Below are 57671 nucleotides of genomic sequence, written 5' to 3' on the forward strand. Positions count from 1 at the left end.
GCCCGTTCAGGGCCGAAGCGGGGGTCTGGGGGCGGCAGCCCCCAGGGGACGGGAATGGGTAGGGGCGGCGGGGGCGAGGAACCCCTACTTCACCGAGCCCGCCATGACCCCCTGCACAAAGTGCCGCTGAAACGCGAAGAACACGACCACCGGCACCACCAGCGACACAAACGCCCCCGGCGCCAGCACATCGATGTTGCTGCCGAACTGCCTTATCTGCGACTGGAGTTCAACAGTCAACGGCTGCGACGCACTGTCGGCGAACAGCAACGCCACCAGCATGTCGTTCCACACCCACAGGAACTGGAAGATGGCCAGCGAGGCAATCGCGGGTCGCCCCACCGGCAGCACGAGCCGCGTGAAGATCCGCCACTCGCTGCCCCCATCCATCCGCGCCGCCTCCAGCATCTCCTTCGGCATCTCGGCGAAGTAGTTCCGCAGCAGGAACACGGCGAACGGCAGCCCGTACGCCACATGGAAGAGGACGACCCCGGGAATCGTGCCGAACAGCCCCAGCTGACCGAAGAGTTTGGCGACCGGAAGAAGGCCGATCTGCACGGGCACCACGAGCAGCGCCACCACGACCAGGAAGATCGCCTCCCGCCCGGGAAAGTCCAGCCACGCGAAGGCGTACCCGGCGAGCGCCGCGAGGACGACCACCAGCAGGGTCGCCGGCACCGAGATCAGCACGGTGTTCCAGAAGGCCTGGCTGATCCCGGCGTTCCCCAGCAGCGCCGAGTAGTTGTCGAAGGACAGCTGGCCGGGACTGGTGAACACCGTCCACCAGCCGCCCTTGGCCGTGTCCTCGGCGGACCGCAGTGACGACAGGAACAACCCGGCGAGCGGTGTCAGCCACACCAGCCCGACCACCACGAGAAGCGCCTGGACGACCCCGTTGCCCAGCCCACGCCTGACCGCGTTCATCGCTGACTCCCTCGAAAACGACGGACGTTGAAGACCATGGCGGGAATCACCAGCAACAGCAGAAGCACACCCAGTGCGCTGCCCAGCCCTTGGTTGTTGCCGCCGCCGAACGACACCAGCCACATCTGCGTCGCGAGCACGGTCGCGTCCTCCTGCACCGGCCCGGGCGCGATGATGTAGACGAGGTCGAAGACCTTCATCACGTTGATCACGAGGGTCACGAAGACCACCGTCAGCACCGGCGCCAGCAGCGGCACCGTGATCCGCCGGAAGATCTGCCACTCGTTCGCGCCGTCCATCCGCGCCGCCTCCAGCGCGTCCCGGGGCAGGGCCGAGAGGCCCGCGCCGATCAGGACCATCGCGAAGCCGGTCCAGATCCACAGGTACGCCCCGATGATCGCCGGTGTCACGAGCGTGGGCCCGAGCCAGGAGATGCCCTCGTAGGGCGCGGCGAAGTTCGAGGCCGGCAGCCTCACCGTGTACGAGCCTTCGTCCAGCCCCTCGAAGCGGAACGAGCCGTCGGACGCCGTGGTCGTCGACGCGACCGTCTTCCCGGCCCGCACCGCCTCGACCTTCATCTCCGGCAGCCCGTTCTCCCGCCGGTCGACCTTGCCCTGCTCCCCTCCCCCACCGGGCGTGAAGTCGAGGTACACGACGCCGCGCAGCTCACCGGGGCTCGCTTTGTGCCCCGCCGCCGCGTAGGCCGGCTCGGTGCCCCCGGGCAGGTCGTCGGGCAGGACGCCGACCAGCCCCAGCGTCACCGCCTCGCCCGGCGACACGCTCGCGCTCGTGCGATACGAGCCGTCCGTGCCCTTCGTCAGCCCCTGCCCGTCGCGCGCCCGGGCCGTCGGATACGTCGACGTGCCCTGGAAGGCGTCGTGCACGGAGACGGCGGCGGCGTTCAGCACGCCCTTGTCCGGGTCCTCGTCGTAGGCGAGCCGGAAGATGATGCCGGCGGCGAGGAAGGACACGGCCATCGGCATGAACAGCAGCAGCTTGAACGCGGTCGCCCAGCGGACCTTCTCCACCAGCACGGCCAGGATCAGGCCGAGGCCGGTCAGCAGGGCGGGGGCCACCACCACCCAGATCGTGGTGTTGCGGATGGCCTTGAGCGTCGCCGGGTCGCGGAACATCTCGGTGTAGTTCTCGCCGCCCACGAAACGGGTGCCGGAGGCGTCGAAGAAGCTGCGGCCGATCGAGAACAGCACCGGGTACACGACCAGGGCGCCCAGCAGGAGCAGCGCGGGGAAGACGAAGAGCAGGGCGATGATCCGCGCGCGCCGCCGCGAGCGCCGGGCACGCTCCCTGCCCGGGCCCACGGCGGCCCCGCGGCTCGCCTCTTTCAGGAGAGTGGCGGTCATGTCGCGTCAGCCCTGGCCCTCGTACGCCTTGGCCGCCGCGGCCTCCAGCTTCGCCGCCGTGCCCTTCGGGTCCGACGGGTCGCGCAGGAAGTCCTGCAGGAGCTTCCACTCGCCCGCGCCCTTCGTGCCGCCGAACGCCGCCGGGGCCTGGTCGGACATGTCGAAGCGGACCGAATCGCCCGCCGAGACAAGGGACTTGGCGGTCGCGCGGGTGACGTCGTCGCCGTACGACGCGAGGTCGACGTTCTTGTTCGGGGAGAGGAAGCCGCCCGCCTCGGCCCACACCGCCGCGGCCTCCGGAGTCGCCAGGTACTCGAGGAGCGCCATGCCGGCCTTCTGGTTCTTGCCGTCCTTCAGGACGACGGCCGCGTCGCCGCCGCTGACGACCGGCGCCTTGCCGCCGCCGACCGCCGGGAAGGGGAAGAAGTTCGCGTCCTCGCCGATCGACTTGCCGAACTGGTCCTTGGCGACGCCCGCGACGAAGTCGCCCTCGTAGACCATGCCCGCCTCGGGCTTCGGCCCGAACACCTTCTCCACCGAGCCGGGGAAGTCGGTGTTGAGGGCGCCCTTCTGGCCGCCCGCGATCAGCTGCTTGTCCTTGAACAGCTTGCCGAGGGTGGTCAGCGCCTCGACCACGGACGCGTCGGTCCACTTCAGCTTGTGCGCGGCGAGGGCGTCGTACTTCTCGGGTCCGGCCTGGGAGAGGTAGACGTTCTCGAACCAGTCGGTCAGCGTCCAGCCGTCCTGCCCGGCGACCGAGAAGGCGGCGAGCCCGGAATCGGAGACGGTGTGCCCGGCCTTGAGCATCGCGTCGTACGTCTTCGGCGGCTCGACGCCGGCCTGGGCGAGGGCGTCGGGGCTGTACCAGACGGTCGACTTGTGGGCGGCCTTGAAGTAGAGGCCGTAGAGGGTGCCGTCGACGCTGCCGTAGTCCTTCCACACGGGTGCGAAGCCCGCGTCCACGGACTGCTGGGTGGTCTTGGACAGCGGCTTGAGCCAGTCGTTCTTCGCGAACTGCTGGAGCACGCCGACCTGCGGGACCATCACGACATCGGGGGCGTTGCCGCCCTCGATCTTGCTGCCGACGACGGTGGAGACGTTGTCCCCGGTGGAGGTGAACTGGGTCTTGGCGCCGGTCTTCTCGGTGAACGCGTCCAGCACCTTCTGGAAGTTCTTCTGCTCGGTGCCGGACCAGACACCGGCCACGGTGACCGTCTGACCACTGAGCGCCTTGTCACCGCCGCCCGCGGAGACCGGCCCGCCGCCACAGGCGGTCGCGCCGAGTGCCAGGACGAGGGCGGTGCAGCCGGTGAGCAGGGTGGTACGTCGTCGCATCATCGTTGATGTCCCTTCGGGGATGGGGAAACTGACGGAGGATCAGGCAGAGGTGGACTCGGTCCCGTCGCTCATCCACCAGGCGGCCGTCGAGCCGGGCAGCACCCCGGCCGGGCAGGGGCCGCTCGACAGCAGCGGGGAGCCGGAGACCGGCGCGGGCACGGTCGCCGTACCGAAGTTGACGGCGCAGACGAGGCCGTCGCCGCGAACGAAGGCCAGGACGCCGGGCGGGGTGTCCAGCCAGCGCAGGGTGCCTTCGCCCAGCTGGGGCAGTGCGTCCCGCAGTTGAAGGCCGTCGCGGTACAGGTGCCAGAAGGAGCGGGTGTCGGCGAGGGCGCGGTCGGTGGCGTACTCGGCGAAGTACTCCGGCTGCGGCAGCCACGGCTTGGCGCTCTCGGCGCCGGAGGTGAAGCCGAAGGGCGACGCCTGTCCCGACCACGGCAGCGGCACCCGGCAGCCGTCGCGGATGCGGGCCCGGCTGCCGGTGCGGCGGAAGATCGGGTCGGTGAGCACGTCGTCGGGCAGGTCGACGACCTCGGGCAGGCCCAGCTCCTCGCCCTGGTAGATGTACGCGGCTCCGGGCAGCGCCAGCATCAGCAGCGCGGCGGCGCGGGCGCGGGCGGCGCCGAGGCCGCTGCCCTCGGTGGCGGGTTCGCCGTACCGGGTGACGGTGCGGACCTGGTCGTGGTTGTTGAGGACCCAGGTGACCGTCGAGCCCGTGCCGGCTATGTCCTGCATGGCCTCGGAGATCACCTTGCGGAAGGCGTCAGCCTCCCAGGGCGCGCTGAGCAGGTCGAAGAAGAAGGCCTGGTGGAGCTCGTCCGGGCGAACGTACTGGGCGTGTTCGCGCGCGGTCGGGACGGACACCTCGCCGACGAGGAGCCGGTCACGGCCGTCGCGGAGGGCGTACTCCTCGCATATGGAGCGCCAGTGGCGCCACACCTCGTGCACCTCGGGCTGGTTCCAGGCGAGCGGGTTGACCGAGTCGCGGGTGCGGGCGTCGGCCTCCGGGTCGTCGGAGTCGGGCAGCTCGGGATGCTTGTACAGGCCGGCGGCGACGTCGATACGGAAGCCGTCGATGCCCCGGTCCAGCCAGAAGCGCAGGATGCGGTCGAACTCGGCACCGATCTCGGGATTGCGCCAGTTCCAGTCGGGCTGCTCGGGCGCGAACATGTGCAGGTACCACTGGCCGGGCCGCCCGTCCGCCTCGGTGACCCGGCTCCAGGCCGGGCCGCCGAACATGGAGTGCCAGTTGTTGGGCGGCTCGGACCCGTCGGTGCCGCGGCCGTCGGCGAAGTGGAAGCGGGCACGGGCCGCGCTGCCGGGTTCGGCGGCCAGCGCCTCCTCGAACCACGGGTGCTCGCTGGAGCAGTGGTTGGGGACGATGTCGAGCAACACCTTGACGCCCAGCCGCCGGGCCGCCGCGACCAGCAGGTCGAACTCGGCGAGGTCGCCGAAGATCGGGTCGACGTCGCAGTAGTCGGCCACGTCGTAGCCGTGGTCATGCTGCGGCGAGGGGTAGAAGGGGCTCAGCCAGATCCCGTCCACCCCGAGCTTCTTCAGGTACGGCAGCCCGGCCCGGACCCCGGCGAGATCGCCGACGCCGTCGCCGGTGCTGTCGAGGAAGCTGCGGACGTACACCTGGTAGATCACCGCGTCGCGCCACCAGTGCTGCCTGTTCAATCCATTGCCCTGTCTCTGCATGGGAACTCGTTATGCATGCATGTTAGGTAGGCGTGTCGCGAGGGTGTCAACGAGTAGGACGCAAGCTACCGAAGGGTTAGCCGGTAATATCCGGACTTATTCGCCAGAAACGACCCGAGAAGAGACCTCGGCGTTACCTAACAAGTAACTAGCGGCGAGCGAGGGCGTCGAGCTCCCGCGCCAGCCGCCGCACCGCCGCCTCGGGCGTCTCACGCCCGGTCATCGCGTCGTGCACGACCGCCTGCACCACCAGGCTCACCTGGTCGTAACGCGGGCTCTTGGGGCGCGGCGCGGCCGTGCGCACGCTCTCGCGCAGGGTTGGCAGATACGGGAACTCCCGCACCAGCCCCGGATCCTCGTACAGGTCGGCCCGTACGGGCGGCAGCGCGCCGCGCGTGAGGACCTGGCGCTGGACGCGCTCGCTGGTCAGGTACGCGATCAGGCGGGCGGCCGAGTCGGGGTGCCGGGCATGCGTGCTGACGGCGAGGTTGGAGCCGCCCAGCACACTCGTCCCCGGCCCGTCCGGACCCGGCAGCGGTACGGCGCCGATCTTCCCGGCGACCGGCGAGCCCTTGGCCGAGGCGCCGACATAGGCGTACGGCCAATTGCGGAGGAAGAGCAGACGTCCGTCCTGGAAGGCCTGCTTCGACTCCTCCTCCTTGAAGGTGAGCGCCCGCTTCGGGATCCAGCCCTCGCGCACGCCCCGGGCGAGGAACCCGATGCCTTCGCGGGCGGCCGTCGAGTCCACGGTGACGCGCTCGCCCTCGTCGCCGAGGATCGAGCCGCCCGCCGAGTAGACGGCCTCGGCGGCGTTGACGGTGAGGCCCTCGTACGGCAGGAACTGGCCCGCGTAGCCGTCCAGGCCGTACTTGGGCGCGATGGTCCTCGCGGCCCGTTCCAGTGCGGACCAGGTGCGCGGTGGGTCGACGCCCTCCTTGGCGAGGATGTCCTTGCGGTAGAGGAGCAGGCCGGCGTTGGTGACGTACGGGACCGCGTACAACCGCCCGTCATAGGTTGCCGTGTCCACGACCGGCGGCAGGAAGGTCTCCAGCGGGAAGCGGTCGCGCTCCAGCGGGCGGATCCAGCCCTGCGCCGCGAACTCCGAGGTCCAGCTGACGTCGATGTTGAGGACGTCGAAGCGGCTGCGATCGCCGGCACGCAGGTCGGTGGCCATCTGCGCGTGGGTCTCGTCGGCGGAGTCGGGCAGTTCGACGAGGGTGACCTTTTCGCCGGGGTGGGTGCGGTTCCAGCCGTCCAGGACGGAGCCGAGATAGCCGGTGAGATCGCCCGCGGTGGCGAGGGTCATGGGCCCCCTGCCCGCCGCCGGACCCTCGTCGGCGCGGGCGCCGGAGGCGATATAGCCGGTCAGGATCACGACGAGGACGAGAAGGCCCCTACCGGCGGCATGGATCCACCGCATAGGTTCCTCCCTGTACACCTGGCGCCGAACGTCTTCGTCCGGGGTCAGAGGCCATGTATACCTGTTAGGTATGCGCGATACTAGGCCTCGCAGCACATTAACCAGATGCGAGGAGGAGAGCACGAGTGCGGCTGCCCCTCCTGGCCCTGCTGGCGCGCGGCCCGGCCCACGGCTACGAGCTGAAGCAGGACCTTGAGCAACTGCTGGGCTCCGCGTACCCTCAGCCGAACGTCGGCCAGATCTATGTGACCCTCGGCCGTCTCGAGAAATCGGGACTGATAGAGGGCGAGGACGTCGAGCAGTCGAGCCGGCCCAATAAGAAGGTCTACCACCTCACCGACGCCGGGCGTGAGGCGCTGCGCGCCTGGTTCGAGGAGCCCGAGGACGAGCCACGGGTGCGGGACGAGTTCTTCATGAAGCTGGCCGTCGCCCCGCAGACGGGTCTCGCCGACCAGATCGCCCTCATCAACAAACAACGGCGCCAGTACTTGAACACCATGCGTCAACTGTCGAAGCTGGCCGCCGCCGAGGACCGGGACAACCGCATCGCCCATCTGCTGATCGAGGGCGCGATGCTGCATCTGCAGGCCGACCTCGACTGGCTCGAGCGGTGCCAGGAAGAGCTGGAGGAGCTGGAGTGAGCGACGATTCCACTCCTGCGCTGGGCGCGGAGACTTCTGCGCCGCGTACCGAGAGCCCTCTGCTGCGCGCCGAGGGCCTGGTCAAGACGCATTACGGCGAGGGCGCTCCGGCGCATGCCGTGCGGGGGGTCGATCTTGCCGTCCGGCAGGGCGAGTTCGTGGCCGTCACCGGTCCGTCCGGTGCCGGTAAGTCGACTTTGCTGCATCTGCTCGGCGGACTGCAGCGGCCCGACAGCGGCGGCATCTGGCTGGACGGCGAGTGCGCCGACGCGTGGAGCGAGGCCCGCTGGGCGGTGGAGCGCAGGAAGCGCATCGGGATCGTCTTCCAGTTCTTCAACCTGGTCTCCGACCTGTCCGTCGCCGACAACGTCGAGCTGCCCGCGCTGCTCGCCGGCGTCCCGCCGAAGCGGGCCCGTGCCGAGCGGGCGGAGCTGCTGGGCGAGCTGGGCCTCGTGGGCAAGGAGCGGAGCATGCCGGGCGAGCTGTCCGGCGGCGAACAGCAGCGCGTCGCACTGGCCCGCGCGCTGGTCAACCGTCCCCCTCTCCTGCTGGCCGACGAACCCGCCGGCAGCCTGGATAGCAAGGGCACCCGCGAGGTGATGCGCCTGCTGTCCCGCTTCCACCAGCGCGGCCAGACGATCGTGCTGGTCACGCATGACGCCCGGCTGGCGAGCGCGGCGGACCGCGTGATCAGCTTCTTCGACGGTCGCATCGCCGACGACGCCGAACTGGACGGCGGCACACCGCCGCGCCGGGCGGGGATATCCGGTGTGCTGGAGCTCAAGGACTGACATGCGGGTGGACATACGGGTGTACGACCACTGCCCCGCATCCGGGCCGAGGGGCTGAGGCCCGTGCGAGCCACCCTGCGCTGGGCGCACTCCGATCTGCGTACGCACCGCGGCGAGGCGCTGTTCCTCGTGCTGGCCACGGCCGGGATCGTCGTCTCGCTGTTGCTGGCCACGGCGCTGTTCGGCTACGCCACCAACCCCTGGCAGCGCGTCTTCACCCAGGCGCACGGCGCACACGTCTGGCTGCACACCGGCGCCTCGGCCGACACCGGGAAACTCGCCGAGCTCGACGGCGTCGACTCCGTCGCGGGCCCCTACCCCACCGCCTCCACCACCCTGGCCTCCCGCGGCACCCGCGCCTCCGTCGAACTGCGCGGCACCCCCGACCGTCCCGCCGTCGACCGCCCGCTCCTCACCTCCGGCCACTGGCTGGACCCCGCGAACCCCAACGGCGTCGTCCTGGAGAGCCGCCTGGCCCGCGCCCTCCTGGCCGCCCCCGGAGACACGCTCACCCTGCCCGGCACCGGCCGGACCCTGACCGTTCTCGGCATCGCCGACAGCGCCGAGCCGCGCTACCGGCCGGGCGAGCAGCCGGGCCTGGTCTGGGCGCCGCCGGCCGCCGTGCGCGATCCCGGCGGCCAGGTGATCGGGCTGCGTCTGACGGACCCCGACGACACGGACTACGCCGTACAGCGCGCCGTGACCGTGCTGGGCGCCGGCGCGGTCGGCGAGGTCTCCACCTGGAAACAGGCGCGCGCCGAGGCACAGGGCGACAACCGGCTGCTCGGGCAGGTGCTGGGCCTGTTCGGACTGGGCGCCCTGGTCGCCGCCGGGCTCGCCGTGCACGGGGCGATCGGCACCCGTATCCGCGGCCATCTGCGGGACATCTCCGTGCTGAAGGCGATCGGCTTCACGCCGGGTCAGGTGGTCCGCGTCTTCCTGCTCCAGCACCTCGCCTACGCGCTGCTGGGTGCCGTGGCCGCGGCGGCCCTCATCCAGGCCGTGGGCAGCCATGTCCCGGGGCGGCTCGGGGACGCGGTCGGGGTGTGGCAGGGGCTGCCCGGGCACGGCGTGGCGCTGTTCGTGGTGCCCGTGGGGGCGGTGCTCTTCATCGGCGCGACCACGGGGCTCGCCGCGTGGCGGGCGGGGCGGGTGCCCCCGGTGCCGGTGCCGCGGCCCGCGGCTCCGCTCGGCGGGCGGCTTTCCGGCGTGGCCCGGCAGGCCCTCGGGCTGCGGCTGCCGCCCGCGCTGGTGCTGGGCTGGCACCGGGCGTTCACGCGCCGACTGCGGTCGCTGGCCACGGTCGCCCGGCTCGCGCTGCCGCTGCTGCTGATCGTGGTGGCGATGAGTGCGTGGACCACCATCGACCGGTTCGACAGCAGGCCCGAACAGATCGGTCTGCCGACCGCCCTCACCGTCCACGCCGACTCCGGCCTGCCCGACCGGGACGCCCGCACGCTGCTGGAACGCGACCCGCAGGTCGCCGCCGCCTACCCGGGCGTCGAGGTGGCCGCCCTGGTCCCGGGCCAGACGGCCACGATCGCCCTGCGCGGCCTCGGCACCCGCGAGGACCCCTACCCGTACGCCCTGGCCGAGGGCCGTGCCGCGCAGGGCCGCGACGAGGCCGTGGCCGGGCAGGGCCTGCTCGATCTGCTGGACGTGAAGGTCGGCGACTGGGTGCGGATGACCGTCGGCGACCAGCCGCAGATCCTGCACATCGTGGGCCGCAGCATCGAGCCCGAGAACGCCGGCCGGGTCATCTCCACCTCCCTCGACACCCTCCGCGAGAACGACCCGGGCCTCGGCCCCACCCTCTACGAGCTACGGCTCCGCCCGGGCACCGAACCGTACGAGGTGGCCGACCGCCTGACCGCCGCCGGGCACGGACGCCTGGACGTACACGCCGTACCGAACCCCGCCGACGGCCTCTCCCCCCTGCGCGGAGTCGTCGTGGGCCTGATCGCCGTGCTGGCCCTCATCGGGCTCATCGAACTACTGACCGCGATCGGCGGCACCGTCCGCGAGAGCGAACGCGACCTGCTGGCCCTCAAGGCCATCGGCCTGTCCCCACGGCAGATCACCGCGATCACCGTCACGTCCACCGCCTGCACCGCCCTGGCCGCGGTCGTCATCGGCACGACACTGGGCGCACCCCTCGCGCACTGGCTGATCGACGCCCAGGGCAGATCGAGCGGCATCGGCGCCGGGATCGCCCAGGGCCCGTCCGTCGCTCTCCTGCTGCTGTTCGGCGCGGCGGCAGTCACGGGTGCGGCCGCCCTCGCCACCGTCCCGGCCTCCCGCGCGGCCCGCCGCCGCCTCGCGGACACACTGAGCGCGGTCGCCTGACCTGCGGGGCTACCGCGGGTTGTGCGGGGGCGGCGGGTTGTACGGCGGCCGCGGGCCCGGTGCGTACGGGTTGCCCTGCGGGGGCGGGCCGTAGGGGTTTCCGGCGGGCGGTACGTAGGGAGCCCCGCTCGGCGGTGCGTAAGGTGTCCCGCTCGGCGGGCCGTACGGGTTGCCCTGGTGTGGCACGAACCCGTTCGGCGCGTACGACGGTGGCGGCGGGGCCGGTGTCGGAGTGGGCGGCAGGGTGGCCGGGTGGGCCGCCAGCCGGATGCCGTACCGGCTGCTGAGCCGGCCCATCTCCAGCAGGGCGATGCCCGTGACTGTCATGGGGGCGCCCAGGATGAAGACGACGCCCATCGCGAGGCCGAGGCCGTGCAGGTCGCCGGTGATGAGATCGGGGATGGCCATGAGCCAGGTCGTCACCGTGGCGAGCAGCGGCGGCAGACAGCGGTGCACGGCGGCGGTGCCGAAGAAGTTCCCCGAGATCCGGTACGCGCCGGCGATCACGAAGAAGCCCATCCAGAGCCCGAGGAGGCTGAACAACATGCCCCCGAGGGTCCCCAAAGCGTTTCCCATCCGGAAGATCAGCACCGTACCGAGCGCCGAGCCGATGAACAGCAGCAGCAACTTCAGCGACCTGACGAGCGGCTCCCGCAGCTGCCGTACTGTGCCCGCGCCGGAACGCCGCCAGATGTGAAGCATGACGCCGACCGTGAGCGGCGTGATGAACAGCAGGACGACACACGCGGTCGCCGCGTTGTCCAGCATCTCGTCGAAGGCGAAACCGCCCTCGACGAAGGTGTAGACCCCGAACGCCGCTACCGCGCCCGCGATGACACGCGCCTTCTTGAGCGCGTCCACCGATGGATCCAGTGAGCCCGGGATCCAGGTCGGGTGGAACACCGCCCGCGCCACGTGATGGGGCTTCAGGAACGAACGGGCAGTCAGCGTGCCGCCGGTCCAACTCCCGTATGGATTGGTCAACTTGCACTCCCCCGAGTGATCGCGCTCTTGATCGACGAGGGAGTCTACGGGAAGCGGACGACCGCGCGCCGCCCGCTTCCCGTATCCGCGATCACCGCCGGCCGCGCAGCTCCCGGTACTTGGCGACGAGCGCCTTCGTCGACGCGTCCAGCCCCGGCACGTCGGCGCCCTCGGTCAGCGCGGGCTCGACCCGCTTGGCGAGGACCTTGCCGAGCTCCACTCCCCACTGGTCGAAGGAGTCGATGTTCCACACCGCTCCCTGCACGAACACCTTGTGCTCGTACAACGCGATCAGCTGACCGAGCACGGACGGGGTCAGCTCGCGCGCGAGGACCGTGGTCGTCGGATGGTTGCCCTTGAACGTCTTGTGGGCCACCAGCTCCTCGGGCACCCCCTCCGCACGCACCTCGTCCGGCGTCTTGCCGAACGCCAGCGCCTGCGTCTGGGCGAAGAAGTTCGCCATCAACAGGTCGTGCTGCGCCTTGAGTTCGTCACTCATCTCGGCGACCGGCTCGGCGAAGCCGATGAAGTCCGCCGGGATCAGCTTGGTGCCCTGGTGGATCAGCTGGTAGTACGCGTGCTGCCCGTTGGTGCCCGGCGTGCCCCACACGACCGGCCCGGTCTGCCAGTCGACCTCCCGCCCGTCCCGGCCGACGTACTTGCCGTTGGACTCCATGTCCAGCTGCTGCAGATACGCCGTGAACTTGGACAGGTAGTGGCTGTACGGCAGCACGGCGTGCGACTGGGCGTCGTGGAAGTTGCCGTACCAGATGCCCAACAGGCCCAGCAGCAGTGGCACGTTGGACTCGGCGGGCGCGGTGCGGAAGTGCTCGTCGACGATCCGGAAGCCGTCGAGCATCTCGCGGAAGCGGTCCGGACCGATGGCGACCATGAGCGAGAGCCCGATGGCCGAGTCGTACGAGTAGCGCCCGCCGACCCAGTCCCAGAACTCGAACATGTTGGCCGTGTCGATGCCGAAGTCGGCGACCTTCTCGGCATTCGTCGACAGCGCGACGAAGTGCTTGGCGACGGCCTCCTGCCCCGCCTTCAGCTCTCCCAGCAGCCAGTTGCGGGCCGAGGTGGCGTTGCTGATCGTCTCGATCGTGGTGAACGTCTTGGAGGCGATGATGAACAGCGTCTCGGCCGCGTCCAGGTCGCGGGTCGCCTCGTGCAGGTCGGCGCCGTCGACGTTCGACACGAAGCGGACGGTGAGGCCGCGGTCGGTGTAGCTGCGCAGTACCTCGTACGCCATCGCCGGGCCGAGGTCGGAGCCGCCGATGCCGATGTTGACGACGTTCTTGATGCGCTTGCCGGTGTGGCCGGTCCAGACGCCGGAGCGGACCCGCTCGGCGAAGTCGGCCATCCGGTCCAGGACGGCGTGTACACCCGGGACGACGTTCTCCCCGTCGACCTCGATCACCGCGTCACGCGGCGCGCGCAGCGCGGTGTGCAGGACGGCGCGGTCCTCGGTGGTGTTGATCTTCTCGCCGCGGAACATGGCGTCCCGCAGCCCGAACACGTCCGTCGCGACGGCCAGCTCGCGCAGCAGCCGCAGGGTCTCGTCGGTGACGAGGTGCTTGGAGTAGTCGATGTGCAGGTCACCGACCTGCAGCGTGTACCCCGCGCCGCGCCCCGGATCGGCGGCGAACAGCTCCCGCAGCCGCACCTCGCCGAGCTCCTCGCGGTGCTTGGCCAGCGCGGTCCACTCGGGCGTCTGGTTGAGCCTGGTACGGCCGTCTGCGTTCATGTCCGACTTCAGCCTTCTTTCGTGCCTGTCCCAGCGGTTCCAACCTAATTGATCAGCGCGGGGCGCGAGCCGTCGTGGCGAAGTCGTCCGGCGCAACAACAGGTACGTCCGGCTTGCGCACAGGTATCAGCGCGGTGAGGGCCAGCACGAAGAAGGCGGCCGTGAGCAAGGGCGGAGTGTTGAGCCCCCAGGCGGTGGCGACGGCACCGCCCAGCAGCGCGCCGAGCGGCACCCCGGCGAAGGCCAGGGTCCGGAAAGCCGAGGCCACCCGGCCCAGCAGCTCGACGGGGCTGCGTTGCTGCATGAGCGTCGTCGTGTTGACGTTCCACACCATGCCCATGAGCCCGAAGACGACCAGGGCGGCCACCAGCACGGCCAGGCTGCGCACGGTGCCCATGACGACGAGGGCCGCGGTCTGCATCGCACCGGCGAACAGCACGGCCCGGATCGCGCCCAGCCGCTTCACGATCCGGCCGTTCACCACTCCCCCGGCAAGCCCCCCGACGGTGAACGCGGCGCCCGCCGCCGCGTACCCCACAGGGCCGGCGTCCAGCCACCCGGTCACCAGGACGACCAGGGTGGCGAGCTGGGCGCCCATGCCGATGTTGCACAGCGCGGTGGCGGCGCACAGGCCCCGCAGGTCCCGGTCGCGCCACAGGGTGCGCAGTCCCTCCGCGATCTCCCGGCGCAGGGTGCTGCCCGCCGGTGCCGGCTTTCGCTCGGGCGCCTCGGTCCGCAGCGAGGCCACCAGGACGGCCGCCACCAGGTAGGTACCGGCGTCGGCCGCGAAGGGAGCGGCGGCTCCCACTGCCAGCAGTACCGGCACGACCGGCCCGCCCACCAGTCCGCCGGCGATGCGCTGGCCGGTCATCAGACGGGCGTTCGCGCTGCCGAGGTCGTCATGGTCCACCAGCGCGGGGAGCAGGGCCGTCGCGGCGTTGTCGAACAGCGTCTGGAGTGCGGTCAGGGTGAAGGCCAGCGCGATGAGCAGCCCGATCGAGGCGTGACCGAGCGCCACGGCCACCGCGAACGCGCCGACCAGCAGGGCGCGTAACGCATCCACCGTCCACATCGCGCGCCGCTGGTCCACCCGGTCGGCGACGGCGCCGCCGAGCAGCCCGAAGACGATCCACGGCAGGTAGCCGCAGGCGGTGACCGCGGCGATCAGCAGCGGCCGGTCCGTCAGCGTCATGGCAAGGAGCGGCAGGGCGGCCGTACGCAGGGAATCACCGAAGCTGGAGAGCACGGCGGCGCTCCACAGCCGTCCGAACCCCCCGCGCCACGCGGGCGCATGCACTCCCACGGTCTCAGCCGTCGTCACAACTCCCCCTCGGTCCATCGATGCAGAAGATCGATGCACAAACCGTAGAGGGCGGCACTGACAATCGGCCTCGGAGCGCGAGTCCACCACCGGCGGACCGGTGCGCCATACAGGTCCGGCCAGGCACCCCCAGGTGCCCGGCCGGTCCTCAACTCCTAGATTTCGCCCCGCAGTTTGGCGAGTGCCTCGGCGAGGATCGCCTCGCCGTCCGCGTCACTGCGCCGTTCCCGTACATACGCCAGGTGCGTCTTGTAGGGCTCGGTCCGCGGCGGGTCCGGCGGGTTGTCCCGGTCCTGTCCGGCGGGAAAGCCGCAGCGCGGGCAGTCCCAGGTGTCGGGAACCTGCGCGTCGCTGGCGAAGCTGGGCTGCGTCTCGTGCCCGTTGGAGCACCAGAAGGAGATGCGAAGACGCGGCGCGGACTCGCCGCGCTCGGCCTCGCCCATCGGCCCCGCCCCGACCCGGCTTCCTCGGATCGCGTTGCCACTTGCCACGGTCGTAACTCCCTGCGTGATGGTGCCGCAAAGCGAGTCGGCGTTTCGCTTCGCTGCGAGCGCCTCAGTCTACGTAAGGCCCAACGCGCGTCCAGTGATTGGAGTTACAGAGCCCTCACACCTAGACGCAAGCCCCATGATAGGCCGCGCTCAGCTGCGCGTACCGAACATGGGGCCTTACGTGCGGGATTGTGCGTGCCGGTCAGTTGTTCACCTTCATCAGGATGCCCAGCACGACAATGCACGCGAACCACAGCAGACCAACCACAACGGTGATCCGGTCGAGGTTGCGCTCGGCGACCGAGGAGCCACCGACGGACGACTGCATGCCGCCACCGAACATGTCGGAGAGGCCGCCGCCCTTCCCCTTGTGCATCAGCACCAGCAGCATCAGCAGCAGGCTGAAGACGATCAGGGCGATCGAGAACCCCATAACCACGGCTGGACCAACTTCCTCGGATCTGGATAGACGACGGGGGCCGAAGCTCTTGTGAAAGCCTCCGGCCCCCGCAAGGGTACGACGGATCGCCGTTACCGCATACTCACTGGTCGCGGAACCGTACGATCTTGACGAACTCGTCGGCGTCGAGCGAGGCACCGCCGACCAGGGCGCCGTCGATGTCGGCCTGGGCCATGATCTCGGCGACGTTGCCGGACTTCACGGAGCCGCCGTACTGGATGCGGACCTTGTCGGCCAGTTCCTGCGAGTACAGCTCGGCGAGCTTGGCGCGGATGGCGGCACAGACCTCCTGGGCGTCCTCGGCGCCGCAGACCTTGCCGGTGCCGATGGCCCAGACGGGCTCGTAGGCGATGACGATGGTCTCGGCCTGCTCGGCCGGGATGTCCTTCAGACCGCCCTCGACCTGGGCGAGGGTGTGCGGGACGGCGTTGCCGGCCTCGCGGACCTCCAGCTCCTCGCCGACGCACATGATCGGGGTGAGGCCGTGCTTGAAGGCGGCCTTGACCTTGGCGTTGACGATCTCGTCCGTCTCGGCGTGGTACTGGCGGCGCTCGGAGTGGCCGATCGCCACGTAGGTGCACTTCAGCTTGGCCAGCATGGAGCCGGAGATCTCGCCGGTGTAGGCGCCGGAGTCCTGGGCCGACATGTCCTGGGCGCCGTACTTGATCTTCAGCTTGTCGCCGTCGACCAGGGTCTGCACGGAGCGCAGGTCGGTGAAGGGCGGCAGGACGGCGACCTCGACGGCCTCGTAGTCCTTGTCGGCCAGGGCGAAGGCGAGCTTCTGGACGTGGGCGATGGCCTCGAGGTGGTTGAGGTTCATCTTCCAGTTGCCCGCCATCAGCGGCGTGCGCCCGGAAAGATTAGATGCAGCCATTAAGGTCAGTCCTCCAGTGCGGCGAGGCCGGGGAGCGTCTTGCCCTCGAGGTATTCGAGGGAGGCGCCGCCACCGGTCGAGATGTGGCCGAATGCGGTCTCGTCGAAGCCAAGGGTGCGAACGGCCGCGGCGGAGTCGCCACCGCCGACCACGGTGAAGCCCTTGGAGTCGACGAGGGCCTGGGCGACCGCTTTGGTGCCCTCGGCGTAGTCGGGGTGCTCGAAGACGCCCATGGGGCCGTTCCAGAAGACGGTCGCGGCGTCGGCGAGCTTCGAGGCGTACAGCTTGCGGGTCTCCGGACCGATGTCCAGGCCCTCCTGGTCGGCCGGGATGGCGTCCGCGGCGACGGTCGTGGGGTTGGCCGGGGCCTTGGTCTTCAGGTCCGGGAACTCGGTGGAGACCAGGACGTCGACCGGGAGGACGATCTCGACGCCGTTCTTCTCGGCGCGCTCCATGTACTCGGTGACGACCGGGACCTGGTCCTCCTGGAGGAGGGAGATGCCGACCTCGTACCCCTTGGCCTTGAGGAAGGTGTACGCCATGCCGCCGCCGATGAGCAGCCGGTCGGCCTTGCCGAGCAGCTGGTCGATGACGGCGAGCTTGTCGGAGACCTTGGCGCCGCCGAGCGCGACGACGTACGGCCGCTTGACGTCATCGGTGAGCTTCTTCAGGACGGCGACCTCGTTCGCGATGAGGTAGCCGGCGTAGTGCGGAAGCTTGCCCGGGAGGTCGTACACGGACGCGTGCTTGCGGTGGACCGCGCCGAAGCCGTCACCGACGTAGACGTCGGCGAGCGCGGCGAGCTGGTCGGCGAAGGCGCCGCGCTCGGTGTCGTCCTTGCTGGTCTCGCCGGCGTTGAAGCGGAGGTTCTCGACGACCGCGACCTGGCCGTCGGTCAGGGCCGCCACCGTGGCCTGGGCGGACTCGCCGACCGTGTCCGTGGCGAACTTGACCTCCGCGCCGAGCAGTTCACCGAGGCGCGCGGCGGCGGGTGCGAGGGAGAAGGCCGGGTCCGGGGCGCCCTTGGGGCGGCCCAGGTGCGAGGCGACGACGACGCGGGCGCCCGCCTCGGCCAGCGCCTTGACGGTGGGGAGGACGGCGCGGATACGACCGTCGTCGGTGATCGTGGTGCCGTCCAGCGGCACGTTCAGGTCGGCGCGGACGAAGACCCGCTTGCCTGCGACGCCTTCGGAGAGAAGTTCGTCGATCGTCTTCATGAAGGGGACTCCTGAGGAGGGCTCGTGATCGCTCTTGATCGCTCGAAAGCGCTCGTGATCCAACAGGTCTGTTCTGCACGCGCGTCAGGGCTCGGGCGACGCGTCCCTGCGTCGCCCGAGCCCTGACTCACATCATGTGCTTGCTCTGGATATCAGAGCTGGTTGCCGACGAAGACCGTGAGGTCGACGAGGCGGTTGGAGTAGCCCCACTCGTTGTCGTACCAGCCGATGACCTTCACGTTCTTGCCCTCCTGGACCATGGTCAGGGAGGAGTCGAAGGTGCAGGACGCCGGGGCGTTGACGATGTCGGAGGAGACGATCGGGTCCTCGGTGTACTCGAGGATGCCCTTCAGCTCGCCCTCGGCGGCCTTCTGGAAGGCGGCGTTGATCTCTTCCTTGGTGACCTCGCGGCCGAGCTCCAGGACGAGGTCGGTGACCGAGCCGGTCGGGACCGGGACGCGCATCGCGATGCCGTCCAGCTTGCCCTTGAGCTGCGGCAGGACCAGCGCGGTGGCCTTGGCGGCACCCGTGGTGGTCGGGATGATGTTCTCGGCGGCGGCACGCGCGCGGCGCAGGTCCTTGTGCGGGAAGTCCAGGATGCGCTGGTCGTTCGTGTACGCGTGCACCGTCGTCATCAGGCCCTTGACGATGCCGAAGTTCTCGTCGAGGACCTTCGCCATCGGCGCCACACAGTTGGTGGTGCAGGAGGCGTTGGAGATGACGTGGTGGTTCGCCGGGTCGTACTTGTCCTGGTTGACGCCCATCACGACGGTGATGTCCTCGTCGGAGGCCGGAGCCGAGATGAGGACCTTCTTGGCGCCGCCGGCGATGTGCTTCTCGGCGTCGGCCTTCTTCGTGAAGATGCCGGTCGACTCGATGACGATGTCGACGCCCAGCTCGCCCCACGGGATGTCGGCGGGGTTGCGCTCGGACAGGACCTTGATGGTGTGGCCGTCGACGGTGATCGTGTCGGCGGTGTGGGTGACCTCCTGCTTGAGGCGACCCAGAATCGTGTCGTACTTCAGCAGGTGAGCGGTGGTCGCAGTGTCACCCAGGTCGTTGACAGCCACGATCTCGATGTCAGCACCCTGCTCCAGCAGCGCGCGGAAGTAGTTGCGACCGATACGACCGAAGCCGTTGATGCCTACGCGGATCGTCACGAACCGATCTCCTCGTTGGTACGCCGGCCATGCGGTGCCGGCGAGCTCTATTTGGGATGTCCCCGACCGCCTACGACCCTACCTCTCTGAAGCCGCCGTGGTGACATTCACATGCCTCATACACGGCACGGCGGCCCGTACCCGCCAGTAGGGGTACGGACCGCCCGGCCCGGAAGCCCGGATCACTCGATTTGGTCACGGCGCGTTGCGCGCTGTTGACCTCGGTGTGTCAGTCCTCAAGTGAGGAGAGGGCCTTTCCGATGAGCGCCTTACGGTCGGCCGCCGCGGCGACGTGTTCCAGGCCGAAGCCCAGCAGCACCGTGTCGTCGGTGGTGACCGCTCCATAGGTCTGGAACAGCGCCCCGGTGCGCGCCCAGTCCTTGAGCACGGCCGGGCTGCCCGCGGGCGGTCCGGTCACGCTCCAGGCGCCGAGCGACGTTTCGAAGCCCTCGGTCTGGGTCGCCGTACCGCCGACGACGAGCGAGGCCTCGTCGGCGAGGACGCCATGGCCTCCGGTGCTCGGGTCGGTGACGTAGGCGATCGAGATCTCGACCGACTTCCCGGCGTATGCGCTCAGGTCGAACTCGACCTGCTTCCAGCCCTCGGAGGCGCCGGTGAGCGCGTTCCACTGGCCGCTGCTGCCGCTCGCGGTGCACCCGCTCGCCGCGACGGTGAGGTAGTGGTTCAGCCAGGGGTGCTCGCCCGCGTAGAACCCGGCTTCGCAGTCCGCGGGCACGGTGGTGCTGGTGGCACCGCCCGCCTCCGGGAGTGTCGTCCAGTCCTCGGCCCCGGTGGTGTGGGCCTCGATCAGGACGTTGTCGTAGCCGGGCTCGACGTCCCACAGCAGCTGGGTGCGCAAGGTCGGCTTCTGCGCGGCGCTCACCCCGGTGAGGTCGACGGTCCTGGTCAGCCGCTTGTAGGCGTCGTCGGTGTGGACGGCGGCCGCCATGGAGGAACCGGCGTACGGCCCGTACGGGTTGACGACCCCGGCGAACTGGCCGGCGCCCGCGCTCGCGAACTGCGGGTACTCGTCGGCGGGGAGTTCGTCCGAGGTGACGCTGTAGTTCCCGGCCTTGTCGAGCGGGTTGCCGGTCGCGTCGCCGAGCGCTCCGATGAACCCGCCGAACTTGCCGGAGCCGGTGAAGCCGGTGGCCCCGGGGAGCGACGTACGGGAGTAGGCGCCCAGGTAGTACTGGCTGAAGTCGTCCGACACGGTGCCGCCGCCGAGGTCGACGCTGCCGCCGGCCTGCTCGCCCGCCTCCATCAGCTTGCCGCCCTCGTTGAGGTAGGCGCGCAGCTGGAGCTGGGTGGCGTTGCCCGGGACGTTCGCGCCGGTGTAGTGGACGACGGTGTCGAAGTGACTCAGCACGCCGAGCGCGTCGGGCGCGCCCTGAGCGGCGACGTCCCAGACGATTGCCCGGCGGCCGTTGGCCTTGAGCGCGTCGACGTACTTCTGCGCGTGGGCGGCGGTGGCGCCTTCCTCGGCGACCACGAGGACGTCCGCGCGCGGCCGTTCGGCCACGGTGTAGGTGAAGTGCTCGCTGGAGACGGGCTTTCCGCTCCTCGTCTCGCCGGTGAACCACACCTCGACCTTGTCGCCCGGGTCGCCGTCGGCGACCTTGGCCCGGTACTCGTCGAAGTACAGGTTGTCCTCACCGCCGTACGTCTCGCCGCCCTTCCAGGCCCGGAGCGCCATGTCCTCCGTACGCCCGCCGTTGACGCGGTACTTGAGCTCCTTGTCGCGCACGGACTTGCGTGCGACGACGGAGACCTCCTGGTCGGCGCCGCGGGAGTACGACGTGGTGAACGCCGCCGGGGTGAAGTCGGCGGCGCTCAGGCCGACCGAGGAGGACGGCCGGTCGGGGTGCGCGGCGGACTCGGCGACCGAGAGCGCGAACGGGACGTTCTTGGCGAACTCCTGCTGGATCAGCTTCTCGTCGTCCGGGAAGTTGAAGACCGACTGGCAGTCCCGCGCGTTCCACTGGTCGTTCGGGTCGATGTTCGACGCGGTCTGGCAGGTCGACATCTCCGGCGTGAACATCGCTGTGCCGTTGATGTTCGAGGCGTGACCGTCGGTCTCGCCGTTGGTGGTGTACAGCTCCGAGGAGACCTGCGGGTGATAGCCGGGGACCGCGGGATTCTCCGGCGTGCCGGCGAGCGCCTTGTAGAGGACGTCGTCCGGGCTGTCGGTGGCGACCTGCCAGCCGACGCCGTAGAGGATGAGTTCGGCCGCGGAGTGGTAGTTGATGCCGTAGTCGAAGCCGATCCGCCTCTGGAAGGCGTCCATCGCCCGCGTCTCCGGCTCGGAAGCCGGGGACGCGCCGCGGTAGGTCTCGCTGGTGGGGTTGGGGGACGAACCCTCGTCGTCGTAGCCCCACTTGTAGGTGAAGTTACGGTTGAGGTCGACGCCGTCGCCGGTGCTGATGGCACCGTCGCCGTTGATGTCGCGCAGGTTCTTGCGCCACAGGCGGTTGCCGGAGTCCTGGAAGGTGTAGTCGTAGCCGTCGGGGTTGGCCGAGAGCACGAACCACAGCTCGGTCGAGTCGACGATCTTCTTGACGCGCTTGTCGGTCTTGTAGTTGTCCAGGTAGTGGTGCATCAGGCGCCGGGTCATCTCCGGCGTGATCCACTCGCGCGCGTGCTGGTTGGAGACGTAGAGGACGGAGGGCTTGGTGCCGTCCTTGGTCTTCTTGGCGTTCTTGGTGAGCTTGACGGCCAGGATGTCCTGGCCGTTGATCGTCTTGCCGATGGAGACGACCTTGGTGAGACCGGGGTGCTCCTGCCCGGTCCGGACGATCTCCTCCTTGAGTCCTCCGCTACCGCTGTACGGGCGGTACACGCCCTCGGCGGCCTTCTCGGTGCGAGCCTCGGCCTTGGCGGAGAGGTCGTGCTCAGTGAGCTCGACGCCCTGCTTCTCTAGTTCCTTGGCCTGGTCGTCGGTGAGGTAGACCTCGACGGTGGCGGTGCCCTTCTCGGGCGCCTGCTCACTGAGTTCGTGGCCGTCCTGACCGGCCGCCAGCAGCAGGGGTACCTGCTTCTTGGTGACCTCGGCGCGGAAGACCTTCACTTCGTTCGGGTCGGTCTCTGGTGAATTTCCCGGCTGTGCCTGGGCGATGGGTGCGACACTCGCTCCGCCTATCAGGAGCGCGCCGGCAGCGAGGATCGATCTCGCTCTGGGTCTCATGAACCCCCCTAGCAGTGTTTCGCCACAGTGACGAATGACTGCCAGGCTCATGCCACTTCACGGCCCAGTCAAGAGTGCCGCGTCGACCCACAAATACCGGTGCCGACGTCCCAAGTGGACATCGGCACCGGCTGGTTGACGATCTCTCACGTCAGCCCACGAGGTTGTCCGCCAGCTCCTCGCCGAGGTTGGCCTCGGTGCCCGGAATGCCGAGGTCCTGGGCCCGCTTGTCGGCCATGGCCAGCAGCCGGCGAATACGGCCGGCCACGGCGTCCTTGGTGAGCGGCGGGTCGGCGAGCGCGCCCAACTCCTCCAGCGAGGCCTGCTTGTGCTCCATACGCAGGCGTCCGGCGGCAGCGAGGTGCTCGGGGACCTCCTCGCCGAGGATCTCCAGCGCGCGCTGGACGCGGGCGCCGGCGGCGACGGCCGCGCGCGCCGAGCGGCGGAGGTTGGCGTCGTCGAAGTTGGCGAGACGGTTCGCCGTGGCGCGCACCTCGCGGCGCATCCGGCGCTCCTCCCAGGCCAGCACCGACTCGTGGGCGCCGAGCCGGGTCAGCAGGGCGCCGATCGCGTCGCCGTCCCGGACGACCACGCGGTCCACGCCGCGCACCTCGCGGGCCTTGGCGGCGATCGACAGCCGACGGGCCGCGCCAACCAGGGCGAGCGCGGCCTCGGGACCCGGGCAGGTCACCTCCAGGGAGGACGAGCGGCCGGGCTCGGTGAGCGAACCGTGCGCCAGGAAGGCGCCGCGCCAGGCGGCCTCGGCGTCACAGGTGGCTCCGGAGACGACCTGCGGGGGCAGGCCGCGGATCGGACGGCCGCGCCCGTCGACCAGGCCGGTCTGGCGGGCCAGCTGGTCACCGCCCGCGACGACGCGCACGACGTAGCGCGAACCGCGGCGCAGCCCGCCCGGCGCCATCACGATCAGCTCGGAGCTGTGGCCGAAGATCTCCAGGATGTCCCGCTTGAGTCGTCTGGCCGCCATCGCGGTGTCCAGCTCCGCCTCGATCACGATGCGCCCGCTCACCAGGTGGAGGCCGCCGGCGAACCGCAGAATGGCGGAGACCTCCGCCTTCCTGCAGCAGGTCCGGGTGACGGGGAGCCGGGAGATCTCATCCTTCACCGCTGCCGTCATCGCCATGGGCCGATCCTTCCATGCATCCGAAAAATACGGTCGTACGCGGCGGCGAGGAGCTCCGGGTCGTGCCGGGGCGTCCCGTCCGTCCGGGCCACCGGGGCCAGCTCGACCGCAGCACCGAGCCGCTTGGCGGCCTCGGTGAGCACATCCCGGTCGGGCACGGCGGCCTCGTCGGCCAGCACCACGTCCAGGGCGAGTTTAGGGGCGTGTCGTCCCAAAACCTCCAAATGACGCTGCGGTGAGAACCCTTCGGTTTCTCCCGGCTGCGGAGCGAGGTTCAGCGAGAGTACCCGGCGTGCCTTCGTCTCGATGAGGGCGTCCAGGAGTTCCGGCACGAGCAGATGCGGGATGACCGAGGAGAACCAGGAGCCCGGGCCGAGCACCACCCAGTCCGCGTCCCGGACGGCGGCGACGGCCTCCGGGACGGCGGGCGGGTCGTGCGGCACGACATGCACCGACTGCACCTCACCGGGGGTGAGGGCGACGTTGGCCTGGCCGCGGACGGTGTCGACGGCCTCGGGCAGGTCCGGGTCGTGTCCCTTGACCAGGGCCTGGAGCTCCAGCGGTACGGCGGACATGGGCAGCACGCGCCCGTGCGCGCCGAGCAGCTTGCCGACCAGGTCGAGGGCCTGGACGTGGTCGCCGAGCTGCTCCCACAGGGCGACGATCAGCAGATTGCCGACCGCGTGGTCGTGCAGGTCGCCCTTGGAGTGGAAGCGGTGCTGGATGACGCGGGCCCAGGTCTGGCCCCAGTCGTCGTCGCCGCACAGCGCGGCCAGCGCCTTGCGCAGGTCACCGGGTGGCAGCACGCCCAGCTCGTCGCGCAGGCGCCCGCTGGAGCCGCCGTCGTCGGCCACGGTGACCACGGCGGTCAGGTCACCGGTGATCCGGCGCAGCGCGGCGAGCGAGGCGGACAGGCCCATGCCGCCGCCGAGGGCGACGACCTTGGGCTGGGCGCCGCGGCGGCGCGGCCTGGCGCCGCGGGCCTCGGCGGGCCGGCCGGCCCGCGACTCGGGCACCGCCCGGCGCAACCTGCTCAGCCGCGGAGTACGTCCCGTCATTCCCGTCCCATGTCCCGGTGTACGACCACCGTCTCCACGCCCTGGGAGGCAAGGCGCGCTGCGAGCTTCTCCGATGTGGCGACCGAGCGGTGCTTGCCGCCGGTGCAGCCGACCGCGATGGTCACGTACCGCTTGCCCTCGCGGCGGTATCCGGCCGCGATGAGCTGGAGCAGCTCGGAGTAGCGGTCGATGAACTCCTTCGCGCCGGGCTGGTTGAAGACATACGCCGACACCTCTTCGTTGAGGCCGGTGAAGGGGCGCAGCTCCGGGACCCAGTGCGGGTTGGGCAGGAAGCGCATGTCCACGACCAGGTCGGCGTCGACCGGGAGGCCGTACTTGAAGCCGAAGGACATGACCGTGGCCCGCAGCTCCGGCTCCTCCTCGCCCGCGAACTGGGCGTCCATCTTGGCGCGCAGCTCGTGCACGTTGAGGCTTGAGGTGTCGATCACCAGGTCGGCGTCGCCGCGCAGCTCGCGCAGCAGCTGGCGCTCGGCGGCGATGCCGTCGACGATGCGGCCGTCGCCCTGGAGGGGGTGCGGGCGGCGCACCGACTCGAAGCGGCGCACCAGGGCGTCGTCGGAGGACTCCAGGAAGACGATCCGGCGGGTGACGCCCCGGGTGTCGAGTTCGGCGAGGGACTCGCGGAGGTTGTCGAAGAAGCGCCGGCCACGGACGTCGACGACCACGGCGATCCGCGCCACATTGCCCTGGGAACGGGCACCGAGCTCCACCATGGTGGGGATCAGCGCGGGCGGGAGGTTGTCGACTACGAACCAGCCGAGGTCCTCCAGACACTTGGCGGCCGTCGAGCGGCCGGCCCCGGACATGCCGGAGATGATCACCAGCTCGGGGATGGCCGCTTCGGGGACCCCGGCTGTCTCGTTGCCCGTACTCACCTGTGCTCCGTCTTCCTGGCGTGCGTTCTGCTGGGTGAGATCCTCGCCGGTCTTCTTGTGGGTTTCCTGAGCTTGTTGATCTCGCTCGCCTGTGGGTTGTGTGTCGTGCTCGCTCATCTCTCCTGCCCCCGTCGTTCGTCCGGGGCGCCCGCGGACACGGGCTCCCCCGAGGTCTCCGCCGTCGTATCGGATTCCTCGTCTTCCATGATCTCTCCAGTCGCCGTGTTCACAGCGGGCGCGGCCGGGGCCGCCTGGGCGAGAGCCACGGCGATCGTTTCGGCCGTCTTGCGGCCTATGCCTGGAACCTCACAGATCTGGTCGATTGTCGCCGAACGCAGCTTCTTCACCGACCCGAAGTGCTTGATCAGCGCCTGCTTGCGGGTCTCACCGAGGCCGGGGACATCGTCCAGCGGGCTCGACCGGAAGCGCTTGGCCCGCTTGGTGCGCTGGTAGGTGATCGCGAAGCGGTGGGCCTCGTCCCGGACGCGCTGGAGCAGATAGAGGCCCTCGCTTGTGCGGGGCAGGACGACCGGGTCGTCCTCGCCGGGCACCCAGACCTCCTCCAGGCGCTTGGCGAGGCCGCAGACGGCGATGTCGTCGATGCCGAGCTCGTCCAGGGCCCGCTGGGCGGCCGCGACCTGCGGCTGCCCGCCGTCCACGACGACGAGCTGCGGCGGGTAGGCGAAGCGCTTGGGGCGGCCGTCGTCGTCCTTGAGGCCGTTGGCGAGGGGGGCGGAGGAGGCGTCGGCGAGCAGGTCGGACGAGGTGTCGGCGAGGGCATCGGACGAGGCGCCCGTGAGCGGGGCGGACGAGGTGTCGCCGAGGGTGTTCTCGCCGTTGGTCCACTCGCCCGTCTTCTCCTTCTCGGCGAGGTAGCGCCTGAAGCGGCGGGTGATCACCTCGTGCATGGAGCGGACGTCGTCCTGGCCCTCGAAGCCCTTGATCTGGAAGCGTCGGTACTCGCTCTTGCGCTGCAGGCCGTCCTCGAAGACGACCATGGAGGCCACGACGTCGTCGCCCTGGAGGTGCGAGATGTCGTAGCACTCGATCCTGAGGGGTGCGCTGTCCAGGTCGAGGGCGTCGGCGATCTCCTCCAGGGCACGCGAGCGCGTGGTCAGGTCGGAGGCGCGCTTGGTCTTGTGCAGGACGAGGGCCTGCTGGGCGTTGCGCTCGACAGTCTCCATGAGGGCGCGCTTGTCACCGCGCTGGGGGATGCGCAGCGAGACGCCGGCGCCGCGGCGCCCGGTCAGCCACTCCTGCACGGGCTCCACGGGGTCGGGCAGGGCCGGGACCAGGACCTCCTTGGGCACGGCGTCCCCGGTCTCCTCGCCGTAGAGCTGCTGGAGGGCGTGCTCGACGAGGGCGCCGGTGGTGATCTCCTCGACCTTGTCGGTGACCCAGCCGCGCTGGCCCCGCACCCGGCCGCCGCGGACGTGGAAGATCTGTACGGCCGCCTCGAGCTCGTCCTCGGCGACCGCGATGAGGTCGGCGTCGGTCGCGTCGGCGAGCACGACCGCGTTCTTCTCCATGGCCTTCTTCAGAGCCTCGATGTCGTCGCGCAGGCGGGCGGCCCGCTCGTACTCCATCTCGTCGGCCGCCTCCATCATCTGCTTCTCGAGGCGGCGGATGTACGTGCCCGTGCGGCCGGTCATGAAGTCGCAGAACTCCTCGGCCAGTTCCTGGTGCTCCTCGGCCGAGACGCGGTCCACGCAGGGGGCGGAGCACTTGCCGATATAGCCGAGCAGGCAGGGGCGGCCGGTGCGGCGGGCGTTCTTGAAGACGCCGGCCGAGCAGGTGCGCACGGGGAAGACGCGCAGGAGGAGGTCGACGGTGTCGCGGATCGCCCACGCGTGTGCGTACGGCCCGAAATACCTGACGCCCTTCTTCTTGTGACCGCGCATCACCTGCACACGCGGGTACTCCTCGTTCATCGTCACCGCGAGGTACGGGTAGCTCTTGTCGTCGCGGTACTTGACGTTGAACCGGGGGTCGTACTCCTTGATCCAGGAGTACTCCAGCTGCAGGGCCTCGACCTCCGTGGACACCACGGTCCACTCCACGGACGCGGCCGTGGTGACCATCGAGCGGGTGCGCGGGTGCAGGCCCGCCAGGTCCTGGAAGTAGTTCGCCAGGCGCTGACGCAGGCTTTTCGCCTTTCCGACGTAGATCACCCGGCGGTGCTCGTCGCGGAACCTGTACACCCCGGGGGAGTCCGGGATCTGTCCCGGCTTGGGGCGGTAGCTGGAGGGATCGGCCATGTCTCACACCCTACTGGCGAGCGCTGACACTCCGGCGGGGCTGTGGACAACGCCGGAGCGTTGGGGCTCAGCGGGTCACGACCCACGGCACGTCGGGCGAGGCACCCCGGATACCAGCACGTGGCGGGCGGTCCGCAGTGCCTGGGCGAGCGGCACCGCGTGCGCGTCGGGGCCCCGGCATTCGTCGCGTGCGTGCCGGGGCTGCCCTCGTCGCGCGGATCACCGTCGGCCCTACCGGCACCCCAGCAGGCCCAGCGCTGGAACCTGAGAATGGCCAGGACAGGAAAGCGAGAATGGCCAGGAAACGGTGGTGGTCACCGCTGGCCTCCCGGAGCCGGAGTTCGGCCAGGATGCTGCGGACGCTCTTCTCCGCGGTGCCTTCGAGGACCCGCAGGCGGCGGCCTATGCCCGTGTCGGAGCGGCCCTCGGCATGAGGCCCATCCGGGCCAGGGCCCCCGCTCAACTTGTCGACCTCGGCAAACGTCGGCAGCACGAGGATCTCAGCGGCGGAGGGTGCGGGCCGCCTTGAGGCCCTCGCTGGAGTGGCCGGTCGGCATTCTGGCGTCGGCGATCGCGAGGTCGGGTCGTTCGGCCCCGACCAGTTCCAGCAACCCGGCGCCGTCATCGGCCTGACCGCCACCTCGTACCGGCCGCTCGCACAGGCCGGCCAGGGCCTCCCGGAGCAGCAGTCCGGCCCACGGCTTCCTGCGGTAATCGGCTCCGGCCGCACGAGCCATCAGAGCAGTGCTGGGCAACACCGGGGCCGGTTGTGGACAACACCGGGGCCGACGCGGCGACTTGAGGCGGCGGCATCGCGACTCGGCCAGGATTGCCCACTGTTGGGCATCAGGTGTTGTCGGGACTTGGTCAACACGCTTCAATGCGGGGGAACTCGGGGCCATGAACGACGGCGTGAATATGTGAAGACCCCTGCCGCGCCGATGGGGTGGCCCCGAGCAGCCGCGCGAACGGTCTGACCACCCGTTGTGAACATCCACAGAAAGGCCCCTGCATGCCGCACGCCACACAGCACGCGGACATCCCCGCCGCCACCGCGGAACTGCACACGGCCCTGCGAGGCGGCCCGTTCCACGTCGCCCTGCGCGCCGCGATAGCCGCCCGGGGACTGCCGCTGCAGCGCGTGCAGCACCATCTGTCCCGTCGCGGCGTGAAGGTCGGCGTCACCAGTCTGAGCTACTGGCAGCAGGGCGCCCGCCGGCCGCAGCGCCCCGAGTCACTGCGTGCGGTACGGGCGCTGGAGGAGATCCTCCAGCTGCCGGAGGAGTCCCTGATCCGGCTGCTCGCCGAGGCCGTCGACCACTCCGCCCTCCAACGGCCCGCGGCCCGCTCCTACCGCTCCCTGGTGGAGGCCTCGGGCGTCCTGGAACAGCTACTGGCCGAACTGGACTGGCCGGTCGACGGCGGCCTGCACACCCTCGCCCACCACGAGCGGGTGCGGATCGGGCCGCGCCGTGAGCTGGCGGGACGCGAGTCGCACCACATCGTGCGCGCCCACAAGGACGGAGTGGACCGCTTCGTCGCCGTCCACCACGGCGACCCTGGGTGCGCGCCGGAGCGCATCACGGTGCACGCGCTGGAGAACTGCCGCACGGGACGGGTCCGTTGGCACCATGACACCGGCGTCCTCGCGGCCGAGCTGCTCTTCGGTACGCGTCTGCGGGCCGGCGACACCTACCTCTTCCGCTACGGCGTCGAGGACGGCACGGCCGACGTGTCCCGCGAGTACGCCCGCGGTTTCCCTCTCGCGGGCGGCCAGTACGCCCTCCAGGTCCGCTTCGCCGAGAACGCCCTCCCGGTTCGCTGCCACCGGTTCGCCCAGCACTCGGCAGCAGCGCCCCGCAGCGGCCGTCAGGGCCTGGCCCTCAGCGGGCTGCACCGCTCCGTCCACCTTGTCGAGCCGCGGGTGCGGCCGGGGATCGTGGGCATCGGGTGGGAGTGGGAGTGAGCCGCCGCCCGGTCTGTCGCGGGCTCGGCTGACCGCCACGTTTTCCATCCCGGTCGGTCTGTTCCATCCCAGTCGGCCTGACCGCCATGTTTCGCGTACTGGCCGGGCTGCCCACCACGCCCTCACACCGGCCGGGCTGACCACCACGTACTGACACCGGCTGAGTTGCCCTCCGCGCCCTGACACCGGCCGAGCTGACCACCACTTTTCATCCTGGTGCGGCTGATCAGCAGGTTCCCCACACCGTACGGATGACCACCAGGTTCTGATCCCGGGACGGCCGACGTCCCCCTCGGCAGGATCAGCAGGGGGCACGTAAGCGATTGCGCAAGCGTTTACGTGTGGCGCCGAATGGGATACCTTCCCGGCCAGAAGACCCGCGGCGGCCCAGGGAGGGGCCCGCGGCGCAGGCAGAACCGGGAGGGGATCGCGATGACAACCATGGCCGACGTCGCGCGGAGCGCCGGCGTGTCGGTGGCGACCGTCTCTCATGTGCTGAACGGCACCCGGCCGGTGCTGCCCCACACCCGCCAGGCGGTGCTGGACGCCATGGACGAGCTCGGCTACACGCCCAACACCCTCGCCCGTTCCCTGGTGACCTCCCGCACCCGGTCCATAGGGCTCGCGGTGTCGGCGATCAGCAATCCGTACTTCACGGAGATACTCCAGGGCGTCGAGGCCGCCGCCCTGGAACACGGCTACAGCCTGCTCATCGCCGACCCGCACGACGATCCGGAGCATGAACGCAAGGTCGTCCAGCTCCTGCACGAGCGCCGCGTGGACGGCATGATCGTCGCGCCCTCGGCGGACCCGCGCGAGCTCATCGCCTACCTCGGGCGTCACAAGGTGCCGACCGTCCTCCTCGACCGCGTGGTCGCCCCCATGACCGACAGCTCGCCGCATTTCGACCAGGTCTGCGCCGACAGCGCCGAACCCGTGGCCCGGCTCGTCACTCATCTCGCCGACCTCGGCCACCGTCGGATCGCCCTGGTCGCCGGCCTGCCGGGCCTCAGCACCACGAGCGAGCGGCTCACCGGATACCGGGACGGCCTGACGGCGGCCGGGCTCGTGTACGACGAGCGCCTCGTCGTACACGGCGACTCCGAGGCGGCCGGTGCCGAACAGGCCACCGCCGCGCTGCTGTCGCTCGCGTCGCCGCCCACCGCTCTCGTCACCGCCAACAACGCCATGACGATCGGTGCCCTGCGCGCCCTGCGCGCGCATGGCCTGGCCGTGCCCGACGACATCGCGCTGTGCTGCTTCGACGACTTCGCCTGGGCCGACCTGTTCTCACCCCGGCTCACCGCGATAGCCCAGCCGAGCAGGGACATCGGCGCCCAGGCGGTCCGCGTGCTCCTGGACCGCCTCGCCTCGCCGGACCGGCCCGCCCGGACCCAGCGGCTCCCCTGCACCTTCGTGCATCGCACCTCATGTGGATGCCCCGAACAGCCCCTGACGTCCGTGAAAGGAACCGTCTCGTGATCGTCGTCGCCGGTGAGGCCCTGATCGACTTGGTACCACAGGGCGCGGGCGCCCTGGCGGGCCTGAAGCCGGCGCTCGGCGGCGGGCCCTACAACACCGCGGTGGCCCTCGGCCGCCTCGGCTCCCCCACCGCCTTCTGCTCCCGGACCTCCTACGACGCATTTGGTGAAGCCCTGCTCGACGGGCTACGGGACTCCGGCGTGGACGTATCGGCCGTGCAGCGCGGTATGGAGCCGACCACCCTGGCGGTCGCCACCATCGACGCGAAGGGTTCGGCTGCCTACTCCTTCTACGTCGAGGGCACCGCCGACCGGCTCTTCACGGCACCCCCGGAGCTGCCCGCGCAGACGCGCGCGGTCTCCTTCGGCACCTGTTCGCTCGTCCTGGAACCGGGGGCGAGCGCCTACGAAGAGCTGATGCGGAGCGCGGCCGCGCAAGGGGTGTTCACCGCTCTCGACCCGAACATCCGGGCCGGCCTGATCCCGGACCCGGACGGCTACCGGACCCGGTTCAAGAGCTGGCTGCCGTCGGTGTCGCTGCTCAAGCTGTCCGAGGAGGACGCGCTGTGGCTGGGCGGCACCCCGCGCGAGTGGCTGGCCGCGGGACCTGCGGCCGTCGTGATCACTCAGGGCGGTGACGGACTGACCGCCTTCACTCGGGACGGCGCGGTGCACACCGTAGCGGGCGAGCAGGTCGACGTCGTGGACACGATCGGTGCGGGGGACACCGTGAACGCGGCGCTGTTGCACGGCCTGGCCGCCCTGGACGCCCTGTCCGCCGAGGCGCTCGTGGGACTGGGCGCCGACGGCTGGACACGGCTGTTGCGGTTCGCGGCGCGGGCTGCCGCGATCACCTGCTCCCGGGCGGGCGCCGAGCCGCCCTACGCCTCCGAACTGGGGGACTTCTAGGAGGCGTTCCGTTCCACTGTTGTCCACTCTTGAGGAGTCAAGGTTCGTCACAGCCGCGGGATCGAACGGCTGATCATGCAACGTGCGGCGCCCCGCGGGGAGTTCCCGCGGGGCGCCGCACTTTTCCGGATGTGTTCGATGTTCGGGCTCGTCGTCCGCGAGCCTCAGGCCTTGCGGGCCCGCGTCGTCTTCTTCGCGGGTGCCGCCTTCTTCGTGGCGCCGGTCGCCTTCTTGGTGGCGGTGTTGTTGGCGGCCCTGGTCGTCTTCGTGGTCCTGGCCGTCGCCGTCTTCTTCGCCGTCGAGCCCGCCGCGACCGTCTTCTTGGCCGCCGCCTTGCGCGGGGCCTTCACCGAGGCCGCGTCGCTGATCCGGTCGGCGTCGAGGATGTCGCGCAGGAACTTGCCGGTGTGGCTGGTGGAGACCGCGGCGACCTCCTCGGGCGTGCCCTCGGCGATGACGAGGCCACCGCCTGCGCCGCCCTCGGGCCCCATGTCCACGATCCAGTCGGCGGTCTTGATCACGTCGAGGTTGTGCTCGATGACGATGACCGTGTTGCCCTTGTCGACCAGGCCGGACAGGACCTTCAGCAGCTTGCTGATGTCCTCGAAGTGCAGACCGGTGGTGGGCTCGTCCAGGACGTAGACCGTACGGCCGGTGGAGCGCTTCTGCAGCTCGCTGGCGAGCTTCACGCGCTGCGCCTCACCGCCGGACAGGGTGGTCGCGGACTGGCCGAGCCGGACATAGCCGAGACCGACGTCGTTCAGCGTCTTGAGGTGGCGGTTGATGGCCGGGACCGCCTCGAAGAAGGTCATGGCCTCTTCGATGGGCATGTTCAGGACCTCGGAGATGGACTTGCCCTTGTAGTGGACCTCCAGGGTCTCCCGATTGTACCGGGCGCCGTGGCAGACCTCGCACGGGACGTAGACGTCCGGGAGGAAGTTCATCTCGATCTTGATCGTGCCGTCGCCCGCGCAGTTCTCGCAGCGGCCGCCCTTGACGTTGAAGGAGAAGCGGCCCGGCATGTAGCCGCGGACCTTCGCCTCGGTGGTCTCGGCGAACAGCTTGCGGATGTGGTCGAAGACGCCGGTGTACGTGGCAGGGTTCGAGCGCGGGGTGCGGCCGATGGGCGACTGGTCGACGTGCACGACCTTGTCGACGAGGTCGTCGCCCTCCACGCGCGTGTGGCGCCCGGGCACATTGCGGGCGCCATTGAGCTCGCGGGCCAGGTGCGTGTACAGGATGTCGTTGACCAGCGTCGACTTGCCGGAGCCGGACACGCCCGTGACCGCGGTGAACACGCCCAGCGGGAAGGACACGTCGATGTCCTGGAGGTTGTTCTCCCGGGCGCCGTGCACCGTGAGCCGGCGGGACGGGTCCTGGGGGCGGCGGATGTCGGGCAGCGGGATGGACTTCTTGCCGGCCAGGTACTGCCCGGTCTGCGACTCGGTGTTGGCGAGCAGCTCCTTCAGGGAGCCGCTGTGCACGACCTTGCCCCCGTGCTCACCTGCGCCGGGGCCGATGTCGACGACCCAGTCGGCGGTCTTGATGGTGTCCTCGTCGTGCTCGACGACGATGAGCGTGTTGCCCATGTCGCGCAGCCGGACGAGGGTCTCGATGAGCCGGTGGTTGTCTCGCTGGTGCAGACCGATGGACGGCTCGTCCAGGACGTACAGGACGCCGACGAGTCCGGAGCCGATCTGGGTGGCCAGACGGATGCGCTGGGCCTCGCCGCCGGAGAGGGTGCCCGCCGCGCGGTTGAGCGAGAGGTAGTCCAGGCCGACGTCGACCAGGAACCGCAGCCGCTCGTTGACCTCCTTCAGCACGCGCTCGGCGATCTTCTTGTCACGGGCGTTGAGCTTCAGCTCGCCCAGGAACTCCGCGCAGTCGCTGATGGACATCGCGGCGACCTCGGCGATCGACTTCTCCATGATCGTGACCGCGAGGACGATCGGCTTCAGGCGCGTGCCGTCACAGGTGGGGCAGGGCACCTCGCGCATATAGCCCTCGAAGCGCTCGCGGCTGGCGTCGCTCTCGGCCTCGCTGTGTCGGCGCTTGACGAAGGGGACGGCCCCTTCGAACGGCGTGGTGTACACGCGCTCGCGCCCGTACCTGTTCCGGTAGCGGACCTCGATCTGCGTCTTGTGCCCGTGAAGGAGCGCCTTCTTGGCGCGCTGCGGCAGGCCCGCGAAGGGGATGTCCGTCCGGAAACCCAACGCATCCGCGAGGGCACCGATCAGGCGGCCGAAGTAGTCCTTGGTGTGCCCGTGCGACCACGGGTGGATGGCGCCCTCGTCGAGGGACTTGTCCTCGTCCGGGACGATCAGCTCGGGGTCGACCTCCATGCGCGTACCGATACCGGTGCACTCGGGGCAGGCGCCGAAGGGCGAGTTGAAGGAGAAGGAGCGCGGCTCCAGCTCTTCGAAGGAGAGGTCGTCGTACGGGCAGTACAGGTGCTCCGAGTACATGCGCTCGCGCTCGGGGTCACCCTCGGGGAGGTCGACGAAGTCGAGCACGACCATGCCGCCGGACAGGCCGAGGGCGGTCTCCACGGAGTCGGTGAGGCGGCGCTTGGCGGTGTCCTTCACCGTGAGACGGTCGACGACCACCTCGATGGTGTGCTTCTCCTGCTTCTTCAGCGTGGGCGGGCTGGAGAGCTGGATCGTCTCGCCGTCCACACGCGCGCGGGAGTAGCCCTTGGTCTGAAGATCGGCGAAGAGGTCGACGAACTCGCCCTTGCGCTCACGCACCAGCGGCGACAGCACCTGGAAGCGGCTCCCCTCCGGCAGCTCCAGGACCTTGTCGACGATGGCCTGCGGCGACTGGCGCGAGATCGGGCGGCTGCACTGGGGGCAGTGCGGCTTGCCGATGCGCGCGAAGAGCAGACGCAGATAGTCGTAGACCTCGGTGATGGTGCCGACCGTCGAGCGCGGGTTGCGCGAGGTCGACTTCTGGTCGATGGAGACCGCCGGGGACAGACCCTCGATGAAGTCGACGTCCGGCTTGTCCATCTGACCGAGGAACTGCCGGGCGTACGACGACAGCGACTCCACGTAGCGCCGCTGCCCCTCGGCGAAGATGGTGTCGAAGGCCAGCGAGGACTTGCCCGACCCCGACAGGCCCGTGAAGACGATGAGCGAGTCGCGCGGCAGGTCGAGCGAGACATTCTTCAGGTTGTGCTCGCGCGCGCCACGGACGATGAGACGGTCGGCCACGCCGGTCCGCACCTTTCTTGAGAGAAGTGACAGGGGCGAGGCCCCCGTGCTTTTTCAGACTAGGGGGAGCCACTGACAACGCCGGTCGGATTCCCGAATGGGACAACAATCCCGGACCATCCAGCATGCCCGACGCCAAGACCGACCCTATAGCACGCGCATTCGATTTACGGCACTCGTTCACCACCTTCACCCAAAGGTGTGGCGGGGCTAGTGTCAGCACCATGATTGATCACGCTCGTGACCTGGTGTCTGTACGTGAAGCGACGGAACGGCTGCTCACCGCAGCGGCCAAGCTGGACAACGCGTCGGTGGCCGAGCCGTCACGGCTCCCCGGCTGGAGCCGCGGCCACGTCCTCGCACACCTCGCCCGCAATGCCGACGCCCTCGTGAACGTCCTCGAAGGGCGCCCCATGTACGTCTCGGCGACGGCCCGGGACGCCGACATCGAGCGGGACGCCCCGCGCCCCCTCGACGCGCAGCTCACAGACGTACGCGAGAGCACGGCCCGGTTCCAGGAGACGGGAGCGGCTCCCGCGGACTGGTCACGCACGGTCCAGCTGCGCAACGGGGTCACCGACGCGGCGGCCCGGGTGCCGTTCCGGCGATGGATCGAGGTGGAGTTGCATCACGTGGACCTCGGGATCGGGTATGAGCTGGAGGACCTGCCGGCGGAGTTCGTGGAGCGGGAGATCGACTTCCTCGCCGAGCGGTTCACCGGACACCCCGATGTGCCGCCGACCCGTCTCACGGACGGCACGCGCGCGTGGAGCACGGGCCGGGAGGCGGACACCGCAGAGATCACCGTCCGAGGTCCCGCGCCCGAGTTGCTCGGCTGGCTCGCCGGGCGCCGCGACGGATCCGGGCTGACCGTGGAGGGCGGCCCGCTGCCGTCGCTCCCCCCGCTGTAGCTCCTGGACCGTCCCCGGCCCGCTCTCCCGCTATAGGCTGCCGCCATGACGTACAGCGGACAGGTGACGGTCGGTGGCCCCGCCGACGTGCACGAGCTCAAGGACCTGATGATCACCAAGATCGCGGTCGGCCCGATGGACAACAACGCCTATCTGCTGCGCTGCCGGGCCACGGACGAGCAACTGCTGATCGACGCCGCCAACGACGCGGAGACACTGATCGGCATGATCGGTGACGACGGCATCGCGTCCGTCGTCACCACACATCAGCACGGCGACCACTGGCAGGCGCTCGCCGCGGTCGTCGAGGCCACCGGCGCGCGCACGTACGCCGGCCGGGACGACGCCGACGGCATCCCGGTGCCGACCGACGTCCTGGTCGACGACGGCGACACCATCCGGGTGGGGCGCGTGGAGCTGACCGCGCGCCACCTGGTCGGGCACACGCCGGGTTCGATCGCCCTCGTCTACGACGACCCGCACGGGCATCCCCATGTATTCACCGGGGACTGCCTGTTCCCGGGAGGCGTGGGCAACACCCGTAAGGATCCGAAGGCGTTCGCCAGCCTGATCCACGATGTCGAGACGAAGATCTTCGACGTGCTGCCGGACGAGACCTGGGTCTACCCCGGCCACGGAAACGACACGACGCTGGGCGCGGAACGGCCGCAGCTGCCGGAGTGGCGCGCGCGGGGCTGGTGAGCGCGCGAAGTCGGTGAGCGCGCACCCCGCGTACGCGCCCCGTGTGAATCGTTCACACGCGCCGGTGCCACGCGCGCGCTCCCGGCGGACGTTGTTGCGCGGTCAACTGGAAGCAGCCCCGCACAGGATGACGGCTCCTGAGCGGTAAGGGCCGCCGGTCCCTCAATCCCCGCCCTCGGCCGGCGGCCCCGGCGACTGCCGAGGGTCCTGTTCACAGGAACGCAACACCCGTTCCCACTATGCGGACAGTTACCGTCGTGACCTCGACAAACACGACGATGTACTGTCAATCTCCCGCCATGCACCTTGCCCCTCGCGCGCTGCGCCGCGCCGTCGCCGTCGCAACGACAGCCCTGCTCGCCACCGCTCTCGGCTGCGCTCCCCAGCCCGATGACAAGGCCGCCGACGCACCTTCGGGGTCGGCCGGGAACACCTGCGCCAAGGGCAAGTTGGCCACCCAGACCTCCGGCAAGCTGACGATCGCCACCGACGAGCCGGCGTACGAGCCCTGGTTCAAGGACGACAAGCCCGCCAACGGTGAGGGATTCGAGTCGGCGGTCGCGTACGCCGTGGCCAAGCAGCTGGGCTACGACAAGAGCGCCGTCGTCTGGCAGAGCGTGCCGTTCAACAAGGCCTTCGCGCCCGGCGAGAAGACCTTCGACTTCGACATCAACCAGGTGTCGATCAGCGACGAGCGCAAGAAGGCCGTGGACTTCTCCTCCGGCTACTACGACGTCCGCCAGGCCGTCATCGCGTTGAAGGGCACCAAGGCCGCGAAGGCGAAGAACGTCGCGGACCTGAAGGACCTCAAGCTGGGCGCACAGGTCGGCACCACCAGCCTGAACTACATCGACGACGTGGTGAAGCCGACTCAGGAGGCCGCGGCGTATGCCAAGAACGACCAGGCCAAGTCCGCGCTGAAGAACGGTCAGGTCGACGCCATCGTCGTCGACCTGCCGACCGCCTTCTACATCACCGCGGCCGAGGTGACGGACGCGACGATCGTCGGGCAGTTCGAGAACCAGGGCGGTACGCCGGAGCAGTTCGGGCTCGTGCTCGACAAGGGCAGCGCGCTCACCACATGCGTGACGGACGCCGTGGACGCGTTGCGCAAGGACGGCACCCTGGCCAAACTCGAACAGCAGTGGCTGTCGGACGCCGTCGACGCTCCGGTGCTCAAGTGACGGTCACGAAGGAGGAGTCGGGCCAGGAGGGCGCGGACGACAACGGCGGCATGTCCGGCGCGGGCGGCGACGGTTACGTCCCCTCGCAGCGACGTCTCGACCGCGAGCGCTACAAGCGCGTCCGCGCCCGCCGCGCCACGGCGATCGCCGCCCTCTCCACCCTGGTCACCGGCGTCGTTCTCTACCTGGTCGTGGTCAACGCGCCGGGCTGGCCGCGCACCAAGGAGACATTCTTCAACGGGCAGTACGCGCGCGAGGCGTTCCCCAAGGTCCTCGAAGGGCTCTGGCTCAACGTCCGGCTGCTGCTGATCTGCGGTGCGGCCGTGCTGGTCCTCGGGATGCTCATCGCCGTCGCCCGTACCCTGCGCGGCCCGGTCTTCTTCCCGCTACGGGCGCTGGCGGCGGCGTACACGGACTTCTTCCGGGGCCTGCCGCTCATCATTAACCTCATGATCGTCGTGCTCGGCGTCCCCGCGCTGCGGCTGCAGGGCGTGACCGTCGATCCGGTACTGCTGGGCGGCACCGCGCTGACGCTGACGTACTCGGCGTACGTCGCCGAGGTGTTCCGCGCGGGCATCGAGTCCGTCCACCCCTCGCAGCGCGCCGCGGCCCGCTCACTCGGTCTCACCAACCGGCAGGCACTGCGGCACGTCGTCCTGCCCCAGGCCGTACGCCGTCAGGTGCCGCCCCTGCTGAACGACCTGGTGTCGCTGCAGAAGGACACCGGGCTGGTGTCGATCGGCGGTGCGGTGGACGCCGTACGGGCCGCGGACATCATCGTGGGCCGCAGCCTCAACTACACGCCATACATCGTCGCGGGCCTGGTCTTCGTGGCACTGACCATCCCGATGACCCGCTTCACGGACTGGGTGACGGCCCGGATGGACCGCCGGCGCGCCCAAGGAGGAGCCCTGTGAGCGACGCACCTGTGCTGCGTATGGAGTCCGTCCGCAAGACCTTCGGCGACTCGGTGGTGCTGCGGGACGTCGACCTGGAGGTCGCCCCGCACACGGTGACCGCCCTGATCGGCGCCTCCGGCTCCGGCAAGTCCACGCTGCTGCGGTGCGCGAACCTGCTGGAGGACATCGACGACGGTGCGATCTGGCTGGACGGCGAGGAGATCACCGATCCGCGCGTCGACCAGGACGCCGTACGGCGCCGTATCGGCGTGGTGTTCCAGGCGTACAACCTCTTCCCGCACATGACGGTCCTGGAGAACATCACCCTCGCCCCGCGCCGGGTGCACGGGGTGTCCCGGGCGGAGGCCGAGGCACGCGCGCGTGAGCTGCTGGAGCGGCTCGGACTGGCCGGCAAGGCGGGCGAGTACCCGGACCGGCTGAGCGGCGGCCAGCAGCAGCGGGTCGCCATCGTCCGTGCCCTGGCCGTACGCCCGCGGCTGCTGTTGCTCGACGAGATCACCGCCGCCCTCGACCCCGAGCTCGTCGGTGAAGTCCTCTCCGTCGTCCGCGACTTGAAGGAGGACGGGATGACGATGGTGCTGGCCACGCACGAGATGGGGTTCGCCCGCGAGGTCGCCGACCAGGTTTGTTTTCTGGACGGAGGCGTGGTGCTGGAGCGCGGCACGGCCGAGCAGATCTTCGGCGATCCGCGGCAGGAGCGCACCCAGCGCTTCCTGCGGCGGATCGTGGAGGCAGGGCGGCTGTAAGGACCGCTCGCCATGGTCGGCGGGGCTTACACGTCCGCGGGGCCTACACGTCCAGAGGGCTCATGGTTGCGCCGGGCTCACCGCCCGCCCAGCCCGGCCGCTTCACGTGTCCGCCTGTCCCGCCCCCGCCAGTGCCGCGACCCGCTCCACCCCGAACACGTACCCCTGCACACCGCACCCAGCGATGACGCCGTCGGCGCGCAGGGAGACGTACGAGTGGTGCCGGAACGACTCGCGCTTGTGGATGTTGGAGATGTGGACCTCCAACACGGGCAGTCCGTCGCAGGTGTTGAGTGCGTCCAGAATCGCAACTGACGTGTGCGAGTAGGCACCGGGGTTGATCACGATCCCGCTGTGGTTCAGCCGTGCCTCATGGATCCAGTCGACGAGCTCGCCCTCGTGGTTGGACTGCCGGAAGTCGATCGTGCCGCCGTGCGCGGCCGCCGCCTTGGCACACAGGGCCTCGACATCGGCCAGGGTCTTGGAGCCGTAGATCTCCGGCTGGCGCTGGCCGAGCAGGTTCAGGTTGGGGCCGTTGAGGATCATGATCGGGGCGTTGGCCAGGGTGCGGGGCACGGTTCCTCCGGTCCGTTCGGGGATGCGGCGGTCCGTCGGTGACCGCTGTTCAGACCCCGGTTTATCACGGTGCACGGACCACGCCACGCGCCATACCCTCCGGTTATGACCATGATCTCGTACCCTCCCAAGCCCTCCCCCGGCGATCGCATAGCCGTCATCTCGCCCGGCGCCGGCCTGCCCGGCCTCTTCCCGCGCCCCCACGAACTGGGACTGGAGCGGCTGCGCAAGGACTTCGAGCTCGAACCGGTCGAGTACCCGGCCACCCGCAAGATGGGCTCGACGCCGCAGGAGCGGGCCGACGACATCCACGCCGCGTTCGCCGACCCGGACATCAAGGCGGTCATCGCGTCGATCGGCGGCGACGACCAGATCACTGTGCTGCCGTACCTGGACCGGGAATTGATCCGGGCGAACCCGAAGCCGTTCTTCGGGATGAGCGACAACACCAACCTGCTCATGTTCCTGCGCAACACCGGCATCGTCGGCTACCACGGCGCGACCGTCATGACCGCGCTGGGCCGCCCTGTTGCCATGGACCAGTTGACCGCCGAATCGCTGCGGGCGGCGCTGTTCACCTCGGGCGAGTACGAGCTGAAGCCCGCAGCGCTCTGGAACGACATCAACCGTGACTGGGCCGACCCGGGGACCTTCGACGCGGAGCCGGAGATGCGCTCCTCCGACGGATGGACGTGGGTGAACGCCGACCGGGTGGTGGAGGGCCGCAGTTGGGGCGGCTGTCTGGAGATCCTCGGCTGGCTGCTGATGGCCGACCGGGAGATCGCGCGCGACCTCTCGGAATACGACGGCGGAGTACTGCTGCTGGAGACCTCGGAGGAGATGCCGAGCGGCGAGGAAGTCTTCCGCACCATGCGGAACATGGGCGAGCGCGGGCTGCTCCAGCGCTTCTCCGCGCTACTGATGGGCCGGGCGAAGAGCTGGTCCTTCGAGCGCCCCAACAGCCCTGAGGAAGCCGCCCGTTACGCGGCCGAGCAGCGCGAGGCCGTTCTGCGCGCCATGCGGGCCTACGCTCCCGACACCATGATCGTCTTCGACGTGGACTTCGGCCACACCGACCCACAACTCGTGATCCCCTACGGCGGCATCGTCCGCATCGACGGCCCCACCCGGCGCATCACCGTCACGTACTGACGAAGCCCCGGCGCCCCCGTGCGCCCCCGTAACCCCCGGTCACTGTGGGTAGTTGACGCAGCATGCACGATGTACGCACCGTAAGGGCGCCCTCCATGCTGCGGCTCGCGGCCGCCTCGCTCGCGGGAACAGCCATCGAGTTCTACGACTTCTTCGTCTACGGCACCGCGGCGGCGCTGGTCCTGGGGCCGCTGTTCTTCCCGACGTTCTCGCCGGTAGCGGGAACCCTGGCCGCCTTCGCGACGTTCGGTGTGGGCTTTGTGGCACGGCCACTGGGGTCGGTGCTGTTCGGGCACATCGGGGACCGGCACGGACGCCGGCCGGTCCTGGTCGCCTCGTTGCTGCTGACGGGCGCCTCCACGGTCGCGGTCGGCTGCGTACCGACGTACGACACGATCGGTGTCACCGCTCCCCTGCTGCTGCTCGTGCTGCGCTTTCTCCAGGGGCTGGGGCTCGGCGGGGAGTGGGGCGGGGCCGTCCTGCTGACCGTGGAGCATGCGCCGGCCGAGCGGCGCGGTCTGTGGTCGAGCTTCCCGCAGGTCGGGCCCGCGCTGGGCTTTCTGCTCGCCAACGGTGTGGTGCTGGGGCTGTCGGCGACGTTGTCCGAGGCGCAGTTCGCCGCGTGGGGATGGCGTGTGCCGTTCTGGGCGGCGGGGGTGCTCGCGCTGGTGGGGCTGTGGCTGCGGTCGTCGCTTGCCGAGAGCCCCCGGTTCCTCGAAATCGACGACCACGCGCGCGTGCCGCTCGCCGAGGTCGTACGCGACCACTGGCGGCTCGTTCTGCTGACCGCCGGGGCGCTCGCCATCGGATACGCGATCTTCTACGCCGTGACGACCTGGTCCCTCGCCTACGCCACCGAGCGGCTCGGGGTGAGCCGGGGCGTCATGCTGACCTGCATCATGGCCGCGGTGGTGGTGAAGGGCTCGCTCACCCCACTGGTGGCGATGCTCGGCGACCGGTACGGGCGGCGGCCCCTGACCCTGATCGGGTGCGCTGCCGCCGCCTTGTGGATGTTTCCGCTGGTCGCGCTCCTCGCGACGGGCGAGCCACTGCTGATGTTCCTGGGTTTCCTCGGGGCGATGCTCGCGTTCATCACGATGTTCGCCGTGATCGCCGCGTATCTGCCGGAGTTGTACGAGCCCCGGGTGCGCTGCACGGGCGCGGCGGTGGGCTACAACCTCGGTGGCGTCCTCGGGGGCGCGCTCACGCCGATCGTGGCGACGGCGCTCGCCGAGCAGGGCGGTCGGGTGCCCTGGGGTGTGGGGGCGTATCTGACCGGGATCGCGCTGCTCAGCCTTGGGTGCTTCGCGCTGCTGCCCGAGACGCGTCCGGTGCCTGCTGTGGCGCCGGAGCCCGCCACCGGGTGACGGGCTCCGGACACCGCGGCTTCGCCGGGCACCGCAGCCGCGCAGGACGATCGGCTGCGGAACATGGCGGCTACGGATTGATCGCGAGCTCCAGATACGCCGCGAACAGCACCAGATGAACGCCTCCCTGGAGCGGCGTCGCCCGCCCGGGCACCACCGTCAGCGAGCTCACCACCACCGTCAGGGCGAGCAGCACCATGTGAGTGGGGCCGAGGCCGAGTACGAGGGGGCCCGAGAGCCAGACGGAGGCGAGGGCGACCGCGGGGATGGTCAGGCCGATGCTGGCCATCGCCGAACCGAGCGCGAGGTTCAGGCTGGTCTGCACGCGGTCACGACGGGCGGAGCGCAGCGCGGCGATCGTCTCGGGGAGCAGTACCAGCAGGGCGATGATCACGCCGACGACGGCATGTGGCAGGTCGGCGGCCGCCACCCCGGACTCGATGGTGGGCGACACGCCTTTGGCCAGGCCGACCACACCGATCAGGGCCAGGCCCAGCAGCCCGAGGCTGATCATCGCGGTGCGGGCGGAGGGCGCATGGGCGTGGTCGTCCGCGGTGATCACCTCGCCCTGCCGGGTGATGGGGAGGAAGTAGTCACGGTGCCGCACGGTCTGCGTCGCCACGAACAGGCCGTACAGGATCAGCGAGGAGAGCGCGGCGAACGTCAGCTGCACGCTGGAGAACTCCGGCCCGGGCTTGCTTGTGGTGAAGGTCGGCAGCACCAGGCTGAGTGTGGCCAGGGTGGCGACGGTCGCGAGGGCGGCGCCCGTGCCCTCGGGGTTGAAGACCGCCGTACGGTGGCGCAGCGAGGCGACCAGCAGGCAGAGGCCGACGATGCCGTTACAGGTGATCATGACGGCCGCGAAGACCGTGTCCCGGGCGAGGGTGGAGCTCTTGTCGCCGCCGTCGACCATCAGGGTCACGATCAGGGCGACCTCGATGATCGTGACGGCTACGGCGAGGACCAGGGAGCCGAAGGGCTCCCCGACCCGGTGGGCGACCACTTCGGCGTGGTGTACGGCGGCCAGGACGGCCCCCGCGAGGACCAGTGTCACCAGCGCGACGAGGGCGCCGGGCAGGTCCCGTCCCCAGGTGAAGGCCAGCAGGACGACCGCGAGCACCGGCACGACGTGTGTCCACTGGGTCGTGAGCGGCCTGAGCCGAGCGATCATGGAGCGATCGTCGCAGAGGCGTTGGGGGTTCGCATTCTGGTCCGGATCGTTGTCGGGCGGCCCCGCGCCCTCGGGATGCGGGGCCCCTGTGGGTCGTATGTCGCTACGCGAAATCGGTCATCTCCTGTACGTCGCAGTCCGTGAAGGACGGCGGCCTCGTGCACAGTGCGGCCATCTGCTCCGCGAACTTGGTCGTCTCGGGGTCGTCGCTGTTGCGCATGGCGTCCTCGTAGGAGTCGAACTCGATCACCACGAGGTAGCGGTTGGCCCGGCCCCTGTCCTTGAGGACGAGACGGCGTGTGGGGCCGCCGCTGCGACCTGACAGGCGCTGTTCCGTCTCATGGGCCAGCTCCCGCATCTCGTCGATGCGCTCGGTCTCGAAGTCGATGATCTGCACGAACTTCATGGGTGCGTCCACTGGTGCCTCCACCCGGCCGTGGTGTCCCCGGCCGGGGACACCCAGCACCCAACGAAGCACCGGGAGCGGTGCTCGGCAATTCGCTGGGCACCACTCCCGGTGTTGGTTCTTCCTACGTCCGACGTGGTCAGACGTCGATGCTGTCCTTCGGAGCGCCTTCGCTCCGCTCCTGCGCCGCCTCGGCCGCCGCCTGCTTCTTGGAGGCCCTCAGGCTGGTGATCGTGGTGACGATCAGGACCGAGCAGATGACGCCGAGCGAGACCGGGATGCTGATCTCGGGGACATGGACCCCGGACTCGTGCAGCGCGTGCAGCACCAGCTTGACGCCGATGAAGCCGAGGATAATCGACAGGCCGTAGCTGAGGTGGACCAGCTTCTTCAGCAGGCCGCCGATGAGGAAGTACAGCTGCCTCAGACCCATCAGCGCGAACGCGTTGGCCGTGAACACGATGTACGGGTCCTGCGTCAGGCCGAAGATCGCCGGGATGGAGTCGAGGGCGAACAGGACGTCCGTGGTGCCGATCGCGAGCATCACGACCAGCATCGGGGTCATGATCCGCTTGCCGTTCTCGGTGATGAACAGCTTGGTGCCGTGGTAGCGGTCGGCGACACCGAACTTGCGCTCAGCGGCCTTGAGCAGCTTGTTCTCCTCGTACTCCTCGTCCTCGTCGTCGGCCCGGGCCTCCTGGATGAGCTTCCAGGCGGTCCAGATGAGGAAGGCTCCGAAGAGATAGAACACCCACGAGAAGCTCGCGAGGATCGCGGCACCCGCGGCGATGAAGATCGCGCGCAGGACCAGGGCTATGAGGACGCCGATGAGGAGCACGCGCTGCTGGTACTGCGAGGGCACCGCGAACTTCGCCATGATCAGGACGAAGACGAAGAGGTTGTCGACGCTCAGCGACTTCTCGGTGATGAAGCCGGCGAAGAACTCACCGGCGGGCTGTCCGCCACCGAAGATCAACAGGCCGAGCCCGAAGAGGGCGGCCAGGACGATCCAGACGACCGTCCAGATACCGGCTTCCTTGATCGATACGTCGTGCGGCTTGCGGCCGATGAAGAAGTCGACCGCGATCAGGGCGGCAAGGCCCACGATGGTCAGGACCCATAGGGTCGGGGAAACATCCACTGCGCCTCCGGCAGTCGTAACGGCAAATGTCAGCGTCGTCGCGCGCCGGAGGTCTCTTCCACCCACGATGGGCCGACGCCCCGGGATCTGGCCGGATCCGTATTGACGGGTACGTCGCAGCAGACAGGGAGTACTCCCCTCCGTGCGATGAACAGTACCCCAATCACCAAGGAAAGGTAAAGCGCTTGGCAAAAGAAAGGCCAAGTGCGCTGGTCAGGGGCTCTTTACCTGTGCTTGGCCCGGGCTGCGGAAACCTGCGTGAGCACCTGCTGAAGCACCTGGCTGCCGGGCGGCACGAGCGGGGGCTCATACGTCCAGGCATGCCCCACCCAGGGGTCTGCGAGGTGATCGTCCGGCACCGGGGTCAGTCGCAGCAGTGAACGCCACAGCGGGTCGAGCAACGGGCCGTAGGCAGCGGCCTCCTCGCGGTCCGCGACCATCATCAGGTGGACGCCGACGGCAGGCCCCTCGTCCGCCAGGTAGCGCAGCTGGTTCACGGCCCGGTCGTCGAAACCATGCGGGAAGTCATTGACGATCAGCAGCTGCTCGGAGGTGTCGAAACCGGGCGGCAGGGAGTCGGGGGCACCGCCCCGCAGCGCCATCTGCACCAGGTCGACGCGCTGAGTGAGCCGCGCGAGGATGTCCGCGACACCCGCCGCGCCCACGGCCGGCGGGGCCGCGAGCACGCCGGTCTGCACCAGCGGTGCGAGCGCCTGCGCGCCCGAACCTGCTGGATCGATGACGTGCACGGTGAACTCGCCCGCCGGGTAGACGGCGAGCAGTCGCGCCGCGTGCGCCACCGCCGTCTCCATCGCGAGCCGCCGCAGGTCGTGGGGATCGGTGAACGATCCGTCAAGCGATCCGCCGCGTCCGCTGTCGATCCACAGGCCGCGCTCCAGCGGCAGCCGGACCAGCATCGGTATGCGCAATTGGGCGCTCTCGGGCAGGTGGAGGTCGCCCAGGCGCAGCGCCATGGGGATCTCCATCGGTACGCGGTAGCCGTGCCAGACAGGGTTGTCCCACCGTGCGTACGCGGTCGGCAGCGCGGGTTCGACGACCTCGGACTCGGCGGTGAGCTGGGCCAGGTCCCGGTCGAGCGCCTCCCTGGCCTGGTTGACCAGCTGCGCGTGCTTGGCCTGGGCCGTCTCGCGTGCGGCGTCGCCCTGTCCACCGATCCGGCTGCGGGGATCCGACAGGACCTGGTCGAGCTCCTTCTCCATGCGCGCGTCGGCGAAGTCGACCGCGCTGCGGTAGGCGGCGGTCGTGCGGGCCAGGTCCTCGAACATGCCCCACACCTGGTTGTAGAGCCGCTCGTCCATGGACCAGCCGGTGGCGTCACCCGCGACCGGCCGCGCGGGCTGCCCGGGCTGGGCCGGGGGCGCGGTGGGCGGGGGCGGCGGCGGAGCCGCGTTCTGCCGGCGCGGGTGGCTGTAGTCAATTGGGCCGCCGGACGTGGGCGCGGACGGCTGGGTGGGATCGGTGGCGCCGGTTCCGCTCTGATACGACGGCTGCTGCGCGGGCTGGCCCGATACGCCGGGCGGCTGGGTGCCGTACGGGGCGTTCGGCTGCGGTGTGGGCTGCCCGGGCACGCCGGGCGCCTGGGTGCCGTATGGCGACGTCGCCTGCGGCGGTACGGGGCCGGAGGTGCCCTGTGGTGCGGGGCCGCCCTGGTCCGGGCCGAGTGCCGGTGCGGCCGTCTGCCGGGAGCGGTCGCCGTCCGGCCGGGGTGGGGGTGCCGGCACCGAGCGGGCCATGCCCTGGGCCACTGCGTCGTTGATGCCGCCGGCGAGTTGGTGGGCCTGGGGCAGTCCCTGGTCGGTGAAGAGGTCGGCGAGGCCGCCTGCGTAGCCCTGGCCGATGGCGCGCACCTTCCAGGCACCCTGGCGGCGGTAGAGCTCCAGGGCGACGACGGCCGACTCGGCCTCCAGGCCGGTGATGGTGTAGGACGCGACCTCGGTGCCGTCGAGGCCGGTAACCGCGACGAAGGGCGTGGCGACGGCACCGAACCGGGTCGGACCGGCGCCCCCGGCGGGCAGGGCGAGCAGCACACTGACGCGGTGGACGGCTTCCGGCATGGCGTCCAGGTCCACCGCGAGGCGGTGGTCGGCTGCCGCCTGCCGGGAGACCTCGAGGCCGGGCAGGGTGGGGGCGCCGGGGTGGGCCACCCATTCGACGCCGTGGATCCTGCCCTGCTCGTCGCCGAGCGTCGCTCCGGCCACGATCGGCGTGCCGGCCGAGACCCGGATCTCCAGACGGGCCTGGGAGAGCGGGTGGTTCTGCCCCCGCACCAGCTCGGCCGCCATGCCTTCGTCCCCCTGTGTCGCTTGTCGTGTGGTGTGCCGCTCGCCGGGCTGCTCCAGAGGTCCTTCAGGTCCTACAGGTGCGGCAGGATCGACGGCATCAGGTCCTGGAAGGTGCGGCCGTTGGCCGGCGTGCCGAGGGCCGTCATCGTCCAGCCCGGGCCGTTGCGGTGCACCTTCGCCATGATCTGGGCCGTGTAGGCGCCGCCGCCCGCGAGGGTGTAGCGGGCCAGCTCCTGACCGTTGGTCTCGTCGACCAGGCGGCAGAACGCGTTCTGCACCTCCTGGAAGGTCTGGCCCGTGAAGGAGTTCACGGTGAAGACGATCTGGTCGATGTGGACCGGAATGCGCGCGAGGTCGACGAGGATCGCCTCGTCGTCGCCGCCCTGGCCGACACCGCCGACGAGGTTGTCCCCCGTGTGGCGCACCGAGCCGTCGTCGCTCACCAGGTGGCGGAAGAAGACGACGTCGACCGGCTGCTTGTCCGCGAACAGGACCGCGGAGGCGTCCAGGTCGACCTCTCGCGTACGCGACCCGAACAGGCCGCGCCGGGGAGCCGCCTGCCAGCCGAGACCCATGCGCACCGCGGTCAGGCTGCCGCCGTCGTCCTTCTGCAGACTGATGGCCTGACCCTTGGTCATGTTGACGGTCACGTGCCGATTCCCCTCTCGAGCTGTCCCCTGTTGGCCGCGGACGCCGCGGATGACCAGAACCCTACGCAGGGCCACTGACAGTGCCGTACCCCGGTCCGCACTTTGTGTCGGTCTTGCAACACAGCGCGTGCTCGGCATGCCCTGGCGGGCCGTTCGAGGGCGCCGTTCCGGAGCGCTGACCGGCGCCCGTGGTCCCGTCAGGCGAGACCCGCCTCCTTCATCTGGCGCAGTTCCTTCTTCATCTCGGACACCTCGTCACGCAGCCGGGCCGCGATCTCGAACTGCAGATCCGCAGCGGCGGCGCGCATACGCTCCGTCAACTCCTCGATCTGCTCGGCAAGTTCGGCCGCCGGGCGGTCGGTCGGCACCGTCTCCTTGGACTTGGCCTTGCCCCTCGTGGGCTTGGCCGCCTTCGCGCCCTTGGCTGCCTTGTCACCGAGGGAGGGCACGGGTGCCTTGGTGCCCCGGCCGTCCTTCTTCGCGCGGTAACCCGTACCGAGCAGCTGCTCGGTGTCGACGTCCTCGCGGGCGATCTGCGCGACGATGTCGTTGATCTTCTTGCGCAGCGGCTGGGGGTCGATGCCGTTCGCCTTGTTGTACGCGACCTGCTTCTCCCGGCGGCGGTTGGTCTCGTCGATGGCCTTCTCCATCGCCGGGGTGATCTTGTCGGCGTACATATGGACCTGGCCGGAGACATTGCGCGCCGCGCGGCCGATGGTCTGGATGAGGGAGGTGCCGGAGCGCAGGAAGCCCTCCTTGTCGGCGTCGAGGATCGCCACCAGCGACACCTCGGGAAGGTCGAGGCCCTCGCGGAGGAGGTTGATGCCGACCAGGACGTCGAACTCGCCCGCGCGCAGTTCGCGCAGCAACTCGACGCGGCGCAGCGTGTCGACGTCACTGTGCAGATAGCGCACCTGGATGCCGAGCTCCAGGAAGTAGTCCGTGAGGTCCTCGGCCATCTTCTTGGTGAGGGTGGTGACCAGGACGCGCTCGTCCTTCTCCACCCGCTCCCGGATCTCGTGGACCAGGTCGTCGATCTGGCCTTCGGTCGGCTTGACGACGACTTCCGGGTCGACCAGGCCGGTGGGGCGGATGATCTGCTCGACCTGGCCATCTCCGCGGGAGAGCTCGTAGGTGCCCGGGGTAGCCGACAGATAGACCGTCTGCCCGATGCGCTCTTGGAACTCCTCCCACTTCAGGGGGCGGTTGTCGAGGGCTGAGGGCAGGCGGAAGCCGTGGTCGACGAGGGTGCGCTTGCGGGATGCGTCGCCCTCGTACATGGCTCCGATCTGCGGCACGGTGACATGCGACTCGTCGATGACGAGCAGGAAGTCCTCCGGGAAGTAGTCGATCAGGGTGTTCGGCGCGGAGCCGGGCGAGCGTCCGTCGAAGTGCATCGAGTAGTTCTCGACACCGGAGCAGCTGCCGATCTGACGGAGCATCTCGAGGTCGTACGTGGTGCGCATCCGTAGGCGCTGGGCCTCCAGGAGCTTGCCCTGCTTCTCCAGCTCGGCGAGGCGCTCGCCCAGCTCCTTCTCGATGTCGTTGACGGCACGCTCCATGCGCTCCGGGCCCGCGACGTAGTGGGAGGCCGGGAACACGTACAGCTGCTCGTCGTCGCTGATGATCTCGCCGGTGAGCGGGTGCAGCGTGGACAGGGCCTCGATCTCGTCGCCGAACATCTCGATGCGGACCGCGAGCTCCTCGTAGACCGGGAAGATCTCGATGGTGTCGCCACGCACCCGGAAGGTGCCGCGGGTGAAGGCCAGGTCGTTGCGCGTGTACTGGATGTCCACGAAGCGGCGCAGCAGCTGGTCCCGGTCGATCTCCTCACCGACCTTGAGAGGGACCATGCGGTCCACGTACTCCTGTGGAGTGCCGAGACCGTAGATGCAGGAGACCGAGGCGACCACGACGACGTCGCGGCGGGTGAGCAGCGAGTTGGTCGCGGAGTGGCGCAGGCGCTCGACCTCCTCGTTGATCGAGGAGTCCTTCTCGATGTAGGTGTCCGACTGCGGGACGTAGGCCTCGGGCTGGTAGTAGTCGTAGTACGAGACGAAGTACTCGACGGCGTTGTTCGGCAGCAGCTCGCGGAATTCGTTCGCCAGCTGGGCGGCCAGCGTCTTGTTCGGCGCCATCACCAGGGTGGGGCGCTGGAGCTTCTCGATCATCCACGCGGTGGTGGCGGACTTGCCTGTGCCGGTCGCGCCGAGCAGGACGACATCCTTCTCGCCGGCCTCGATGCGCCGGGCGAGCTCGGTGATGGCCTGCGGCTGGTCGCCGCTGGGCTGGTAGGGACTGACGACCTCGAAGGGCGCCACCGTGCGTTCGATGCTGGAAACGGGCCGCATGGAATCAACCGTACGACCCGCCACTGACAACGCGGCCCGATCAGTGGTTTTGCGGGGTGCGGGGCCCTCGCTGCCCGAGGGCGCGGCGGGGCCGCAGCGGCAGGCGGCGGGTCGGGGGCGGGACGGTGGCGTGGGCCGGGACGCCGGGCTTGTGCTCGACGGGGACGCCGGCCGGCTTCCCCATGACCATCTTCGGGTCGAACAGCATGACGGCGCCCGCGAGGAGCAGGAAGGCGAGCGGGCCGATCATCATGGGCGCGAGCAGGGCGGCGGGTGAGTCGCCCGTGGAGGGGGCCTCCGTGCCGTGCAGATGGACGCTGAGGGCGGCCATGCCGGTGTAGTGCATGCCGCTGACGGCGAGTCCCATGACGAGGCTCGCGCCCACGCTCCACATCAGCCCTCTGACCTGTCCGGCGGCCCACAGGGCGGCGGTGGCCGCCACCATGGCTATGGCGACGGAGACGGCGACGGTGAACGTGTTGTACTCCAGCTTGCCGTTGAGCCGCATGCCGGCCATGCCCATGTAGTGCATCGAGGCTATGCCCAGGCCGGTGATGGTGCCGCCGGTGAACAGGGCCGCTCCGCTGGCTCCCCTGTAGCCGACGATGAAGATCCCGACGCCCACCATGACGATGGCGACGGCCAGGCTCGCGAACGTCATCGGCTTGTCGTAGTGGATCGGCGTCTCCTTGACCGTGAACCCCATCATCGCGACGAAGTGCATGGTCCAGATGCCGGAGCCGATGGCCGCCGATCCCAGGGCGAGCCAGCCCGGCCGCCAGGACTGCGAGACGAGCATCGATCTGGTGGTGCAGCGCAGGCCGAGGGCACCGCCGAGGCAGGCCATCAGGTAGGCCACCAGCGGTGTGACGAGTCCGTAGCTGAATCCGTCGATCGTGCCCTGCATACGCGGCTGCCTTTCCCGCCCTCTTACGTCCCGGAACTCTGTGGAATGCGCCCCCTCCCAGGACCGCCCGAGCGGTCAGGGTTGAGGCAGAGAGTAACCCCCACCGGAATGGTCGAACGATTCTCCGGCAAAGAAACACGGCCTTGCCCCAGTTGTGCGGCACGAGTGAGCGGGCCTGGGCAACTCCATTCAATCTGTGGCCATTCTGTACACCCCCGCCGTTGACCCTCTGCTGTCACAGTTGAGCTGTCCGTGATCGTTCGACGCGAGGAGTACGCATGCACGCGCGCGCTGTCGCCGCCACGACGACCGCACTCCTGGGGGCCGCCGCTCTTCTGCTCCCCGCCTCCGCCGCCCGGGCCGGTGCCGAGCGGCCCACGATCATCGCCCACCGGGGGGCCTCCGCGTACGCCCCCGAGAACACGCTGGCCGCCGTCGACGAGGCCGCCGAGTTGGGCATCGGCTGGGTCGAGAACGACGTCCAGCGCACCAAGGACGGCGAGCTGGTCGTCCTCCACGACGACAATCTGAAGCGCACGACCGATGTGGAGGAGGTCTTCCCCGACCGGGCGCCGTGGAAGGTGAAGGACTTCACCGCCGCCGAGATCGCCCGCCTGGACGCGGGCAGTTGGTTCGGCCCCGCGTACGCGGGCGAGCGCGTACCGACGCTGGAGCAGTTCATGGACCGCGTGGAGCTGCACCATCAGAAGCTGCTCCTGGAGATCAAGAACCCCGACCTGTACCCCGGCATCGAGCGGCAGACCCTCAAGGTCCTGGGCAACGAGGGCTGGCTCGACCCGGACCACCTCGCGAGGCGGCTGATCGTGCAGAGCTTCAGTGCCGACAGCATGCGAACCGTCCACGAGCTCAAGCCGGCCGTGAAGACCGGATTCCTCGGGACCCCGGCTGTGGCGGACCTGCCCTGGTACGCGACCTTCGTCGACCAGATCAACCCCTCGCACTCCTCCATCTCCACGGACTATGTCGCCTCCGTCCATGAGTTCGAGGGACCGCAGGGCGAGCCGCTGGAGGTCTTCACCTGGACCGTGAACGACGCGGACACGGCCCGGCTCGTCGGCAGGTACGGAGTGGACGGCATCATCACCAACAGTCCCGACGTGGTGCGGGACGCGTTCCCCAAGGGCTGAGGCCCGACGGCCCCCGGCACTCCCGCCCGGCAGCCGGTGCCCGGTCCCGGGCCGTTGTCAGTGGTGGGTCGTACGGTGGGCGCATGGACAGCCATGGGCAGTACGAGCAGCAGGTCGTGTGGGCCGTCGTCGGTACCGACATCGGTCCGCTGATGCTGGCCGCGACCCGCGACGGCCTGGTCAGCGTCGTGTTCCACGCCACGGAGAGCGTGCGCGACCAGACACTGGACCGACTGGCGTCCCGGCTGGGCGCCGAGCCGGTCGAGGCGCCCGGCTCTCCACTGCTGGCCCAGGCGATACGCCAGGTGGAGGAGTACTTCGCGGGCGCCAGGCGCGACTTCGAGCTGCCGCTGGACTGGTCGCTCATCTCCGGCTTCAACCGGCAGGTGCTGCGCGAGCTGGCGTCCGGTGTCCCGTACGGCACGGTCGTCGGGTACGGCGACCTGGCGGGACGGGTGGGGCAGCCGGGCGCGGCCCAGGCGGTGGGGATGGCGATGGGCGCCAATCCGCTGCCGGTCGTCGTGCCCTGCCACCGGGTCGTGGAGAGCGATGGCGGCATCGGCGGGTTCGGGGGCGGCCTGGAGACCAAGCGGAAGCTGCTCGCGCTGGAGGGGGTGCTGCCGGAGCCGCTGTTCTGAGGGCTTTCGACTTCCGGTCTTTCGCAGAGCTGGACGGGCGAGAGAAGACAGGCGGGAGAAGAGGGGGAGACTGCGCCTGTGACGACATATTTCACCCGGCTGCACGCGGCCGGTTTCACTCACCTGTACGCGGCCGGTCCGGTGTGCCGTTCCGTACCGGCAGGTCCGGGGGGCCGCTCCATGTGGGCCACCCGGGCGCGCCGAACAGCCGGGTGTGCATCGTGACCGCCGTCGTGCGAGGGGCCGTCGCGTCCGTCACGCCCGACCGGTTGCCGGCCCTGCGGCGCCGTATCTCGGCCGTTCTGATCGCGACGCAGATCCTGGGCGGGCTGGGCGTCGCCACCGGCATCGCGCTCGCGGCCGTCCTGGCGACGGAGGTCAGCGGCACCGAGTCGCTGGCCGGGCTCGCGCCCACCGCGACCGTGGCCGGTACGGCGGTGCTGTCGATGCCGCTGGCCGCGCTGATGACCGCGCGCGGGCGGCGGCCCGGACTCGTCCTGGCCTATCTCATCGGAGCCCTGGGCGCCGGTGTCACGGTGATCGCGGCCGGCATCGGGAGCTTTCCGCTGCTGCTGTGCGGGATGGCAGCGTTCGGCGCGGCCTCGTCGGCGAACCTCCAGGCGCGTTTCGCGGCCGCCGATCTGGCCGAGCCGGAGCGGCGGGCCCGGGCCATCTCGCTCGTCGTGTGGGCCACGACCATCGGCGCGGTCGTCGGCCCGAACATCGCCTCGCCCGCCGGTCGGAGCGTCACGGGCCTCGGGATACCCGCGGCGGCGGGTCCGTTCCTGTGGGCGGCCGGGATCTTCCTGATATCCGCGGTCGTGGTGGCCGTACTGCTGCGGCCGGATCCGTTGCTGACGGCGCGTGCGCTCGCGCCGGCCGAGGAGCAGTCGCCCGCGGCCCGTTCACTGCGCGCTGGGATGGCAGCCGTGGCCGCCTCGCCGCGGGCGCGGCTCGCGGTGGTGACCGTTGCCGTGGCGCACACAGCGATGGTGTCGGTGATGGCGATGACCCCGGTCGACCTCGCGCACCACGGCGCGGGCATCGATCTGATCGGGCTGGTCATCAGCGGCCACATCGCGGGCATGTACGCGTTCGCGCCCCTCATGGGACGGTTGTCGGACCGGCTGGGGCGGCTGTCCGGGATCGGGCTCGCCGTGGGGCTGCTGGCATGCGCGGTGTTCCTCGCCGGTACCGCAGGCGGCGGTCACGGGCAGACGGCCGTCGGGCTCTTCGTGCTGGGCCTCGGCTGGTCCGCGGCGCTCGTCTCCGGTTCCGCGCTGCTCACGGACTCCGTTCCGCAGCCCGCGCGGGCCGCCGCTCAGGGGCTGTCGGACCTCGTCATGAACGCCTCCGCCGGCGTCGGTGGCGCGGCCGCGGGGCTGGTCGTCGCCCAGGCAAGCTACGGCTGGCTGAACTTCACCGCCGCCTGCCTGCTGCTCCCGTTGGCGGCGCTGGCGCTGTTCACACGGGGCAGACGGGCCGCCGATGTTCCGGTGGGCGACTGACGTCAGTACTGGCTCACCGCACGCCCAGACGCGGAGGAGGCCAGGTGCTTCCGGTGGCCGCTGGTACCCGTAGCCGCCGGTTCCGATCCTCGCCAGCCGAAAGGACGGCTGTCACGCATGCGCGGAAACACGGCAGTGGCCAGGGCTACGCACGCGTGGCCTCCTCCTCAGCGCGCTAGTCGTAGTGCCGGGCTTCGAAGACGTTGCCGTCGGGGTCGCGGAAGTAGAAGCTGCGCCTGGCCTTGCCGCGTGCGCCGAAGGAGTCGTACGAGTAGTCCGACACGGGCACGTCGTGCTCCTCCAGGTGGGTGCGCAGCCCGTGGAAGTCGGCCTCCGGCAAGGACAAGCAGACGTGATTGACCGGGTGTCCCGCGCTGCGGGCAGCGCCGGGGAGCATCTTCATGCGCTCCGCCATGGCCATCGGCATGAGGTCGAGGATGGTCTCCTCGTTGACGCGCACCGAGGGAAACGGCGCCTCGCCCGCGGTGAACTCGGTGAGCCTGATCGGTGCCATACCGAGCGTCTTCTCGTAGAACTCGGCCGAGGCGGCCGGGTCGCGCACCCACAGGACCACATGGTCGAGACGTGTCGTGTTGTCGGTCATGTGTCCCAGGCTGGTGTCGTCTCCCACAGGCCGCAAGGGTTTGACCGGGCGTGCCGCCCGCCAGAGATGAGGGAAGACCGAACGACAGGAGGCATGCGCGTGGTGCTGGTGGTGTCCGAAGAAGTGCGGGAGGCGATCAACGCGCGTCAACCCGTGGTGGCCCTGGAGTCCACGATCATCGCGCACGGGCTGCCGCGCCCGCGCAATCTGCGGGTGGCGCTGGAGCTGGAGGACGTCGTACGGCGGGAGGGCGCGATTCCCGCGACGATCGCCGTGCTGGACGGGCGGCCCCATGTCGGGCTGGACAAGGAGCAGTTGGAGCGGATCGCGAACGAGGACGGGATCCGCAAGCTGGGGCACCGGGATCTGCCGCTCGCGGTGGCCGCCGGGGCGAGCGGGGCGACCACGGTGTCGGCGACGGCTCTGCTGGCGGCGCTCGCCGGCGTACGGGTGTTCGCGACGGGCGGGCTCGGCGGTGTGCACCGGGAGTGGACGGTGACACAGGACGAGTCGGCCGACCTGGGGCTGCTGGCGCGCACGCGGATCACCGTGGTGTGTGCCGGGGTGAAGTCGATCCTTGACGTCCCGGCGACCCTGCAGCGCCTGGAGACCCTCGGCGTCGCGGTCGCCGGTTACCGCACCGAGCGCTTTCCCGGCTTCTATCTGTCCGACTCGGGGCATCCGGTGGACTGGAGGCTTCAGTCACCTCAGGAGGTGGCCGGGGTGATGCGCGCTCAGGACGCGCTGGACGGACCCGAGTCGGCGCTGATCGTCGCCAATCCGGTGCCGGAAGCGGAGCAGTTGGATCCCGAGCTGCACGCGCGTGTGCTCGCCGACGCGCTGCACGCGTGCGAGGAGCAGGGCGTCACCGGTCAGGCGGTCACGCCGTTCCTGCTGGACTACTTGGTACGGCATACGGACGGTGCCTCGCTGAGCGCCAATCTCGCGGCGGTGCGCGGCAACGTAAGGCTGGCGGGGCGAATCGCGGCAGCCTGGGCCGGGGCGTGAGCGAGCCGGGCAGCGGGACGGGGCGCGGCGTGGCCGGCCAGGGGCCCGCCCCAGCCGACGAGCGCGGCGGGGCCCTGCTGGTCGTCGGGGACGTGGTGACGGATGTCATCGCCCGGCACCGGGGGCCGCTCGCCTCGGGCACGGACACGGCCGCGGCCATCAGGACGGTGCCGGGCGGGGCGGGCGCCAATGTGGCCTGTTGGGCCGCGTATTGGGGTGGTCCTCAGGTGCGGCTCCTGGGGCGGGTCGGCACGGACGCAGCCGCGTGGCACGAGCGGGAACTGGCCGCGAGCGGAGTCCGGCCCCGTCTCGTCGTGGATCCGCAGGCGCCGACCGGGACGGTGATCTGCCTGGTCGACACGGGCGCCGCTGCCGAGCGGACGTTCCTCACCGACAGCGGGGCATCCCTGCGGCTCGGCCCCGACGACTGGTCGGACACGCTGCTCGACGGCGTCGCCCGGCTGCACCTCTCGGGCTATCTGTTGTTCTCCGAGCCGAGCCGGGCGCTGGTGGCGGTGGCTCTGGCGTCGGCACGCGCGCGGGGTGTTCCGGTGAGTCTGGATCCGGCGTCGGCCGGCTTCCTCGTGGAGCTGGGCGTCGGCCGTTTCCTGGCGCTGGTGGAAGGGGTGGACGTCCTGCTGCCCAGCCGTGACGAGGCGTGCCTCCTCACGGGGTTGTCCGACGCGGCGGACGCGGCGGCCAAGCTGAGCCGTCAGGTGCCGTTGGTGGTGGTCAAGCAGGGCGCGGACGGTGCGCTGGTGGCGCGGTCCGGCGCTGTGCGCGCCCATGTCCCCGCCGCGCCGGCGACGCCGAGGGACACGACGGGGGCGGGTGACGCCTTCACGGGCGCCTTCCTCGCGGCCCTGCTCGCGGGCGCCGGGCCCGAGGGTGCGGCGCGGGAGGGGTGCCGGGCGGGTGCGCTGGCGGTGAACCGGGTGGGTGGAAGGCCGCCCACGGCGCAGTGACGACGACCGGCTTCTACCGACTGTGCTGAGTCCATGTCAGTTCTCGCTGCCCGTCTACGCCTTGCGGCCCCATGCCGAGATCATCGGGGCGGTGGCCAGGTCCATGCCTCCGGCGGCGACGTTGGCGAGGTGGCGGTCGATGTCCTTGTCGGTGGCGAGGCCCTCGGTGACGAGCCGGTCGCGGACCTGGCGGATGGTGGCCGACTCCAGGGCAGCGCAGGCGGGCGAGGCGACCGGGAAGTACGCGTCGGCCTCCACCTGGCGCAGACCTGCCTCACGGAGCAGGCGCGGGAGTCGGCGGCCGTAGGAGAGGTCGGCGCCGCGGTCGGCGAGCAGTTTGCGGAAGCCCTTGCGGAGTCGGTTCGCCAGTTGCTGTTCGGGGCCGTACTCGTCGGGGCAGAGCAGGGGCTGCAGAGCGGGGTCGGCGTCCTC

General features: G+C 70.1%; 48 protein-coding genes (1 of these 48 running past the window's edge). 18 read left to right on the plus strand and 30 right to left on the minus strand.

What is annotated here, in order from left to right; all coding sequences use genetic code 11:
- Positions 1-84: 84 nt before the first annotated feature.
- The 5 genes from ACTMVF_RS25075 to ACTMVF_RS25095 all read right to left on the minus strand — a co-directional run bounded on the left by ACTMVF_RS25075 (position 85) and on the right by ACTMVF_RS25095 (position 6744).
- Complete coding sequence (locus ACTMVF_RS25075; protein WP_441273365.1) at positions 85-924, minus strand: carbohydrate ABC transporter permease; 840 nt, start codon at positions 922-924, stop codon at positions 85-87.
- Positions 921-2285 carry an ABC transporter permease subunit gene (locus tag ACTMVF_RS25080; RefSeq protein ID WP_441273366.1) on the minus strand — a complete coding sequence of 455 codons (1365 nt, stop codon included), beginning with the start codon at positions 2283-2285 and terminating at the stop codon, positions 921-923. Before ACTMVF_RS25080 ends, ACTMVF_RS25075 begins: the two co-directional genes overlap by 4 nt.
- Positions 2286-2291: 6 nt before the next feature.
- On the minus strand, positions 2292-3623 hold the full coding sequence (locus ACTMVF_RS25085; protein ID WP_441273367.1) for an ABC transporter substrate-binding protein: 1332 nt from the start codon (positions 3621-3623) through the stop codon (positions 2292-2294).
- A gap of 39 nt (positions 3624-3662) precedes the next feature.
- Entirely contained in the window at positions 3663-5324 is a 1662-nt protein-coding gene (locus ACTMVF_RS25090) for a glycoside hydrolase family 13 protein (RefSeq protein ID WP_441273368.1), read from the minus strand.
- Positions 5325-5472: 148 nt separating this feature from the next.
- Positions 5473-6744, minus strand: a complete 1272-nt coding sequence (locus ACTMVF_RS25095; RefSeq protein ID WP_441273369.1) for an ABC transporter substrate-binding protein — start codon at positions 6742-6744, stop codon at positions 5473-5475.
- Positions 6745-6869: 125 nt separating this feature from the next.
- Between ACTMVF_RS25095 and ACTMVF_RS25100 the strand changes: the two genes are divergently transcribed.
- The 3 genes from ACTMVF_RS25100 to ACTMVF_RS25110 all read left to right on the plus strand — a co-directional run bounded on the left by ACTMVF_RS25100 (position 6870) and on the right by ACTMVF_RS25110 (position 10522).
- Positions 6870-7385, plus strand: a complete 516-nt coding sequence (locus ACTMVF_RS25100) for a PadR family transcriptional regulator (RefSeq protein WP_062719185.1) — start codon at positions 6870-6872, stop codon at positions 7383-7385.
- The gene (locus ACTMVF_RS25105) at positions 7382-8176 is read left to right on the plus strand and encodes an ABC transporter ATP-binding protein (protein ID WP_441273370.1); all 795 of its coding nucleotides are present in this window, start codon (positions 7382-7384) and stop codon (positions 8174-8176) included. The genes ACTMVF_RS25100 and ACTMVF_RS25105 overlap by 4 nt, the downstream gene beginning before the upstream one ends.
- Before the next feature lie 63 nt (positions 8177-8239).
- Positions 8240-10522, plus strand: a complete 2283-nt coding sequence (locus ACTMVF_RS25110; RefSeq protein ID WP_441273371.1) for an ABC transporter permease — start codon at positions 8240-8242, stop codon at positions 10520-10522.
- Positions 10523-10531: 9 nt separating this feature from the next.
- Here the strand turns inward: ACTMVF_RS25110 and ACTMVF_RS25115 are convergent, their stop codons facing one another.
- From ACTMVF_RS25115 to ACTMVF_RS25180, 14 genes are all read right to left on the minus strand, one after another.
- Positions 10532-11506, minus strand: a complete 975-nt coding sequence (locus ACTMVF_RS25115) for a proline-rich domain-containing protein (protein WP_441273372.1) — start codon at positions 11504-11506, stop codon at positions 10532-10534.
- Positions 11507-11597: 91 nt separating this feature from the next.
- On the minus strand, positions 11598-13253 hold the full coding sequence (gene pgi / locus ACTMVF_RS25120; protein ID WP_441273373.1) for a glucose-6-phosphate isomerase: 1656 nt from the start codon (positions 13251-13253) through the stop codon (positions 11598-11600).
- Positions 13254-13305: 52 nt separating this feature from the next.
- Positions 13306-14574 (minus strand): MFS transporter, encoded by a 1269-nt coding sequence (locus ACTMVF_RS25125; protein ID WP_441273374.1) that lies wholly within the window; start codon positions 14572-14574, stop codon positions 13306-13308.
- A gap of 155 nt (positions 14575-14729) precedes the next feature.
- Positions 14730-15065, minus strand: a complete 336-nt coding sequence (locus ACTMVF_RS25130) for an RNA polymerase-binding protein RbpA (RefSeq protein ID WP_003957010.1) — start codon at positions 15063-15065, stop codon at positions 14730-14732.
- Between the two features lie 202 nt (positions 15066-15267).
- Positions 15268-15498 carry a preprotein translocase subunit SecG gene (gene secG, locus ACTMVF_RS25135; protein WP_009300451.1) on the minus strand — a complete coding sequence of 77 codons (231 nt, stop codon included), beginning with the start codon at positions 15496-15498 and terminating at the stop codon, positions 15268-15270.
- A 109-nt stretch (positions 15499-15607) separates the two neighbouring features.
- Complete coding sequence (gene tpiA, locus ACTMVF_RS25140) at positions 15608-16363, minus strand: triose-phosphate isomerase (RefSeq protein WP_441273595.1); 756 nt, start codon at positions 16361-16363, stop codon at positions 15608-15610.
- A gap of 41 nt (positions 16364-16404) precedes the next feature.
- Positions 16405-17616: a phosphoglycerate kinase gene (locus ACTMVF_RS25145; protein WP_441273375.1), complete on the minus strand. Its 1212-nt coding sequence runs from the start codon at positions 17614-17616 to the stop codon at positions 16405-16407.
- A gap of 152 nt (positions 17617-17768) precedes the next feature.
- Entirely contained in the window at positions 17769-18776 is a 1008-nt protein-coding gene (gap, locus tag ACTMVF_RS25150) for a type I glyceraldehyde-3-phosphate dehydrogenase (protein ID WP_403326934.1), read from the minus strand.
- Between the two features lie 229 nt (positions 18777-19005).
- Positions 19006-21960 (minus strand): M14 family zinc carboxypeptidase, encoded by a 2955-nt coding sequence (locus ACTMVF_RS25155; protein ID WP_441273376.1) that lies wholly within the window; start codon positions 21958-21960, stop codon positions 19006-19008.
- A gap of 151 nt (positions 21961-22111) precedes the next feature.
- Entirely contained in the window at positions 22112-23101 is a 990-nt protein-coding gene (whiA, locus tag ACTMVF_RS25160) for a DNA-binding protein WhiA (RefSeq protein WP_048585222.1), read from the minus strand.
- Positions 23092-24159, minus strand: coding sequence for a gluconeogenesis factor YvcK family protein (locus tag ACTMVF_RS25165; protein ID WP_441273377.1), 1068 nt, complete (start codon positions 24157-24159; stop codon positions 23092-23094). Before ACTMVF_RS25165 ends, whiA begins: the two co-directional genes overlap by 10 nt.
- Entirely contained in the window at positions 24156-25172 is a 1017-nt protein-coding gene (gene rapZ, locus ACTMVF_RS25170; RefSeq protein ID WP_441273378.1) for an RNase adapter RapZ, read from the minus strand. The genes ACTMVF_RS25165 and rapZ overlap by 4 nt, the downstream gene beginning before the upstream one ends.
- Positions 25169-27313 (minus strand): excinuclease ABC subunit UvrC, encoded by a 2145-nt coding sequence (gene uvrC / locus ACTMVF_RS25175; protein ID WP_441273379.1) that lies wholly within the window; start codon positions 27311-27313, stop codon positions 25169-25171. Before uvrC ends, rapZ begins: the two co-directional genes overlap by 4 nt.
- A gap of 500 nt (positions 27314-27813) precedes the next feature.
- Complete coding sequence (locus ACTMVF_RS25180; protein ID WP_441273380.1) at positions 27814-28050, minus strand: hypothetical protein; 237 nt, start codon at positions 28048-28050, stop codon at positions 27814-27816.
- Between the two features lie 275 nt (positions 28051-28325).
- On the opposite strand from ACTMVF_RS25180, the gene ACTMVF_RS25185 reads away from it, so the two are divergent.
- The 3 genes from ACTMVF_RS25185 (at position 28326) to ACTMVF_RS25195 (ending at position 31669) form a co-directional block, all read left to right on the plus strand.
- Positions 28326-29279 carry a hypothetical protein gene (locus ACTMVF_RS25185; protein WP_441273381.1) on the plus strand — a complete coding sequence of 318 codons (954 nt, stop codon included), beginning with the start codon at positions 28326-28328 and terminating at the stop codon, positions 29277-29279.
- 432 nt (positions 29280-29711) lie between these two features.
- The gene (locus tag ACTMVF_RS25190) at positions 29712-30761 is read left to right on the plus strand and encodes a LacI family DNA-binding transcriptional regulator (RefSeq protein WP_441273382.1); all 1050 of its coding nucleotides are present in this window, start codon (positions 29712-29714) and stop codon (positions 30759-30761) included.
- Positions 30758-31669, plus strand: a complete 912-nt coding sequence (locus ACTMVF_RS25195) for a carbohydrate kinase family protein (RefSeq protein WP_441273383.1) — start codon at positions 30758-30760, stop codon at positions 31667-31669. Before ACTMVF_RS25190 ends, ACTMVF_RS25195 begins: the two co-directional genes overlap by 4 nt.
- Positions 31670-31833: 164 nt before the next feature.
- On the opposite strand, the gene uvrA is transcribed toward ACTMVF_RS25195, so the two are convergent.
- Positions 31834-34881 carry an excinuclease ABC subunit UvrA gene (gene uvrA / locus ACTMVF_RS25200; protein WP_441273384.1) on the minus strand — a complete coding sequence of 1016 codons (3048 nt, stop codon included), beginning with the start codon at positions 34879-34881 and terminating at the stop codon, positions 31834-31836.
- Between the two features lie 224 nt (positions 34882-35105).
- Between uvrA and ACTMVF_RS25205 the strand changes: the two genes are divergently transcribed.
- From ACTMVF_RS25205 to ACTMVF_RS25225, 5 genes are all read left to right on the plus strand, one after another.
- On the plus strand, positions 35106-35792 hold the full coding sequence (locus ACTMVF_RS25205; protein ID WP_441273385.1) for a maleylpyruvate isomerase family mycothiol-dependent enzyme: 687 nt from the start codon (positions 35106-35108) through the stop codon (positions 35790-35792).
- A gap of 45 nt (positions 35793-35837) precedes the next feature.
- A complete protein-coding gene (locus ACTMVF_RS25210; protein WP_441273386.1) occupies positions 35838-36494 on the plus strand; it encodes an MBL fold metallo-hydrolase in 657 nt (218 codons plus the stop codon).
- A gap of 299 nt (positions 36495-36793) precedes the next feature.
- Positions 36794-37678 carry an ABC transporter substrate-binding protein gene (locus tag ACTMVF_RS25215; protein WP_441273387.1) on the plus strand — a complete coding sequence of 295 codons (885 nt, stop codon included), beginning with the start codon at positions 36794-36796 and terminating at the stop codon, positions 37676-37678.
- The gene (locus ACTMVF_RS25220) at positions 37675-38595 is read left to right on the plus strand and encodes an amino acid ABC transporter permease (protein ID WP_441273388.1); all 921 of its coding nucleotides are present in this window, start codon (positions 37675-37677) and stop codon (positions 38593-38595) included. Before ACTMVF_RS25215 ends, ACTMVF_RS25220 begins: the two co-directional genes overlap by 4 nt.
- Positions 38596-38615: 20 nt before the next feature.
- The gene (locus ACTMVF_RS25225; RefSeq protein WP_441273596.1) at positions 38616-39344 is read left to right on the plus strand and encodes an amino acid ABC transporter ATP-binding protein; all 729 of its coding nucleotides are present in this window, start codon (positions 38616-38618) and stop codon (positions 39342-39344) included.
- Positions 39345-39446: 102 nt separating this feature from the next.
- On the opposite strand, the gene aroQ is transcribed toward ACTMVF_RS25225, so the two are convergent.
- Positions 39447-39920, minus strand: a complete 474-nt coding sequence (aroQ, locus tag ACTMVF_RS25230; protein ID WP_441273389.1) for a type II 3-dehydroquinate dehydratase — start codon at positions 39918-39920, stop codon at positions 39447-39449.
- 105 nt (positions 39921-40025) lie between these two features.
- Here aroQ and ACTMVF_RS25235 point away from each other — a divergent pair, with 105 nt between their 5' ends.
- On the plus strand, positions 40026-41072 hold the full coding sequence (locus tag ACTMVF_RS25235; protein ID WP_441273390.1) for a S66 family peptidase: 1047 nt from the start codon (positions 40026-40028) through the stop codon (positions 41070-41072).
- Positions 41073-41134: 62 nt separating this feature from the next.
- A complete protein-coding gene (locus ACTMVF_RS25240; RefSeq protein ID WP_441273391.1) occupies positions 41135-42439 on the plus strand; it encodes an MFS transporter in 1305 nt (434 codons plus the stop codon).
- Between the two features lie 70 nt (positions 42440-42509).
- Here the strand turns inward: ACTMVF_RS25240 and ACTMVF_RS25245 are convergent, their stop codons facing one another.
- The 7 genes from ACTMVF_RS25245 to ACTMVF_RS25275 form a co-directional block, all read right to left on the minus strand.
- Positions 42510-43610, minus strand: coding sequence for a calcium:proton antiporter (locus ACTMVF_RS25245; RefSeq protein ID WP_441273392.1), 1101 nt, complete (start codon positions 43608-43610; stop codon positions 42510-42512).
- A 103-nt stretch (positions 43611-43713) separates the two neighbouring features.
- Positions 43714-44016, minus strand: coding sequence for a hypothetical protein (locus tag ACTMVF_RS25250; RefSeq protein WP_441273597.1), 303 nt, complete (start codon positions 44014-44016; stop codon positions 43714-43716).
- A 139-nt stretch (positions 44017-44155) separates the two neighbouring features.
- On the minus strand, positions 44156-45157 hold the full coding sequence (locus ACTMVF_RS25255) for a TerC/Alx family metal homeostasis membrane protein (RefSeq protein ID WP_441273393.1): 1002 nt from the start codon (positions 45155-45157) through the stop codon (positions 44156-44158).
- A 224-nt stretch (positions 45158-45381) separates the two neighbouring features.
- Positions 45382-47460 carry a TerD family protein gene (locus ACTMVF_RS25260; protein ID WP_441273394.1) on the minus strand — a complete coding sequence of 693 codons (2079 nt, stop codon included), beginning with the start codon at positions 47458-47460 and terminating at the stop codon, positions 45382-45384.
- A gap of 71 nt (positions 47461-47531) precedes the next feature.
- Positions 47532-48110, minus strand: coding sequence for a TerD family protein (locus ACTMVF_RS25265; RefSeq protein WP_441273395.1), 579 nt, complete (start codon positions 48108-48110; stop codon positions 47532-47534).
- A gap of 197 nt (positions 48111-48307) precedes the next feature.
- A complete protein-coding gene (gene uvrB / locus ACTMVF_RS25270) occupies positions 48308-50461 on the minus strand; it encodes an excinuclease ABC subunit UvrB (protein WP_441273396.1) in 2154 nt (717 codons plus the stop codon).
- Between the two features lie 40 nt (positions 50462-50501).
- Positions 50502-51368, minus strand: a complete 867-nt coding sequence (locus ACTMVF_RS25275) for an MHYT domain-containing protein (protein ID WP_441273397.1) — start codon at positions 51366-51368, stop codon at positions 50502-50504.
- Positions 51369-51646: 278 nt separating this feature from the next.
- On the opposite strand from ACTMVF_RS25275, the gene ACTMVF_RS25280 reads away from it, so the two are divergent.
- The 3 genes from ACTMVF_RS25280 (at position 51647) to ACTMVF_RS25290 (ending at position 54662) form a co-directional block, all read left to right on the plus strand.
- Positions 51647-52516, plus strand: a complete 870-nt coding sequence (locus tag ACTMVF_RS25280; protein WP_441273398.1) for a glycerophosphodiester phosphodiesterase — start codon at positions 51647-51649, stop codon at positions 52514-52516.
- 83 nt (positions 52517-52599) lie between these two features.
- Positions 52600-53154, plus strand: coding sequence for a methylated-DNA--[protein]-cysteine S-methyltransferase (locus ACTMVF_RS25285; RefSeq protein ID WP_441273399.1), 555 nt, complete (start codon positions 52600-52602; stop codon positions 53152-53154).
- 221 nt (positions 53155-53375) lie between these two features.
- Positions 53376-54662 (plus strand): MFS transporter, encoded by a 1287-nt coding sequence (locus ACTMVF_RS25290; protein ID WP_441273400.1) that lies wholly within the window; start codon positions 53376-53378, stop codon positions 54660-54662.
- A 175-nt stretch (positions 54663-54837) separates the two neighbouring features.
- On the opposite strand, the gene ACTMVF_RS25295 is transcribed toward ACTMVF_RS25290, so the two are convergent.
- Positions 54838-55266: a VOC family protein gene (locus ACTMVF_RS25295; protein ID WP_441273401.1), complete on the minus strand. Its 429-nt coding sequence runs from the start codon at positions 55264-55266 to the stop codon at positions 54838-54840.
- Positions 55267-55365: 99 nt separating this feature from the next.
- Between ACTMVF_RS25295 and ACTMVF_RS25300 the strand changes: the two genes are divergently transcribed.
- Positions 55366-56274 (plus strand): pseudouridine-5'-phosphate glycosidase, encoded by a 909-nt coding sequence (locus ACTMVF_RS25300; protein WP_441273598.1) that lies wholly within the window; start codon positions 55366-55368, stop codon positions 56272-56274.
- A 29-nt stretch (positions 56275-56303) separates the two neighbouring features.
- Positions 56304-57239 (plus strand): carbohydrate kinase family protein, encoded by a 936-nt coding sequence (locus ACTMVF_RS25305; RefSeq protein WP_441273599.1) that lies wholly within the window; start codon positions 56304-56306, stop codon positions 57237-57239.
- A gap of 54 nt (positions 57240-57293) precedes the next feature.
- Here ACTMVF_RS25305 and ACTMVF_RS25310 read toward each other — a convergent pair whose 3' ends face one another.
- On the minus strand, positions 57294-57671 hold the final stretch of the coding sequence (locus ACTMVF_RS25310; RefSeq protein ID WP_441273402.1) for a methyltransferase. It continues 417 nt past the right edge of the window; the window shows 378 of its 795 coding nt (coding positions 418-795); its start codon lies off the right edge, out of view; its stop codon occupies positions 57294-57296.

Source organism: Streptomyces sp. SD31 (assembly GCF_052068475.1).
Taxonomy (GTDB): Bacteria; Actinomycetota; Actinomycetes; order Streptomycetales; family Streptomycetaceae; genus Streptomyces.

Bases quoted from the DNA above. Each gene is read 5' to 3' on its own strand.
- ACTMVF_RS25215 (WP_441273387.1), top strand. From the start codon at position 36,794: ATGCACCTTGCCCCTCGCGCGCTGCGCCGCGCCGTCGCCGTCGCAACG.
- ACTMVF_RS25145 (WP_441273375.1), bottom strand. From the start codon at position 17,616: ATGAAGACGATCGACGAACTTCTCTCCGAAGGCGTCGCAGGCAAGCGG.
- ACTMVF_RS25090 (WP_441273368.1), bottom strand. From the start codon at position 5,324: ATGCAGAGACAGGGCAATGGATTGAACAGGCAGCACTGGTGGCGCGAC.
- ACTMVF_RS25275 (WP_441273397.1), bottom strand. From the start codon at position 51,368: ATGCAGGGCACGATCGACGGATTCAGCTACGGACTCGTCACACCGCTG.
- ACTMVF_RS25180 (WP_441273380.1), bottom strand. From the start codon at position 28,050: ATGGCTCGTGCGGCCGGAGCCGATTACCGCAGGAAGCCGTGGGCCGGA.
- tpiA (WP_441273595.1), bottom strand. From the start codon at position 16,363: ATGGCGGGCAACTGGAAGATGAACCTCAACCACCTCGAGGCCATCGCC.
- ACTMVF_RS25210 (WP_441273386.1), top strand. From the start codon at position 35,838: ATGACGTACAGCGGACAGGTGACGGTCGGTGGCCCCGCCGACGTGCAC.
- ACTMVF_RS25225 (WP_441273596.1), top strand. From the start codon at position 38,616: ATGGAGTCCGTCCGCAAGACCTTCGGCGACTCGGTGGTGCTGCGGGAC.
- ACTMVF_RS25280 (WP_441273398.1), top strand. From the start codon at position 51,647: ATGCACGCGCGCGCTGTCGCCGCCACGACGACCGCACTCCTGGGGGCC.
- ACTMVF_RS25075 (WP_441273365.1), bottom strand. From the start codon at position 924: ATGAACGCGGTCAGGCGTGGGCTGGGCAACGGGGTCGTCCAGGCGCTT.
- ACTMVF_RS25155 (WP_441273376.1), bottom strand. From the start codon at position 21,960: ATGAGACCCAGAGCGAGATCGATCCTCGCTGCCGGCGCGCTCCTGATA.
- ACTMVF_RS25250 (WP_441273597.1), bottom strand. From the start codon at position 44,016: ATGAAGTTCGTGCAGATCATCGACTTCGAGACCGAGCGCATCGACGAG.
- pgi (WP_441273373.1), bottom strand. From the start codon at position 13,253: ATGAACGCAGACGGCCGTACCAGGCTCAACCAGACGCCCGAGTGGACC.
- ACTMVF_RS25190 (WP_441273382.1), top strand. From the start codon at position 29,712: ATGACAACCATGGCCGACGTCGCGCGGAGCGCCGGCGTGTCGGTGGCG.
- rapZ (WP_441273378.1), bottom strand. From the start codon at position 25,172: ATGAGCGAGCACGACACACAACCCACAGGCGAGCGAGATCAACAAGCT.
- ACTMVF_RS25285 (WP_441273399.1), top strand. From the start codon at position 52,600: ATGGACAGCCATGGGCAGTACGAGCAGCAGGTCGTGTGGGCCGTCGTC.
- ACTMVF_RS25260 (WP_441273394.1), bottom strand. From the start codon at position 47,460: ATGGCGGCCGAGCTGGTGCGGGGGCAGAACCACCCGCTCTCCCAGGCC.
- ACTMVF_RS25080 (WP_441273366.1), bottom strand. From the start codon at position 2,285: ATGACCGCCACTCTCCTGAAAGAGGCGAGCCGCGGGGCCGCCGTGGGC.
- uvrB (WP_441273396.1), bottom strand. From the start codon at position 50,461: ATGCGGCCCGTTTCCAGCATCGAACGCACGGTGGCGCCCTTCGAGGTC.
- ACTMVF_RS25085 (WP_441273367.1), bottom strand. From the start codon at position 3,623: ATGATGCGACGACGTACCACCCTGCTCACCGGCTGCACCGCCCTCGTC.
- ACTMVF_RS25165 (WP_441273377.1), bottom strand. From the start codon at position 24,159: ATGACGGGACGTACTCCGCGGCTGAGCAGGTTGCGCCGGGCGGTGCCC.
- ACTMVF_RS25185 (WP_441273381.1), top strand. From the start codon at position 28,326: ATGCCGCACGCCACACAGCACGCGGACATCCCCGCCGCCACCGCGGAA.
- whiA (WP_048585222.1), bottom strand. From the start codon at position 23,101: ATGGCGATGACGGCAGCGGTGAAGGATGAGATCTCCCGGCTCCCCGTC.
- ACTMVF_RS25095 (WP_441273369.1), bottom strand. From the start codon at position 6,744: ATGCGGTGGATCCATGCCGCCGGTAGGGGCCTTCTCGTCCTCGTCGTG.
- uvrC (WP_441273379.1), bottom strand. From the start codon at position 27,313: ATGGCCGATCCCTCCAGCTACCGCCCCAAGCCGGGACAGATCCCGGAC.
- ACTMVF_RS25235 (WP_441273390.1), top strand. From the start codon at position 40,026: ATGACCATGATCTCGTACCCTCCCAAGCCCTCCCCCGGCGATCGCATA.
- secG (WP_009300451.1), bottom strand. From the start codon at position 15,498: ATGGGGTTCTCGATCGCCCTGATCGTCTTCAGCCTGCTGCTGATGCTG.
- ACTMVF_RS25240 (WP_441273391.1), top strand. From the start codon at position 41,135: ATGCACGATGTACGCACCGTAAGGGCGCCCTCCATGCTGCGGCTCGCG.
- ACTMVF_RS25205 (WP_441273385.1), top strand. From the start codon at position 35,106: ATGATTGATCACGCTCGTGACCTGGTGTCTGTACGTGAAGCGACGGAA.
- ACTMVF_RS25245 (WP_441273392.1), bottom strand. From the start codon at position 43,610: ATGATCGCTCGGCTCAGGCCGCTCACGACCCAGTGGACACACGTCGTG.
- ACTMVF_RS25295 (WP_441273401.1), bottom strand. From the start codon at position 55,266: ATGACCGACAACACGACACGTCTCGACCATGTGGTCCTGTGGGTGCGC.